Source organism: Halobacillus seohaensis (genome assembly GCF_042663045.1).
GTDB classification, from domain to species: Bacteria; Bacillota; Bacilli; order Bacillales; family Halobacillaceae; genus Halobacillus_A; species Halobacillus_A seohaensis.
Map to the genome: position 1 here is coordinate 173,015 of NZ_JBHSZV010000013.1, position 57,671 is coordinate 230,685.

A 57,671-nucleotide genomic window follows, 5' to 3' on the forward strand; every position below is an offset into this window, starting at 1 on the left:
GTTGCTTCATTTAGAATTCTCCTCCCATACAATTTGTCCATTAACGATTGTTAAAACAGGCCATCCTTTGACGTCCAGACCGTGAAAAGGTGTGTTTTTTCCTTTAGAAACAAAGTCAAAACGATTGATAGTTTTTGAATCTTCTAGATTAATAAGTGTGACATCTGCAACTGAACCTTCTTTAAGTGTTCCGAATGGTAATTTAAACACATTGCTTGGTGCTTTCGTTAACCAATAAATAAGTTGTTCTAAACTAATGACTTCGTTTTTAACTAAATGACTATAAAGAAGTGGGAAAGCTGTTTCTAATCCGGTAATACCAAACGGTGATTTAAGTAAACCCTCCTGCTTTTCTTCCTCTGTGTGTGGAGCATGATCTGTAGCGATACAGTCTATAGTTCCATCGAGGAGTCCATCAATCAAAGCCTGTTGATCTTCCTTAGACCGAAGCGGTGGGTTCATTTTGAAAAAGGCATCATCAGCTTTGATATCGTCTTCCGTCAGAAGGAGATGATGTGGTGTGACTTCTGCCGTTACATGAATTCCTGCTCTTTTAGCATCGCGTATGACACGAACAGATTCTTTGGTTGAAACGTGACATACATGATAGTGACAGTTTGCAGCTTCCGCTAAAAGAACATCTCTAGCAATATGAACAGACTCTGCAATGTTTGGGATTCCCGGAACATCAAGCCTTTTACTAACTTCTCCTTGATGAACAACACCATTGTAGACGAGTGAGTTGTCTTCACAATGGGCAACAATTATTTCATTTAGTTTAGAGGCTTCAAGCATCGCTTCATACATAACTCCTGCTTCTTGCACACCAACACCGTCATCGGTAAAAGCAACCGCTCCAGCCGCTTTTAGTGCTCCGAAGTCAACCATATCTTCTCCAAGTTGACGCGTAGTAATTGAAGCATATGGAAGTACTCGAACGACCGCATTCTTTTGAATGTTTTCCATTAACTGTTCCATTGTGTCCGCTTGATCAGGAACAGGGCGTGTATTTGGCATCGCACACACAGTGGTAAAACCTCCTCGAGCAGCAGCTTGAGTTCCTGTTGAAATGGTTTCCTTTTTCTCCCCTCCTGGTTCTCTTAAATGAATGTGTAAGTCTACTAAACCTGGGGTTAGCAGGTGACCATTAGCGTTTATCACTTGCTCGGCTGTTCCTTGTACCGTCTCGTCTATTTGACTAATTACTCCTTCTTCTATCAATAGTTCACAAGTTTCCAGTTGCCCTTGAATTAAACGTTTTGCATTTGTAATCTTTAAAGACATGTTATATTTCCTCCTTCAATAAAGTTTGGATAATAGCCATTCTGATCGCTACACCATTAGACATTTGGTTAAAAATTCTGGACCGGTCACATTCAACTAAAGATGACTCAATTTCCACCCCGCGATTAACAGGCGCAGGATGCAGAATAATACTTCCCTCTTTCATTCGTTTCTCTCGATCTGCCGTTAAACCATAGTGAGATAAATAATTTTCATTAGATACGTGTTGTTCATGCCGCTCACACTGCACTCTTAAAAGCATGAGTACATCACTAGTTTCGACTGCGTCATCCATAGATATATAGTTGTGCGAAACGGTTGGATCTTGCCACTGCGGCGGAGCTACAAATAATACGTCAGCCCCAAGCATTCTTAATGCATGAGCATTTGATCTCGCTACGCGACTATGTTTAACATCCCCTGCTATCGTTACTTGAAGACCTTCAAATGAAGGAAACTCTTCAGCAATCGTGAACAAATCAAGCAAACATTGAGTGGGATGCTCTCCCATCCCATCCCCTGCATTAATAATTGATAAGGATAGATTTTGTGATAATTCATCTAAAATTCCTTGCTGTGATTGACGTAAAACAACTAGCTGTACCCCTATAGATTCTAAAGTCTTTAACGTATCTCTTAAGCTTTCACCTTTTGTTAAACTGGAATCCGCACCATTCACATCTACAACATCAATACCCAGACGTTTTTCTGCGATATAAAAACTGTTCTTTGTCCTCGTACTCGGTTCTAGAAAGATATTCGCGGCAAAAGCATGAGGTGCCTCCCATTCGTTATTACTAGATTTAACTTCCCGGGCTCTAGAAAATAGTTGTTGAATATCGGATGTATCTAATTCATTCATCGATAATAAGTGTTGCATCTTCTCATCTCCTTATAGTAAAAAAACACCCCCGGATGTCCGGGGGTGCTGCATTCGTTAGATAACGAATAAGCTAATCCCAAGTACACCCTTTAAAGTCTCACAGGACTTTGTTAAAACGCGATCTTGTTTAGTTTAAGCTGCTCCACTATTCGATGGTTGTTCTTCCACATCTGGTTCTTCAAACATACGACCGTTACCTTGGCTTTTTTCTTTATCTGGCAGAATTAAGTTTAGAATTACTCCTATGATAGCTGCCAAAGCCATACCTTGAATTTCCAGCCCTTCTGTAACTTGAATCATCGCTCCACCCACTCCGATGACGAGGATGACTGATGAAATAATTAAGTTGCGTTTCTCACCAAAGTCGACTTGATTATCTATTAACATTCTTAGACCACTTGAAGCTATCGTACCGAATAGCAAGATTGATACGCCTCCCATTACAGCTGAAGGAATAGATCCAATAATGGCAGTGCTCATACCGACAAACCCGAAAAAGATTGCAAAAACTGCTGCGCCTCCGATGACGAAAACACTATATACTCGAGTGATCGCAAGTACACCAATATTCTCACCGTAAGTCGTATTTGGAGGACCCCCTAAGAAGGAAGACATGATCGTCGCAACTCCATCTCCCAGAATGGAACGATTCAGTCCTGGATTTTTCAAAAAGTTACGTCCTACAACTTTGGATAGTACCATTTGATCACCAATGTGCTCTGTAATGGTTACAACGGCAAAGGGGACCATGATGAAAACAATTTCCCAGCTAAATACGGAAACAGGCGAGAAATCTCTAAAAGGAATGAGAAATTCAGGCATTTGAAAGACTGCTTGTAACACTCCTCCAATAGAGGCTTGAGACGTGATGTTTGTCCATTCTGCAACGATCCCGCTTGTATCGACAATGCCTTGACTAAGAGCAAAAGCATAACCACCTAAAATCCCAATCAGGATGGGTAGTAAGCTTAAAAATCCTCTGAAAAATACTGTTCCTAGAATTGTAATACCCAAAGTGACAAGGGCCACCATGAAATGTGTAGCACTATAAACTTGCTCATCACCCGGTAGGTACATCGCCATATCAATCGCAGTTGACGCTAGTCCAAGACCGATAACGATAATTACTGGACCTACAACGACAGGGGGTAGAATATTCATAAGCCATTTCATACCAAACACCGTGATTAACAATGAGATCAACCCATAAACAAGGCCTGCTAAAAAACTACCTATCATCGCACCTGCGATCCCATGTGTATTAGAAACTTCCATAATAGGATAAATAAATGCAAAGCTTGAGCCTAAATAGGCTGGAATTCTGCCCCTAGTAATCAATAGGTAGGCAAGTGTTCCAAATCCACTTGAAACTAGAGCTACAGCCGGTGATAGCCCCGTCAGGAAAGGTACGAGAATGGTAGCTCCAAACATGGCAAATAAATGTTGTAAACTTAATGCTAACCATTTAGGTAATTTCGGTATTTCTCTTACGCCAACTGCTGTCTCTTTTGATTGCATTGTCCATTCCTCCTCTTTTTCCCATAAAAAAACCTCTTCGCTTAAAAGTTCGCAAAGAGGTAGACGTATCTTCAAGACACGCTGTACTTACGACCTTTTAAGTCTCTCAGGACTTCTTTAAAGGTATATACAATTTATTTTTCATAGATTACGACTTGGTCGGCTTGATCCGTTTCTGATAATCCAACTGTTACAACTTCATTTTGCGATGTAGGTATATTCTTTCCTACATAGTCTGCTGTGATTGGTAACTCTCTATGTCCCCGATCAACTAAAACAGCTAGTTGAATTTGAGAAGGACGTCCATGGTCCATTAGTGCATCCATTGCGGCACGCACAGTTCGACCCGTATATAATACATCATCAACTAAGATGACTTTCTTATGAGTGATATCCACTGAAATATTAGCTTCCTTTACATCTGGATCTACCTGATAACTTTTATCTTCCAAGTCATCACGATATAGCGTAATGTCTAAGTCGCCACCAGCGATCGGTTGCCCTTCTATGCTTTCAATCTTTTCTTTTAAACGATCGGCAATTGGTACACCCCTAGTTTTAATCCCTACTAGGACCAAGTCTTCGATGCCCTTATTTTTCTCAATGATTTCATGTGAGATTCTCGTGAGTGCGCGCCGTATGGCAGCATCATCTAAAACGGTAGCTTTTTTATCCATAATTCCGACCTCCATACAAATAGCCCTTTTCCGCATAAGGGCAGAAAAGGGCTTTGTACACACACGAATTGTGTGGTCCGAATACCTTTCCAGCCTCACGGGACTGTTTTTAAAGGACTGTATATTTCTTATAGTGAATTATGACAAACATAGCGGTGTTTGTCAACTTTTGTTGCGAAGATAATGGAGCGCTTTTGTGAACTCCTCTGGAGGATTCGCTTGAAAATGCAACCATTCTCCAGATCGAGGATGTTCAAAACCAATCGATTTAGCATGAAGCGCTTGTCCATTAAGATCCAATGTTTTTCTAGGACCATACTTTGGATCTCCTGCTAACGGATGGTTAATATACCTAAGGTGAACACGAATTTGGTGTGTTCTTCCAGTTTCTAGTTTACATTCCACATATGAGAAGTCTTTAAAATGTTCTAACACTTGAAAATGCGTCACTGCCTCGCGTCCTTCATTAACAACGGCCATTCGTTGACGCTCTTTAGGATCCCTGCCAATTGGAGCATCGATTGTTCCATATTCGTGAGAGATCATGCCATGAACAATCGCAAGGTATTTACGTTCCACCGACTTATCCACTAATTGCTGAACAAGAGATTCGTGAGCTTTGTCGTTTTTCGCTACCATTAGAAGCCCACTCGTATCTTTATCAATTCGATGCACAATCCCTGGCCGCTCTACTCCATTTATGCCTGAAAGATCCTGACAGTGATATAAAAGAGCATTAACGAGCGTACCATTATCGTGTCCTGCTGACGGATGAACGACCATTCCTGACGGCTTGTTAACGACAACCACATCTTCATCCTCATAAACGATATCAATATCTATATTTTCAGCTGCTAAATCCATCGGCTTCGTTTCAGGAACAACCCAATTAATTTCATCGCCTTCCTGAACTTTATAGTTACTTTTGACGAACATACCATTCACTTGCACGTAATCCTCTTTTAACCAGGATTGCACTTGTGAACGTGATACATCTTCAATTACTTCTGCTAAAAGTTTATCGATTCTCTTTGACTGATCTGATTCGATGACTCTATACATATCTTTCATTAGGAAGTACTTCCTTTCTTTCTACGCTCATCGACAAAAGTAGCAATCATAACTAAAATGACACCAATGACGAGAGCTGAATCGGCTATATTAAAAATTGGATAATTGTAAGATCCGATATATACATCAAAAAAATCTACGACTTCTTTACGAAATAAGCGATCGATGAAATTACCTATAGCTCCTGCTAATAATAATGCTAAAGCTATTCCCACAAATCGGCTACCTTTTGCATATTGATTCATATAGTAGATAATCACACCTACAACAATCACCGTAACGATGTAGAAAAACCACATTTGTCCCTGAAGAATACCCCAGGCTGCGCCTGTGTTTCGATGAGAGGTTATGTAAAAGAAATTTTCTATTACAGGAATTGATTCGCGCAACTCCATTTGCTGAGCTACAATCCATTTAGTTAGTTGGTCCAAGATAATAATGGCGCCAGCAAATAAATAATATAACCACATAGACGAGCCTCCAACTTTTATTTTCCCTAGCTATTGTACCATATCTAAAATCATTCCGCTTAGTATTGTTTCGAGAAAATGGATGATCAATTACAAAGTGCCATCCTTAATAAAAAAGATGGCACTTTGTATTAATCCTTAAGAAACATAGTTTTTTTCTACAACAGATGCACAACGCGGACATAAGTCTGGGTGGTTGGAATTTTCTCCAATGCTATGGGAAGAAACCCAGCAACGTTCACACTTTTCACCTGTATGTTTCGTCACTTCCACGTATACATGATCATAATTTTTAGTCTTTTCAGCTTCATCTTTTACTTCAGCTTCAGAAACAATTAATAGTTGATGAAGATCCTGAATATCTTGTAAAACTTCTTTCGTTTGACTATCTTTTGGAACAATGGTGATCTTAGCCTCTAGTGATTTACCGATAATCTTCTCATTCCGAGCTTCTTCAAGAGCTTTTAGAACATCATCACGTACGTTCACAAAGTGATCCCATTTTTCAATGAGCTTCTTATCTACTTTATCTTCAGCCACTGGCATATCCGTCAACTGAACACTGTGCGCTTCTGTTTCCGGAATAAACTTCCACGCTTCGTCTGTAGTATGCGGAAGAATTGGAGACATAAGCTTCACAAGTGACGTTAAAATCTTGTAATAAACGGTTTGAATACTACGGCGATGCGGATGATCCTGCCCCTCGATATAAAGAATGTCTTTGGCAAAATCAAGATAGAAAGAACTTAAATCAATGGTACAGAAGTTATGAACCTTATTGTACACCGTCGAAAATTCATAGGTCTCATACGCTTTATGAACATCACTAACTAATGTGTTTAGACGATGAAGCATGTACTGATCCACCTCTTGTAGATCTTGATCTGCAACACTATCAGTTTTTGGATCGAAATCATGTAAATTCCCCAATACGAAACGGAACGTATTACGGATTTTCCGATAAACCTCAGCTACTTGTTTTAAAATATCATCAGAAATTCGTACATCTGATTGATAATCAGATGATGACACCCATAGACGAATGATATCAGCACCAAGTTGTTTCATTATCTTGTCAGGAACCATTACATTCCCTAATGATTTACTCATTTTTCGTCCATTTCCGTCTAAGGCAAATCCATGGCTCAAAATCCCTTTGAAAGGTGCTTTACCAGTAACAGCAACAGCTGTAGATAAGGAAGAGTTAAACCAGCCACGATATTGGTCTGAACCTTCAAGATATAAATCTGCCGGTCTTACTAAATCCTCTCTCTGATGAAGAACTCCTTGGTGGGTTGATCCTGAATCAAACCACACATCCATAATGTCCATTTCTTTCGTAAATTCACCATTTGGACTGTGATCAGATTGGAACCCTTCTGGAAGTAAATCTTTAGCTTCTCGCTCAAACCACACATTCGAACCATGCTCTCGGAAAAGTCCTGCAATATGATCAATGGTCTCGTCCGTTATGATTGGTGTGTCATCTTCTCCATAAATTACCGGAATAGGAACACCCCAAGTACGCTGACGTGAGATACACCAATCTTGACGATCACGAACCATATTATAAAGGCGAGTCTCTCCCCATTTTGGAGTCCACTCAACTCTTTGAATCTCTTCTAGCAACTCTTCACGAAAATCTTTAATCGATGCAAACCACTGATCCGTAGCACGGAAAATAGTTGGCTTTTTCGTTCTCCAATCATGTGGATAAGAGTGCGTTATGAATTCTAGGTGCTCCAACGCATTAGCCTCTTTTAAGTCATCAGTAATAGCTTTGTTCGCTTTATCATAGAATGAACCTTCATAACCAGGCGCTTCATCTGTGAAAACACCTTTATTATCAACTGGGCAAAGAACCTCAAGTCCATACTGCTGTCCTACCCAGAAGTCATCCTCCCCGTGTCCCGGAGCCGTGTGAACACATCCTGTACCTCCATCTACTGTGACATGATCCCCTAGTATTACTAGAGACTCACGATCATAAAGAGGATGTTTCGCCGTTATACGTTCTGCTTCTTTTCCTTTAAACACCTTGGTGACTTCATAATCAGACCACTCTAATGCTGTAGCCACATCTTCAAGTAAATCCTGAGCTACAATAAACTTCTCCTGGTCAACTTGAACAACAGCATAATCATAACCTGGGTTCAAAGCAATCGCTAAGTTTGCCGGAATCGTCCAAGGCGTTGTCGTCCAAATAATAAACTTTTCTCCTCCGTCAAGAAGATCTTTTCCATCTTTCACTTCAAAACTTACGTAGATAGAAGGTGAGCGCTTATCTTGATATTCAATTTCTGCTTCCGCTAAGGCAGACTCTGAAGATGGTGACCAAAATACAGGCTTCAACCCTTTATAAATGTAGCCTTTTTTAGCCATATCTCCAAAAACCTTAATTTGTTCCGCTTCAAAATCTTTATTTAGCGTGATGTATGGATTATCCCAGTCCCCGCGGACACCCATTCGTTTAAATTCATTACGTTGATTATCCAACTGTCCTAGGGCATATTCCGCACATTTTTCACGAAATTCAGCCAGACTCATCTTCTTACGATCAACTTTTTTCTTAGCTAATGCCGATTCAATCGGAAGTCCGTGCGTATCCCATCCCGGTACATATGGTGCATGGTAGCCAGCCATCGACTTATAACGAACGATAAAGTCTTTCAATGTTTTATTTAAAGCATGCCCCATATGAAGACTTCCATTTGCATAAGGAGGACCATCATGTAAGACAAACAAAGGGCGGCCCTTCGTCCGTTCTTGTACTTGATGATAAATAGCTTCATTTTCCCAATCCTTTTGCATATCTGGTTCACGATTTGGTAAATTTCCACGCATCGGAAATTCAGTCTTCGGCATTAATAACGTATCTTTATAGTTCATTTAAAATCCTCCTCTAAATTCTATATAAAAAGACCTCCCCATCCCCTATAAGGGACGAGAAGGTCTCGCGTTACCACCCTAATCAATTAGCTAATAAACTAATTCACTCATCTTATTCGTATCGTGAATGATTCGGCTACACTTACTCTACGTTCAACATAGCTGCTCCAGGGGGATTTTCCAACAAAGATTAGCTTCGGTCTTTCACCATCACCGAATCGCTTGTAACTGTCCAACTCTTAGTGTACTTTCCCTATCAACGCTTATACAAATATTCATATATATTTATGAATTATATGTAATTTTACTGATTTAGTCAAGATTTATTTTTAGCATACTTTTCTTCAGAGTCTTGTTCTTCATCAACTTCCTCATCCGTTTCTTCTACGTGAGGTATTTTTGTGTCCAGTAAATGATCCCAATCATCATTATCGATCATATCGATCTGAGCTTCTACAAGCATTCGAAGTCTCATTTTGAAAACTTTTGCCTGTTTTTTCATTTCTTCAACTTCAATGGAAATTCGACGGGAAGTAGCTAAGGCTTCATTAATAATACGGTCTGCATTTTTCTCTGCTTCTTTTACGATAAGCTTAGCTTCCTTTGAAGCACTTGCTTTTACGTCTTCTGCGGTTTCTTGAGCAACAAGGATAGATTTATTCAAAGTCGTCTCAATATTATTAAAATGACCTACTCGCTCATTTAACTGTTCCACTTCACGTTCTAATTCTTTCTTTTTCCTCAGCACAATTTCATAATCCTTGATTACCTGGTCGAGGAATTCATTGACTTCATCCTCATCATAACCTCTAAACCCACGGGTGAACTCCTTGTTATGAATATCTAATGGTGTTAAAGACACACCAGCCACCTCCTCTTAATTCTCATGCAAAATTCCAATAGTATTAATTTCGTCATAAAGGCCAAAGATTCCTGCTATAACTTTTGATTTAATTTAATTTAGCAACAGTCACTCTATATTTATCTTTTCGAGTCGTGCCGTGTATTTCCTTTAAGCAACTTCTTCCCTTTCCACGAACCGATAATAAATCCCCTGCTTCCATTTGAAAGGATGGATTTTCTACTGATCTAAAATTCACTTTCACATGTCCAGCCTCAATAAACATGGATGCTTTTTTTCTAGAAACATTGTAAACTTCTTTAATCAAAACATCTAACCGAAGAGAAGATAAAGTCGTATCTCTTACTAGCCATGACTCGTTACTCGTTAAGATTTGTGATAAGGGCTTTTCTTCAAACTGAACATTTGCTTTTCTTACACTTGTAAAATTCATTCTTATGTAGTCAGAGATTTCAGTAGCAACAACAATATGAATGACTCCGTCTTGAACGATAAGATCACCTAGCTTTTCACGTTTAATCCCGAGTGACATAAATGAACCTAGCACATCTCGATGTTCTAAACTCATAAATTTCTCTGGAAAAGATGCTTCTAATAGAACAATAGAAAAATCCTGGTGTTCTATCATTTCGTATTCAGGTGCGACGATCGCTCTTTTGCGCTCGGAATTATCTCCCCCTCCATACATTTCCCACTTTAAATCAAGTTGGGATCCCATAATGTTTGAAAAGATATATTGTTCTCTGGGATTTAAAAAGTCCGTTTCTTTTCTTTCAAAACGCATCTCTACATCGGTTTGTATAGATAAGACTTGATCAATAAACGGACGTTCTTCTTCCCTGAAATGCTGATAAATTTCCATCGTCTGTCTCCCATCTGAAGCACGTAAATAAACGATCTTTTTGAAAAAGATGCCTATGTTAAAGCTTCACCGATGATATTAATATATATAAACAACACCTTCCATGTCTACGGATTAGCTTCTTCTATTCCATAATCACCTCAGATTATGGAAGACTCAGCTTAGAGACATTCCGGTGGTTTCCGTTATCAAAGGATGGCGTTTGAAGGTCCGGGAAGTCACTCGCTTTCCGTGGGCATATGGTGAGCTTCCTCAGGCTACGCCCTGCGGGATCTCACCGATCATGTTCATCCCATCTCTTACATCTTATAAGGACGAGGGCTACATCCGTTCATCAATCCTATCGGCGTTATCCAGCTCCGCGCCAAGCGGCTAGTGAGACTTCCTTCGCTTCTGTACGATAAGTCAACATCGAATCACGATATTCTTCGTGTTTCCGTTATCTCCGACAGTCCAGTCCAAACGCCGCTGACCAAGGGCGCCTCCGCTTTTAAAAGTGGAGTCTCGCAATTTCCTGTACCTTCTTGCTTTCTTAAGGAGAACGGAAGCATCGTGTGGGGCGGGCTTTGCTTTATTCTATAGAATAGGTAAACGTATTCTCCTATGCCGGGGTTCGTTCATGTCCATATCGAATGGGGGGCTTTGAAACGACCGAGGAGGCTTGGCCAGTCCCCCGCAGGAAAGCGAGTTGTTGCAAAGCCGCCCTATCCCTTATACAGTAACGAACCCCTATGATCTCGGAATCTAGTCTTCAACCAATACTGCCCTCTAACGGAATAAGCTCAGCTCATCACTTAGTAAATTTTCATAGTCATAACTTATCATACGTCGCCTCTCTTGATAACAGAAAGCTATCTACAATCATCTTATTGACTGTAAGATCATCAAAGTTGTGATTTCGCTTATATTATCAAAGCGTTTGTTCAATTAGGCCAATAGCATCATGATCATTTAACATAGCAAAAAAGAAAAAAAGAACAGATAAGAGGCCGATTGCTTCTAATCTGTTCTCTTTTTTTAAGAAGTAACGATCATTCGAAAGAGTTCCTGCAACCCTGAAGCTGCAAAACGCAAAACTAAAATCGCTACGATTGGGGAAATGTCTATCATACCTAACGGAGGGATAATCTTACGAAACGGCTCCAAAAAAGGTTCAGCAAGTTTTGCAAGAACTTCCCCAAATTTTGATTCTCTGGCTCCTGGAAACCACGATAGTAAAATATAAATGATCAGGATCCAACTATACATGTTTAAAGCTGTAAATAAAATATTAAAAAGAAATGCCATCAGTTACCACCTTCTGTTTGTATCATCTTCTTCAGTCATAAGCATTTCAGAAATCGATCCTGAAATTTCAACATTTTCTGGTGTACAGAGAAAAGTTTGAGAACCTAGTTTCTGAATATCGCCACCTATAGCATAAACCGTTCCACTTAAAAAATCCACAATTCTCTTTGCTTGGCTATGATCTACCCGTTGTAAATTAATAACAACGGCTTTACGATTCACCAGTTGATCAGCAATTTCTTGGGCTTCATTGTAATTTTTAGGTTCATTAAGTACCATTTTGGAGGAGTTTTTCGCACTTTTCAAACTGACAACATTATTATGATCCGAATGTTGATTGTTTCTCTGAGTTGGGGGTGCTTCTTCTTGTCTTTCTTCCGCCGATTCCTCGTCGAGATACTCGTATTCATCCTCTAATGTAAAAAATGACTTAAATTTGTTTTTCATACTCATCCTGTTCACCTCAATTTGTATTTATTACCCTACTAAACTAGTACCAACTCTAATGTGAGTGGCTCCTTCTTCAATAGCAATTCGATAATCATTACTCATCCCCATCGAAAGTGATTCACAAGGGGCGTGTGGTAGATGTTTATCACGTACAATATCTCTTATAGCCCTTAGTTTTCTAAAGATTGCTCGTAACTCTTCCTCATTTTCAACGAGAGGGGCCATTGTCATCAAACCAACAACTTGTACCTTTTCATAGTTCTGTAAAGACTCAATAAAACCCTCAACGTCCTCTGGATCTAATCCTTGTTTCGACTCTTCCCCACTAACGTTAACTTGTACAAAACAAGGAGTAATGGTTTCTGATCTCTTGTTAATTTCTTTAGCTAAAGATTTTCGATCAAGTGAATGAATATAATCCACTTTGTTGATTACATCTTTCACCTTTCGGGATTGAAGTGAACCAATGAAGTGCCATGTAGCCTTGTCCCCTATAGATTCATACTTCTCGAAAAACTGCTCATTACGGTTTTCCCCCAAGTTAGATATTCCTGCCTCTACAGCTTCCTTTGCCCGATCAATCGAAACGTATTTCGTAACACCGATAATAGTAATATCATTAGGATTTCGGTCAAATTTGTCACATGCTTTTTGAATGATTTGCTTCATTTCGGCAAGTTTATTTGCAACGGTCATATGTACCCTCCTTACTCAACCTTTCCGACCAATATAAGCAAGCATTCTTCCCGTTTGCCCATGGTCACGTCGATGGGAGAAAAACGATGCTTCTTCTTCATAAGTACAAAAATTAGTAATTTCAATGTTCTCGCTTAAAATTCCGGAATCAATGGCTATTAGTTTATTTAACTCTTTTAAGTCTAGATTAAACTTATTAGTCGAAGTCTTTTGGCTGACTAGTGGTCGGTAAACATCCGAAATATGGTCGATCACATGTTGGTCAACTTCATAATGCTTTTGACTAATACAAGGTCCTATTGTTAAGAAGATTGCTTCTGGTTTTACATTCCATTCAATTAGGCTGTCAACCATCTTCTTTGCCATCTCATTGACTGAACCTTTCCACCCAGCATGAGCGATGCCTAGCCAGCCACTCTCAGGTTCAATAAAAAATAACGGAACGCAATCTGCATAAAAGGCAGTGAGAAGAATATCGGTCTCCTTGGTAATTAAACCATCTACTCCACTTACGGCTTCTTTGTGGTGAAAAGCTCCCTTTCCTTTGTATGCAGGTGTAACGACTTTTACACTCGTTCCGTGCACTTGCTCTCCCATTACCCAATCATCCATTGGGAATTGAAGTTCATTCGCTACAGATTTTCGGTTTTGTAAAACTTTGTTAGATTCATCCGATACGTGAAGTCCCATATTTAAAGACGCAAACGGAACATCACTATATCCGTCATCTCTGCTTGTCATTCCAGCAACTACATCAAACTGATTAAAACAAGAAAATTGCTTAGATGACTTGATTTGGAAGGGTTCGGTCATGCTAACACCTCAATTTCCCTTCATTTTACCACATTATTCACCTTTTTTCCTATCATATTCATATGATTCGAACTTTTGGTCACCAGTTTTTCCACTAAATCCATTTTTTCTCACTAATATTACATCTGCTCCAATATTAACTATTTGGTTCCAAGGAATCACCATTTCTTCATCCTTCCCAAATAGTCCCATTGCTTTACCTTTTAGAGTCAACACTAATCCTTTTAAATGACCACGCTGACTATCAATGTCTAAATCGGTAATATATCCTAACCTTTCCCCTGTTTCCATTGCAATAACATCTTTAACTTGTAATTCTGAGATTTTCATTTGAGATCCCTCCTTCGTTTAAGTATATGCACAAAGTTTCTAACCATCTCAAATCATAAAAAAACACCACTGAATAGTCAGTGGTGTTTCTACATATTATTGAAACATAGAGGAGTTCATTTCTTTTATTGCAGCCTTTTCTAATCGGGAAACTTGAGCTTGGGAAATACCAATCTCTTCGGCTACTTCCATTTGGGTTTTTCCTTGAAAGAAACGTTTCGTCAAAATCATTTTTTCACGATCATTTAATTTCTTCATACCTTCCCTTAAAGAAAGCTCATCCAACCATATCGAGTCCTTTTCACGATCATCCTTCAATTGATCCACTACAAATATAGGGTCTCCTCCATCATTATAAATAGGTTCAAATAATGATACAGGATCTTGAATCGCATCCATAGCAAATACTACATCTTCATGTGGTATCCCCATTTTTTCTGCAATTTCATGAGGTGCAGGATCTTTAGACGTTTCACTAATCATTTTTTCACGCATCTGTAAGGCTTTGTATGCCGTATCCCTTAACGACCTGGACACTCGAATCGGATTATTATCACGTAAGTACCTTCTTATTTCTCCGATAATCATGGGAACAGCATAAGTCGAAAATTTCACGTTATGACCTAAGTCAAAGTTATCAATGGACTTCATCAAACCAATACAACCTACTTGAAACAAATCATCACCATATTCACCACGGTTATTAAAACGTTGAATCACTGATAGAACGAGACGTAAATTTCCATTTACTAATACTTCTCTCGCCTCAAGTTCGCCTGATTGTAACTTTTGAAACAGAATTCTCATTTCTTTATTCTTAAGTACAGGAAGCTTTGATGTATCTACACCACAAATTTCTACTTTATGACGTGTCAATGTAAGACCCTCCCAACAAGCTGTAATGCATTTTCAGTATTTCCTTGGGAGGGAAAAATATGCACATCGGTTTGCTAAAAAATTACACCATTTTATCAAATTCTCTCTGTAAACGACGAATGATTTTCTTCTCAAGCCTTGATATATATGATTGTGAAATACCTAACATATCAGCAACATCTTTTTGTGTTTTTTCTTTTTTTCCAATTAATCCGAACCGTAATTCCATAATTTCTTTTTCTCGATCGTTTAATTGTTCCAGTGCGGACAACAATAATTTTTTGTCTACTTTTTTCTCCATACCTTTAGTAATTAGATCTTCTTCGGTGCCCAAAATATCTGATAGCAAAAGTTCATTTCCGTCCCAATCGACATTTAACGGTTCATCAAAGGAAACTTCGGTCTTTAACTTGTTACTTTTTCTTAAATGCATCAATATTTCGTTTTCGATACATCTAGAAGCATAAGTCGCTAATTTAATTTTTTTCTCAAGATCAAAGGTATTGACAGCCTTAATTAACCCAATCGTTCCTATACTAATTAAGTCTTCAATGTTCAACCCCGTATTTTCAAACTTTCGAGCAATATAAACAACTAATCTCAAGTTCCGCTCAATAAGCATAGCTCTCGCTGCTTTATCTCCTTTAGGCAATCGTTCGAGTAAATCTCTTTCTTCCTCTCGAGATAAAGGTGGCGGAAGAGCTTCACTTCCACCAATGTAATAAATTTCTTTTTGTTTAATTCCTAATTTAATGGCAATTTTATATAGCCAGAACTTTAACTTAAACGACAACTTCATAACAAGCTTCCCCCTTTACTAGGCAGAAATTCCTTTAATTGCAGCATGTGGATGAATTAAGATTTGATACATTTGATCGTAGGTTAAGTCATGTTCTTGAATTCCTACCAATGGTTGTTTAATAAATAACTCCCCATCACTTGTATATACTGTTATAGAATCCACTAAAAACGTAACCATAAGCTGACCTGCAGAACCTGCACCTTGATAGGGGATAATGTGTACAGAAGACCTATAAGGTTCAGGCAATTGATCAATCTCGTCTAATACTCGATCACATTGAAGTTTATCTAATTCTTCGGAAGTGAAAAATTGTTTCCAAAAATGGTGGTCAGCTAAGAAAACCATTTTCTTGCTGATAGGATCAAAAAGATGATTGCCGCTATCTACTAAGCCTGTACACATTACAGATTTTTCTTTAAAAACAACCTTAACACTATATAAATCTTCAACCTTCAGACGATGAGCATTAACCTGCTCCATTCTCCACTTCGTAAAGAACCAAGAAGCGGGAAACCCAATGCATACAAAAATCCAGCTAATTGGATCTCCAAAACCTGTGGAATAAGTAATTATTTCTCCGCCATTTACTTGGATATGACTATTTAAAAAGAAATGCATACCTACCATTGTTCCTCCTATCGCAAAAGTTACAAAATAGAAGGTAACCCACTGAATCAACGATGACCGAATTGACACAAATGAAAAAGCAACAAAAATAATAAGTAATGAAAAGCAGCCTTTTCCTATGGTTGTAGTGAGCCAAGAGTCGGGTTGAAGTATGGATATGGGTACAATACATGAAGCCACAGCAGCAGCAATCAAAATTCTAATATTTGATGTTTTTGCACGAGTCAACCCTTGGGTTAAATAAAGAATCATTCCATCCATAAGTAGGTTAAGCGTCCAAACGGCATCTAAATAAATCCTTCCCCACCTCTCTTTTGTATATATAAATTAGTATAATTCCAGAGGGGTGAAAAGTCTGTCAGAACTTGATTTTGATCCAAGCTATTTTTGTTATAACCTGTCTTTTTCAAAAAAAGCCAAAAAATTTGCTATCCAGAAGGTAAGTAGTTAAGCGTATTAACCTGCTGAGCAATTTGGATACTCCATATTTTTTGCGATATCACGGTTCTTTTAGTTTTAATAGTAATCTGAAATCCAACCTTCATTTTCATCTGTGATATAAACATTAGATTGACCAAATGAGCAAGATGGAGAACCTCTGCTCATTTTAAGCGAATGAACCGACTACTCTCCTTGCACTGTGACACGTTTTTCTGCAAAAGTCCCTCAACTGCCCATACAATCTTCTAGCCCATACAAAAAAAGCAGTTCAGTTAAGGGGTACAAATTGCGTGTTTGTACTCCAAAACTGAACTACTCATTCAAAAGGATAGAGGCTTTTAAACCAATATAATTTAATTATCGACGTCTATTGCGATTTCTTAGGAATGTCGGAATATCAAGTGTATCTTCTTCTTGAGCACCCGTTGGTTTAGATTGTGCTGGTTCACGACGTGCTTGCGGCTGTTCTTCTCGCGGACGTTCCACAGGGTTAGATTTCGTTTGATTTGCGGAACTTTGACGAGGCTTTTGTTTACCTTGTGCAATTTGAGCTTCATCAAAACCTGTTGCGATAACAGTAACAACGATTTCATCTTTAAGGTTTTCATTGATCACTGAACCAAAGATAACATTAACTTCTTGGTCAGCTGCTGATGTAACAATATCAGCAGCCTCTTGTACTTCATAAAGACTTAAGTTTGATCCACCACTGATATTCATTAGAACACCATGGGCACCATCAATTGAAGTTTCAAGTAGTGGGGAGGATATCGCTTTTTTAGCCGCTTCTGCTGCACGACTTTCTCCGGTAGCGATACCAATGCCCATTAAAGCAGATCCTTTGTCCACCATAATGGTCTTAACATCGGCAAAGTCAACGTTAATTAGTCCTGGAACAGCAATAAGGTCAGAGATACCTTGGACACCTTGACGAAGGACGTTATCTGCTTCACGAAACGCTTCAAGCATTGGTGTATTTTTATCAACGATTTCTAGCAGACGATCATTTGGAATAACAATTAATGTATCAACACTGCCTTTAAGGCTATCAGTTCCCGAAGCTGCTTGAGTAGAACGCTTCTTACCTTCAAAAGTAAACGGACGTGTTACCACACCGACAGTTAATGCACCAAGTTCTTTGGCAACATTTGCAATTACTGGAGCAGCACCAGTTCCAGTTCCACCGCCCATTCCGGCTGTTACAAAGACCATGTCTGCACCATGTAAAGCTTCTTCTAGCTGTTCTTTACTTTCTTCTGCAGCTTTGCGACCGACCTCAGGATTCGCACCAGCACCCAATCCTCGAGTCAGTTTGCCTCCAATCTGCATCTTGACTTCAGCTTTAGATAAATTCAATGCTTGGGCATCCGTGTTTACAGCAATAAATTCTACGCCCTGTACTCCGTGTTCTATCATTCGGTTAACGGCATTACTGCCTCCACCGCCAACACCTATTACTTTAATTGTCGCTAACTGATCCATGCTTGTATCAAAATCTAACATCATCCGTTCCTCCTATTTACAAGATTACAAGATTTCATAAGTAATCGTTCTTTTTTAGTCACCTTTTGGTTATCAATCAAAGAAATACTTGAGCAGGTTGGAAAAACCTGATTCTTTTTTCTCCTTAGGTTTATTCGACTGTTCTTTTGTTTGTTTAGTGACCCGCTTCTGCTTTGGCAGAGTGGAATCTTCATATTGAGTCGATACTGATGGGAATATTTCTTTTCCTTGTATTTTCGCATTACGATAAGCAAATTGCAATATTCCTACACCACTTGTATATTGCGGTTCGCGGACACCAAGGTAATCAGGAATCGCAAGTCGAACATTCGAGTGGAAGACATCTTGTGCTAATTCGAGCACCCCGGGCATATTCATAGTACCTCCAGTCAAAACAAATCCTCCTGGCAGGTCTTTTACTCCCATTTTCTGTAACTCTTTTGCAGCAAAGACAAAGATTTCTTCAAGTCTTGCCTCAATCATATCAGAGATTTGCAGTTGATTGAATGATTGTTGGCGATTACTTCCGATAATTGTAACGGAAAATGTTTCCTCTTCATCGGCATCATCAAAAAAACCATGACCATACTCTGTTTTAATTTTCTCAGCTTCTTCTGTAGAAGTTCTCATACCTATAGACAAATCTTTAGTAATATTGTCTCCACCATGAGGAAGCAGACTTGTGCCTTTGAGATATCCCTCTTCAAAAACTGACACGGTAGTAGAACCGCCTCCAACGTCTACTAATGCGACTCCTAAGTTGGTTTCGTCATCTGATAACGAGACTGTCCCGGCAGCTAAAGGTTGTAGACACACATCTAGTACTTCTAATCCAGCTCTTTCAACACATTTAAGCGTGTTATGTAAAACGGTTCGAGCGCAAGTGATGATCATACCTTCCATTTCAAGGCGAACCCCAATCATTCCACGGGGATCGGTAATTTCATCTTGGCCATCGACAATAAATTGTTCTGGTATTACATCTACAATCTCCCGCTCCGGTGGAACAGACACAACTTGTGCAGCATCAATAACACGGGAAATATCTTCATCCCCGATCTCTCTCGAATCGCTGGACACAGCAACAACCCCATGACATGGCTGTAATTGTATATGGTTACCATTTACTCCTACTACGACTCTGTCAATCTTCATATCCACCATACGTTCGGCCTGCTCTACTGCACTTTTAATAGATTGAACCGTTTGATCAATATCTACAATAGCGCCTTTCTTCATGCCATTAGATTTAGCCGATCCTACGCCAATTATATTTAACGAGTCATTCATAATTTCACCGATAATTACTTTTATCCTACTTGTACCTATATCTAAACTTACTAAAATTTCGTTTTGATTCACCAGTGACGCACCTCCTGTAACAAGCCATATAAGTACTTAAAATCATATCGTTTTTATATAAAAAAAACAATCATTGCAATATAAACGTAAATGAATTGATATAGAGCGTAAATTTACAAATTTGTTTACTGAGAAAATCTTTCCATTATTTGATTTCCACAGCGGTTTGAGATTATCCTTCATTTTACCTCAATTTATTAACAATTAACTGCATGTCTACTATTAAACCTCTAAAACCTGATTAAAAATCAGAAGTCTAATATTAAATACAGGTTCATTGATTTGTTTTCTCTCTCTAAGGATACTCTCCTCTTAGTAGTGTATCAAAAGCAGCCAAAACAGCAATTGATTAATGAAAATCTGCTTCATGAACCTTTAAGTTTGTCATTCAAGCAATGCCTATTTCTACATCAGACAAGTCATTTGAACTAGCACACGCATTGTAACTGCAGGATTTAATTGATTGCTTACTTATAATTATTCACGAGTTTTTCATTTTTTCAATATCCAATGATTGGAAAATGAGTCCATTCATTATTATTAAAGTCTGCTTGTTTTAGCTATTGGCGATTAGACACTAAAGCTATGGGAGGCAGATATCGGTATTACTCTACAACCGAGCCAGGGTCAAAGTCTTCCTCCACTTCTACAGAATCCTCTTCGGCCTCATCTGTTGAATCAGAAAAGGACTCAAAGTAAGCCCCCACATCTATATGGATAATTCCTCTTTCGCCTTCCTCTATCTGGGAAGCGATGGATGGGTAAGCCGGGATTTTCTCTGAGAACGTTCGAATAGATGCTTGGACCTCATAGCCATCATTCATGTACAAAGTAATCAGATAAGGATTATCTTCAGTCGGTGTATAATGAACCTCGGAAATCAGACGAGCTATACTTTCCGGTACATCTTTCAACTGCTTGGACATTTCTTCTAAGTAACTAGCATTGAATTCTTTAAGCACTGGAGCATCACCATTTGGCAAATCAGTTGAAGTTTCAAGCTTTTTACCGTTCTCCAAAATGGGCTGAAATTGACCATCTGATTGTATGTACCCAATACGCTCAGCTTCATCAATTTCGATAACAATCGTACTTGGAAGATCTCTCTTAACATTTACGTCCATGACTTGAGCATGCTCCGAAACCATTGTTTCTATTTCCTCGGAGTCGACTTGCCAAATATTTGTGGTTGTTGTTATTTCTGATAATTCCTTAATCTCTTCCACATCAACAAAACGATCACCTGCTACTTGTACTTGGCTCACGTTACTTAGTGGTGATTGCAGATAAACAACGACAGCAATAAGTATAAACAGAATAGACAAATATACAACGAGTCTTCTGTTTGCTTTTTTCTTACGTATTTGTTTTAACTTTGGAATTCGATCCTCTATGGAAACAACTTTTTTTTCTTGCATCATTGACATTTCTCCTTGTTGCCATTCCCATGAATTAAAATTATAATAATATAATATTGGATCTTCAATATAACTCTATATATCAACTATTATATCACAAATTTAAGTGCATTTATCTACGAGAATCCAATTGTTTTGCAAGTTATTCCCTTTCATTCTAAATGAGGACAAATGATCCATCTTTTTTATGAATTCCCCAGTAATTATTACCACATTATAGTGATGAATACACATTTTTCAACAGAAAACTTGCATTTCCTACAAAATTTCCTAGTAACAAATTTATACATTCTGACCACAAAAAAACCGCATAAGAATTTCATGCGGCTTCACAATCTATTCATTCGAGTAGCGACTTACGCTTAAGAGTAATCCTAATGCGGCCAAAGTTAAGGTTAAGGATGACCCTCCATAGCTAATTAAAGGGAGCGTAATACCTGTCACAGGAATCAGTCCAGTAACTACACTTACATTAATCATCACTTGAATAGATATCATTCCAACTATACCTAAAGCAAGCAAGCTCCCAAATAAATCTGATGCATGCAAGCTCGTACGAATACCACGCCATAATAAAATAAAAAATAGTATTAGAACGAAGGCCCCTCCTAGAAACCCAAGTTCTTCCGCTAAAACGGAGTAAATAAAATCGGTTTGAGGTTCTGGTAAGTAAAAAAACTTTTGCATACTTTTACCTAACCCAAGACCGAGCAATCCTCCAGGTCCAATAGCATAAAGCGATTGTATAATTTGAAATCCACTGCCTAATGGATCTTCCCAAGGATGCAAGAAAGCTGTAATCCTTTTGATCCTGTATGGTGCAGACGCGATCAAGCCAGCCATGCCTGCTAATCCCCCTGCCACAATCAACATAAAATGAGCAATCCTTGCACCAGCAACAAACATCATGACGAGACACGTTCCTACCATTACAACCCCTGTACCTAAGTCTGGTTGAATCATAATTAAAGCAAAAGGTACGAGGATTATAGCTAAGGCGGGCAAAAATCCTTCTTGGAATGAAACAATTTTCTTCTGTCTTTCTGAAAGGAATTTCGCTAAGTATATAATCAAGCCAAGCTTCATGAACTCAGACGGCTGGATGCTAAACATGCCAATCCCAATCCAGCTACGGGCTCCTCCTCTTACCATTCCTACACCAGGGATCAGTACAAGAATTAAGAAGACTAGACAAACGATGACAATTAAATTCGCATGTTTATGCCAAACATAGTAAGGAATTCTTGAGAGAATTACCATAGCAATTAATCCTAAGACAGCAAAAAGTATTTGCCTTTTTGCATAGAACCAGGCGTCATCAAACTTGTACTCAGACCATATACTTGATGAACTATAAACCATCACGATTCCAATTGCCAGAAGTCCAAGAATCGTTACACTTAACCATATATCTGGTTTCTGTTCATTAGATTGCATAAAAAAGCCCTACCTCCCATATAAATTGGAAACCAGGGCTGACTGCTTGTACTTTAGCCCTTGTTACAGCTTATGCACAGCATCTTTATACATATGACCTCTTTCTTCAAAAGTACGGTACTGATCCCAACTTGCACAAGCTGGCGAAAGAAGGATCACGTCCTCTTCTGCCGAGACATTGTAGGCTTCTAAAACTGCATCATTCATATTCTCAACAAATAGGATAGTAGCGATTCCTGCTTCTCTACCAGCCATTGCAACCTTATTAGCTGTTTCTCCAAAAACCACGAGGGCTTTCACATTGGTTAAATGTTCTACAAGATCATCAAAATTATTTCCTCGATCCAAACCACCAGCTAAAAGGACCACAGGCTGATCAAAAGCTTTTAAAGCGTAAGAAGTAGCTAATATGTTTGTCGCTTTAGAATCATTATAAAAATAAACATTATTCTTTTTCGTAACAAATTCCAGACGATGAGGAACCCCACCAAAAGAAGATAATACTTCTTGAATGGCTTTATTCGAGACTCCGTTCAGTTTTACAGCAGCAATAGCTGCTAATATATTTGCCAAGTTATGTTCGCCCACTAATACAACTTCATCCCTCTTCATTACTCTCTCATGTTTATAATAAATATATTGATCATCAGCCCAGCTACCAGCTACTTTTCCTTTGATAGAAAAAGGGATTAAATGAGATTCAAGCGATGGTAGGTAAGATAGAATAGCTTTATCGTCGGCATTATAAACTAAGTAGTCATCATTAGTTTGGTTTTTAGCAATCTTTGCTTTTGCCCCATGATAATTCTCTATCGTGTGGTGATAATCTAAATGAGCTTCGAATAGATTTAACCAAACAGCAATATGCGGCGTGAAAGTTTTAACACCTAAAAGTTGAAAGGATGACAACTCAACTACCATTGTTTCTTCTTCAGTTGTTGTGCGAGCGACTTCGCACGCAACTTCCCCAATATTACCCGCAATAGAAACTTCCATTTGATCTGCTTCAATAAAAGCATGAATAAGAGTCGTAGTTGTAGTCTTTCCATTCGATCCGGTAACCCCTATAAGATTTCCTTGATGCAAATGGCCGGCTAACTCGACTTCTGTAACTATCGGCACTTCTCGCTTCATTGCCTCATTTACGATTGGATTTTCGTAAGGTATTCCAGGGTTTTTCACAATTAAGTCAACCCCATTCAATATAGACAAGGGATGTTCGCCGGTAATAATCTTTGCTCCTTGATTTTTCAAATGGATGACTTTATCAGCTGTCATATCTGCTTTTAGATCGTTGATCGTAACTTGGACTCCGCTATCTAATAAAAGTTGAGCAGCTGCCGTACCACTCTTAGCTAAACCAAGAACAAGAACGTGTTTATATGTGAAGGATTGTAAATTTAACTGTTTCATCCGAACATCACCTCAATATACAGCCCCAACACAGCAAATATGATCCCGACCGCCCAGAATGTTGTTACAACTCTCCATTCCGACCAACCTTTCAACTCATAATGGTGGTGTAGTGGACTCATTTTAAAGATTCGCTTTCCTGTCGTTTTAAAAGAAGCGACTTGAAGAATTACAGAGAGTGTTTCGATTACAAATACTCCTCCTATAATGATAAGCAATAATTCTAATTTTGTCAGAATGGCTACCATCGCAATTGCTCCCCCAAGAGCGAGCGATCCCGTATCGCCCATAAACACTTTCGCGGGGTGAGCATTAAATACGAGAAAGCCTAGTAGTGCTCCTACAACAGCTAGGGTGAATACAGCTACTTCCACATTGCCTTCACTCATCCAGGCAAGAATTCCAAATGCACCAAATGCTATCGCTGCCGTTCCTGCTAACAATCCATCCAAACCATCTGTTAGGTTAACCGCATTAGATCCACCGACTAACATAACAAGTATAAGGATTGCGTATCCCCATCCAAGTTCAATTTCTAAAGTTGTGCCAGGGATTTCAACATACGTAGAAAATCCGTTTTGCTGTAATATGAAATAAACGACGACTGCAATTACGATTTGACCTATCATTTTTTGCTTAGACGTAAGGCCTAAATTTCTTTTCAAAGCTACTTTGATGTAGTCATCTAGAAACCCTAGCAATCCGTAACCCAAAAGAACAAATAATACGATGAATATATGTACTTGATTAGCCTCTGGAATAAACCAAACCGAGGCTAAAATTGTAGTCAAAGCAATTGAAATTAAAATCATAACTCCACCCATAGTGGGTGTTCCAGATTTTTTCTGGTGTGATTTTGGTCCTTCCTCGCGAATATTTTGCCCGAATTTTAATCGTTTTAAAAAAGGGATAATGATTGGCGATATTACGACGGTGAGTGTGAAAGATAGCGCCATTGTTAGTAATAATATATAGTCGTTCAATGTAATTCCTCCTTAAGTGTGCTCGTCATCGCCTGATCATTAATCCGTTAGATCGTTCAAAAGTGCTTCAAGCTTCATCCCTCTAGAAGCTTTGATTAAAACGACCGTATTTGATGTTAATTTATCTTGCAGATGATTACTTAATGTTTCTTTATTTTGAAAGTGAATACATTCTATTTCCGGGTGTACTGTTTGTAAAGCTTCTGTTATTTGATGAGCATGTTCACCAATGGTGTAAACTGCAGCTACTTCATTTGATATTACTGTGGCTACATTTCTATGTAGCTCATCTGCAAACTTTCCTAGTTCAAACATATCACCTAACACAAGAATTTTATGATTTTTAGATTTTAATTGATGCATACTCTCAATGGTAGCTTTCATGGAAGTAGGTGAAGCATTATAGGCATCATTAATGATTAATGAATTATTTTTCCCAATATGCTTCTCATAGCGCATACCTGACATTTCTAGGTGGTTGAATCCTGACTGTATATCTTCAGGAGTTAAATTCAATGCATTCGCTAATGCTATAATAAAGGATGCATTTTTAACATTATGCTTCCCAGAGATGGGTAATGTGTACCTTTCACCTTTCACAGTAAAATGACTCTTTTCCTCTTCACATTCTATATCACTAATAACTATCGTTGATGTGGTGTTAAAACCGCATGAAATAGCCTGATACGTATTATGATATGGTTGCAACAAGTTCTCATCACCATCAAAAATAAACGTACCTTCGCGCCAACCGTCCAGTATTTCAAGTTTTGCTTTAGCAATGCCCTCACGTGATCCTAAATATTCAATGTGGGACTCGCCAATATTTGTGATTACTACATGCTCTGGTTTTGCTAATTTTGACAGAAGGGAAATTTCACCAGCCTCACTCATGCCCATTTCAAGAACAGCTACCTCTGTATCCAAGGGCATAGATAAAATAGTTAAAGGTAAGCCGATATGATTGTTAAAATTACCTGCAGTTTTATGTGTGCGATATTTCACTTGTAAAACTGAAGCAGCTAAATCCTTTGTTGTTGTTTTTCCATTCGAACCAGTGATTCCGATAACTATAGGGTTAACTTTGTTCAAATAAAACGAGGATGTCTCCTGCAAAGCTTGGAGAGTATCCTCGACAAAAAATACAGGAAACTCTGTAGGAATTTCCCAAGGTAATTCGTGATCTTCCTGCCACAGTGCTGCAACTGCTCCATTTTTAATAGCATCTGCTAGAAAATTATGGCCATCAAAGTTTTCCCCAACGATTGGAATAAATAAACTTTGCTTCATGACTTTACGACTATCCGTCATTGCTGATCGAATTGAAATCAAATCTTTAGCCGCACCCCTAGATTTAGGAAATAATGGTGTTAAGTCTTGAACAGTGAACATTACAATTGACTCCCCTTAACTTTCAGTAATATATCTCTAGCTACTTCGCGGTCATCAAATTCATATCGAACTCCATTGATTTCTTGATAGATTTCATGACCTTTTCCTGCGATTAAAACCATATCATTCTCTGTTGATTGACAGATAGCTTTATCGATCGCCAGTCTACGATCCTCTTCTATAAAGAAGTTACCATTAAGCTGTGAGGTCATATCTTCTAAGATAACCTTAGGATCTTCTGTCCTTGGATTATCTGATGTGAAAATTGCTTGATCTGCGTATTTAATAGCAACCTCTGCCATTAGTGGTCGTTTCGTTCGGTCACGGTCTCCACCACATCCTACTACGACCCGAATATTCCCTTTACAAAATTCGCTTATTGTTTTTAATACATTTTCTAAAGAATCAGGTGTATGAGCATAATCAACAACAACACCAAATGACTGGCCCTCTAACACGGGCTCAAACCGGCCTCTTACCCCTTTAGTTTGTTTAAAAGATTGTTGGATAACAGATAGGTCAATGCCGGAAACGATGGCTGCACCAGCTGACGCCAGCATATTGTAAATGCTAAACATCCCCATAAGCGGGCTCTCAATCGTTACATCACCTTTTGGAGTGCTCATAATAAATGAGCTGCCTTTCTCATGAAGTGAAATATCTTTCGCCATAATATCCGACAACTTTTGAACTCCATATGTTAAGGTAGGCATCGCTGTTGACCGAATAAGTTTAGAAGCTACAGGTGAGTCTTGATTAATAATCGCAAACTTTTCTCGATCCATATTATACCTGTTGCCCAACTGGGAAAACAATAGGGACTTAGCACGAAGATAGTCGTCCATACTCTCATGATAATCGAGATGATCCTGACTTAAATTGGTGAAAATAGCTACATCAAAATCACAACCATATACACGCCCCTGATCAAGGGCGTGGGAGGAAACTTCCATTATAGCAGTATTCACGCCACACCCTACCATCTGATGAAAGCTTTTTTGCAATGACAAAGAATCGGGTGTAGTGTTTTTTACGGGGTAGGTTTTCCCAGCTATATTCATCTGAATGGTACCAATAGTAGCCGTTGTATGACTCTCTAAAGTAAAAATCTCGTCGAGTAAATAAGTTATTGTTGTTTTTCCATTGGTACCCGTCACGCCTATAGTATGAAGTTCTTCTGATGGATAATCATAAAAAGTCGATGAAATCATAGCTAATGCTTTCATCGTGTCGTTAACAATCACAACAGGAAAATCTATATCTAATTCTCTCTCAGCAATGATTATACTTGCACCTTGGTCAATTGCGGAATGAACAAAATCGTGTCCATCAGATTCATTTCCTACAATGCACACAAAAACTTCACCTAACATCACAAATCTTGAATCCATTGAAACACCGCTGACTGTTAAATGATCTATTATTTGATTTGTTTTGTAATAAGGTAATAATTCGAGTAATTTAGTTATTTTCATCCATACCATCCTAACTGTCCATATTCTTTATTATTATAGCAAAAATTAATTCAACTGTATGGTTTTTAACCCTATTTAGAAAACTCAATCATCATTAAAATACAGACGTATTGTTGAGCCACTTGGCACCTTCACACCTGCTTTAGGAGCTTGTGCAATAACGTTATTTCCTTCACCACTCGTTTCCACATGCAAGGTGGTTAATATTTCATTGATGTCCTTTTTATTCATTCCCATTACATCCGGCACTTCAACAAGGGGTTCTTCAGGCCATGCATACTCTTTGTCCAATCCTTCTTCCGTAGGTTCAACTCCTAAAGCTCGTAAGCTATCTTCCATAATCGAGCCGACAATTGGAGCGGCTACAACTCCTCCAAATTGGATGGTATCTTTAGGATTATCAATCGCTAAATATACAACTAGCTCGGGATCATCTGCTGGAGCGAAACCCATAAAGGAAACGACATGATTATTACTCATATATTGTCCATCTTCCCCCACTTTTTGAGCTGTCCCCGTTTTCCCTCCCACTCGATATCCATGTACGTATGCACTCCGACCCGTACCCTTGGCTACAACGCTTTCTAAAGATTCACGAACTTTCTTAGACGTTTCTTCAGAAATAACTCGTTTAATCAAGTTCGGCTCATTTTTCTGAAGTACTTCACCATTAATCGGATCCAACCAAGCTTCCTGGACATAGGGTTCGTAATATTCTCCGCCATTTACCGCCGCAGCTACAGCCATTACTTGCTGAATAGGTGTTACCGATACCCCCTGTCCAAAAGCAGTAGTTGCTTGTTCGACCGGACCTACTTGTTCTGGTTTAAATAATATCCCACTACCTTCACCCTCTAAATCAATTCCAGTTTTTTCTCCAAAGCCAAATCGTTCAATATACGCTAATAATTTATCTTTTCCAAGACGCTCTCCTAATTGAACAAATCCGGGGTTACACGAGTTTTGTACGACTTCTAAAAAAGTTTGTTCGCCATGTCCCCCACTTTTCCAACAATGCAAGGTAGCCCCTCCAACTTTTACTGATCCAGAATCATGAAAATGATCCTCCTCTAGATCAACTAAACCTTCTTCTAAGGCTGCGGCTAATGTAATAATTTTAAATGTTGAACCTGGTTCATATGTGCTCCATACAGGAAGGTTTCTATTATAAATTGAAGAATCCACTTCTTGATAATTTGCCGGATTAAAATTCGGCCTAGAGGCCATCGCCTTTACTTGTCCAGTATTCGGATCTACCGCTATAGCCACTGCTCCATCGGGTTTATACTTGGCTACCGCCATATCTAACTCTCGTTCCACGATGGATTGAACTTTATAGTCAATTGTGAGTTGTAAATCATTACCGTCAACCGGGGATGTATATGTATCTGCAATATTTGGCATACGCCTTCCTTTTGCATCCGAAAAAAATGAAAGCGCGCCATCTTCCCCTTTTAATTCATCATCATAATAGGATTCTAAACCTAATAATCCTTGATTATCAATCCCGCTAAAACCGAGAACATGTGAAAGAAAAGCTCCATTTGGATAGTACCTTTCTGAATCCTCCGCCACATATACGCCTGGGATATCTAACATCTGAATCGCGTCAGCTTGTGCTTCTGTTATCTTCCTGCCCTCTGGATGCATTTTCTCTATAGATACTTGCTTCGTAAGATGTGAATGTGCTTTTTCTACACTCATTTGAAGTATTTCCGCAAGTTGTTCAGCTGCTTTTTCGGCATCTTTTATTTGTCTAGGTACAACCATAACTGTAGGGGCAGATTGATTACCAACTAAAACTTCACCATTAGTATCCATAATTTTTCCACGCTCGGGCTCAAAGATAATATCTCTTCCCCATGACTCTTCTGCTTGTTCTACTAAAAAATCACTTAACACAAACTGCACATATCCTAAACGCCCAACGATCACCGTAAAGATAATTAAACTCATAAAAAAAACAGCGACTAAACGTTTCCTGACGATTACCTGTGATACTCTTCTCATATCCATAACTCCTTTAAAGTCGATAGAGTAAGCTTGTATCACTATATGCAATCCGAAAACGAATAGAACACTGTGAATGATGATCTACTCTGGCGGTGAAAGCTCTACCACCAAATAGCCTCCTGGTTTTAATTTGGTACCTTGAACTATGTTCTGGTTTATAACATAACCGTCACCCATCGTTTCTACTTCCAAGCTAAAGTGTTCGGCAAGTTTTTGTACGTCTCTTAAAGACCAGCCCGTTATATTTGGCATGGTTGGTTCATCTGTAATGAGAATTACTCTCTGATCACTAAACACTTCTGTTCCTGAACCAGGAAGTGTTGTAGCGACTTTACCTCCTTCACCAACCACCGATACTTGTTTAAAGTCTTTTTTTAGTTTCTTTTCAACTTCCTCAGTACTTTGTCCCTCATAATCTTCTAAGCTCAATTTCTCAACCTTATAGTCATTATTTTGGTCTGGATTAACGTCTAGATAATGAAGGCTATTTTCCATTACTGATTTTAAGATATATGAAACAGGATCTGATCCTACTTCCGTCACATCTAAATCAGGTTGTTTAACAGCAACATACATTAGAAGTTCCGGATCATCTACGGGGGCCATACCTAAAAAGGAATAAATATGATTTCCTTTTCCAGATAAGTACCCCCCACCTTCCTTAGGTATTTGAGCTGTACCTGTTTTTCCACCTAAAGAATAGTCACTTAATTCAAATGGAGCTCCTGTACCATGCTCCCCTGATACAACACGCCCGAGTAATTCCCTCATTTGAGTGGCTGTATCAGCTGAAATAGGTTCACTAATCACTTCAGGTTCTTTCTCTTTTATGATTTCTCCATTTTCGCTTGAGGTAACTTTTGAAAGCGTATAAGGTTTCATCATCTTGCCATCATTCGCAATGGCTGTGGCAGCTGTCATAAGCTGTAACGGGGTCGTCGTTGACCCTTGACCAAAAGTAGCAGTAACCTTCTCTATCGGATAGTTATACAAAATACTGCCTTCACCTTCACCCGGTAAATCGATCCCAGATTTCTGATCTAGATGAAAATCCGATAAATATTGCCTGAATTTCTCTGGACCCAGTATATCATATCCGATTTTCGATGCTGCTACGTTAGAGGAGCGCTCAAATCCTTCATTGAAGGTAATTTCTCCCCAACCTTTCCGGTTATGATCTCGAATCGTGGTACCAGATACTTCATAAGAACCTGATTTAAACTTATTTTCTCCATTGTAAACTCCCTCTTCAATAGCGGAAGCCCAAGTAAACATCTTCATTGTAGAACCAGGTTCAAATGAATCAGCTATTATATCATTATACCAGTTATCAACCTCTCCTAAATTATTAGGATTATAACTCGGTCGATTTCCAAGAGCAACTACTTCTCCTGTTTTGGGATTCATAACTGCTGCCATGATTTTTTCGGGATTGTACTCTTCATCAACAGTTGCCATTGCATCTTCTAAAAACGTTTGAATCTTTTGATCAATAGATAGGTGTACATTTTCACCATTTTCTGGTTCGGTTAAAACTTCATTTGGATTTAATAGTTTCGATCCATATTTATCACGCTCATAAGAAATTTTGCCTTTTTCTTCACGTAAATATTCTTCCATTTGCTTTTCGATACCAGCTACACCCGTAATGTGTCCGTCTTCTGTCCTTGCAAATCCGATAATGTGAGAGGCAAATGTCCCATTAGGATAGTAGCGCTTCGACTGTTCTTCAAAATTGATGCCACTTAGTTCTAGTTCCTTAATCTCTTCCATCTTTTCTTTAGATAAATTTCGCCCATTACTTCCAAACTCGACTTGAAATTGATCTTCTTCTTGAGCATCCGTCATTTGATCAGTTAATTCTGATTCATTCATATTTAGTAAAGGTGCTAATACAGACGCCGTTTCTTCAGGATTCGTCACGTGTAGTGGATTTTCTTCGGATTGTGAATACTCAGGATCTACCACCGCATAAATCTTATATGTAGGTCGGTCGTAGGCTAGGAGCATTCCGTTCTTATCATAAATATTCCCTCGGTCTGCATCAAGAGAATAAGAACTTGTTCTAGCTTCTTCTGCCCATTTATTCAAATTAACACCTTCAATTTCGGCTGTTGACTGAATATATAAAAATCGACCAGTGATAATGAGAAAGAATATCGAGAAAAGCAAGATTAATATCGCGGCACCTTTATGCGTATTTGAGCTTTTCATAAAGATAGTTCACCTAGTTTCTATTAGTTTCCAACTAAGCCAGCTTGTTTAACCTCGGCATTCTGCATCTCTAAGCCATTTTCTTTTGCGATTTGCAGAATTCGATCAGGATTGCTTAATTCCTTAGCTTCATAGGCGAGGTTATCGTTCTGTGATTCCTGCTGACTAATTTGTTGTTCCATTTTTTGAATATCACGATTTAGCGTATCAGTTGATGAAGTAAATTGAACCATGAAAACAGAAGCTAGGATTACAACACCTGTGGCCAATGAGTATAATGCTTTTTCTCCCGTGCTAATCCATTGCTTCTTCTGTACTTTAACTTGAACTTGTTTTTTCGGCTGATGTTCAATTGGTTGTTGAATACTTCTAGCTCTCTCAATACTCACGTTTGTTTCCACCCTTCTTCAAATGTAAATGTGTTAGACCATGGTTTCACCTTTTCAACAACTCTTAACTTAGCTGATCTAGAGCGACGATTATCTTCTAATTCGTCTTCTTCGGCTACAATTGGCTTTCTTTTAACCATTTTGAATGGCGGCTGTTTGTCTTCAGGAATCACAGGAATATTCTTTGGAAGAGGAGGGTTCGTACTCCATTTTTTAAATGCTTGTTTACACAAGCGGTCTTCTAATGAATGAAACGTAATCACCGCGATCCTTCCATTCTCCGATACGACTCTTGCCGCTTGATGAAGAGTATCCTGGAAAGCTCCAAGTTCATCATTTACCGCAATACGGATGGCTTGAAAGATTCTTTTCGCTGGGTGTCCTCCTTTTCGTCGAGCCGGAGCCGGAATTGCATCCTTTATTAGTTCAACTAGTTGTCCAGTTGTTTCGATGTCCTTTTCCACCCTGGCTGATTCAATTTTTCTTGCAATTTGCTTGGAAAACTTCTCCTCACCGTATTTAAAGAATATTCTTACAAGCTTTTCATAAGGCCATTCGTTTACAACATGCCAAGCAGATTGTTCCATCGTCTGATCCATTCTCATGTCTAAGGGGGCATCATTGTGGTAACTAAATCCTCGTTCTGCTACATCTAGTTGAGGACTAGATACACCTAAGTCATATAAAATACCATCTATTTGATGAACACCTAGTTCTTCTAGCTTTTCTTCAAGCTGTCTAAAGTTAGCATGAACAAATGATACCTTGTCTAAGTAAGGAGTTAATCGCTCCTGAGCTGCCTTTAAAGCTTCAATATCCTGATCAAATGCAATAAGATGCCCCTTATTAAGTCTTGAAGCAATCTCTTCAGAGTGACCTCCGCCACCCAACGTGCAATCAACATATGTGCCCTCAGGTTTAATATCTAGCTGCTTAATGGTTTCTGATTTTAGAACACTATAATGTTCAAACATAATTTCACCCGTTTCTCTATCTATCAAATATCAAAATCTAATAAGTTTTCTGCGATTTCAGCGAATGATTCTTCTGATTCTTCAAAGTAGTTCTCCCATAGATCCTTACTCCAAAATTCAATACGATTGGACACACCAATAACCACGCATTCCTTATCTAGTTTGGCGTGATTTCTTAACGGTGGAGGGATATTAACTCTTCCCTGCTTGTCCACCTCACATTCAACGGCGCCGGAGAAGAAAAACCTAGTAAAAGCCCTAGCATCTTTCTTCGTTAGTGGAAGCTTCTTAAGTTTCTCCTCTAGTAACTTCCACTCGTTCATAGGGTAGGCGAATAAACATTGATCTAAACCTCTAGTTAGCACAAAGCCATCATGAAGTTCATCACGAAACTTTGAAGGCACAATTATACGCCCCTTCGTATCAATGTTATGTTGAAATTCGCCCATGAACATAGAGTTCTCCCCACCTTCTTTTTTCAAGACTACCACATCACTCCACATTTCACCACTCATTTTTAAATATTCTTGATAAACAAAAAAAACCCTGCTTATTAAAGCAGAGTTTTTAAGGTTTTTTGCTTATTTAACAAAGTGGGGGACTGTGGAGGATTACTTAAATCCTTACTATATAATGGGAATGATAAAACGATAAATTCTGAGTGTTCATTCTCTCAAACACGTCATGACCGTACAAATTCAGCCATGGGATTACACTCCACATCCGTTCTTGTAATCCACCAGCTGGACGTATTAATAAATTAAGCGAATCAAAATCTTCCAACTCATGTGTATATTTATCCTCTACTGATTGGACCATTCTTTTTTCAAGAAACTCTATGGATTGTTGAATATACTTCAAGTTCTTTTGAGCCAAAGCTTCCATATCAGGACCAAGCTCTGCTGCTTTTTTCTTCAAAGGGTCATGAATGCCTTCCATTTCTTGTTTCACTTGATCTGCCAACCGCCCAATCGGTGGATTTTCCGTTGAGGCCAGCCAGTTCAGCTTGTGATTCACAGTGCCGTACTGTACCGCCTCCTCTATACTTATTTTAAATTGTTCAAGTAGTTGTTCTGACTTTTTATCAATCATTGTAAAAGACAACCTTGGAACAACGGGAGGCATCGTTAAACCAACAGCATGGAAAGCAGGTTTTAAAGCAGACCAATAACTAATTTCACCAGGCCCTCCTATAAAAGCAAGGACTGGGAGCAAATACTCTTGCATAAGTGGACGACTCACTACGTTGTTACTTAATAGCCAAGGTTGTTCAGATGCGACGTTTAACAATTCTTCTTTACTAAACGTCACTTCACCCTTTTTCCCAACAAAGTTACCACCTTGATCCCTTGCCAATAAAATTCGTTCCCCATTCTTATGAAAAAACAAATGAGCATCGTTGTCTTCACTATCTAAAGAAACCGGATATCTTTGCTGTTTATTCTCTTGCACTGAAGAAAACACACCATCTGCTATCTTTCCATTATTATGGATTAAATCAAGAAAATAGGAAGATTCTAGCTCGCGAATGGTACGATCATGAGCATCTAGTAAAATTAAACCCTCATTTGGGAATAGGGTATATATGACTTTAGCAAAAAAGTCAGTATAGCTATGGGATGTTTGGATAACTCCTAACATCCTGCGATACAACTCAGAGGTGTATTCCGTTTCTTTAGTTTCCTGAAACACTTTAGACAACCAGTTCTGTACAGCCTCTTGGTTAAAAGGCAAGTCCGAAACTGAAGATTTTTCATTAACATCTGTGTGTACTTGAATCTTCTTCATCCGACCTTGATCTTTCATATGAAGATGATTAATTTCAGCAAAATCATGATCTTCTCCAGCAATCCAAAATATCGGCACCACAGGTTCTTCTAATTCTGATTCTTTTTGTTTAGCTAGTTGTAAGACAGAAATTACCTTATGAACCGTGTAAAGAGGACCTGTTAGAAGTCCAGCTTGCTGTCCTGCTACTACAGCAGTCGTTTTACTATCTTTTAATTTATTAATATTTTGAAAAGTTGGTTCTGAAGCGTCCCACCGATCATTCATGGTGGTGAGTACATCAACTAGCCCTTGTCTATTATAATCTTGAGACTGGAGATCTCTTACTCTTTCTCTCCAAGTATTTTCATCAAAAGGATTAAAGTCGAACTTATCCCGAACCTTTGAAAAGTTATACTTATAGTCAGCAACTAGTGTATTGGTATCCGGTAATTTTATTGGATCGATTCGCATTTATGAACTTCTCCTTCTATACATAGGTTGGTATGTACCATTATGTATTGTACAAAAAACTTCCATGAAGTTCACCTAATCTGTTTGTTAAAGAAATAAACGATCGACAAACCCATAGGCAGTCAGCCCCATATATATAATAGTAAACAGTAAAAAACTCAGCCTTAGAAAGCTTTTAAACGCTTTAAAGATACGTACTTCTTCAGAAATCTTATATTGAATAATAATAGCTACGCTCATTAAAAATAGAAGGAAAACAATAATCCAAGCAAAGAAATTCTGATCAAATAAGACAACCAATAATGTATGTACAGCAACTACTAATATAGGCACCATCAATTGCGCTGTCTGATGGATAGCTTTCTTTTTATTTCGAAACCATTTACGTGTGAAGAAATACAATACAAAGATAAAGACCAGAGGAGCTGAAATAATTAAAGCTAAAATATAAATGAATACATCACTCATGAAGCCCCTCCTTTTTGGTTTATTAATTCTAAAGCGTGGACAGATTCAAGAACAAACTGATGGAAGGGAGCGTCATCCTCTTTCAATGTTCGCAAAACAAAACCACAAATAGCATCGATCTCTGTTTTACGACCTTCATTTAAATCTTTCAGCATCGAAGACATATTCTCCCCTGTATTTTCTGCTATGTAACACACTCTAGCCCACTGGTCTCGAAAGGAAAGTTGCAATGCCCGGCACGCTTCTTCACATAACAATTCAGCCAATTTATTAATATGGTCATTCTCAACAATCTCTTTATTCTTCACTTGAAAAATTGCCGTTAAAGGATTAATGACGGTATTAACAATTAGTTTTTCAGTGAGCATCTCCCAGTAGCTTTCCCTTTTTTTAAACGGAAATTCTTTCTCTGAAAATCCTTCGACCCAAGAATCTATATTAACCCCGCCATGATGTACAGCGAGCTGAATCGAGCCATAACCCGTATGTATAACTTGATAATCAGATACTTTAAGGGCTCCATGTTCAACTACACCTAAGACACATGGATTAGGAACTGATTGAATAGCTGAAAGATGGGTCATTCCGTTTTGCAGAAATAACAGAGCAGGCGCTGAAGGTAAATTTGAAACTACCTCTTGTATGTGGTGCTGCTTCACAGCTATTATAATAAGTTCTTGTTCATTTAAATTCTCTCTGTTTGTATAAACAGAGACCCGTTGATGTAAATCCCTACACGTTACACCATGTTCACTGATGAGTTTCTTTTGATTCTCACTTCTAACATAAAGAGACACCTGGTGTTTACTTGCCATGTGGACAGCAACAAGTAACCCTATTGCCCCTCCTCCGATAATTCCTATTTTCATGGTTCGCTCCTCCATTCTGCCTACTTTCACCTATTGTAGCAGACTTTCTCATAGTCTGGGGAGGGCTTTTTTAACAATTATTCGTTTATTTGATTCTGAAAATTTTTATATTATAATGAATCTATAGAAAGATATTGAAAGGGGAATTTGTAATGATGACGAAGATTAAAGTTCAACCACTTTTAGTTAACTATAAAACGTTAGAGGAATTCACTCGGTTTAAAGAATATGGTAACCAGGAATTAGCTATGCTTGAGGATCTGCGGAGCAATATCGTTGAAAATGATAGTGAATCACCGTTTTATGGCGTTTATTTTGGAAACGCTTTAATAGGTAGAATGAGTCTTTACCGCGTTTCTAAAAAATACGATAACTATTTCACACCTCCCCAAGACTACTTAGAATTATGGAAACTCGAAATTCTTCCCGATTATCGCGGAAAAGGTTATGGCAAAGCGTTAGTCAATTTTGCTAAAAGTTTCAAATCACCTATTAAAACCAACCCAAGAATTAGATCACACAGTTTTTGGGAAAAGATGAATTTTCATAAAGCTAAGTATGATGTCGAACGTGACTTAGGTGAGAATCCGTTAATTTGGTTACCTTCTGGTGTCGAGGAAAGAGAGTTGTAAAATAAACACAAGCCCACTACAATTTACTTAAGTAGTTCCGTTTCGGTGGAGAATCATACGAATTAGCAGACCAAATCGCATATGATTTGGTCTCTTATTTTCTCCTTATAATTCAATGGTTATCGGTTGATAACATATAAAGTAGCAGACGGAATCACAACCCAAATAACATAATGACAACATCCATTGTCAACGGGCTAATTACCACGTTAATTGTGGTGCGGCAAGCCTCCTCGGTCGTTGGCACTCCCTGTGGGTTCTCGCCTAGCTCCTTCTCCCGCGGGAGTCTCGTCGTTTCAAAGCCACCCCATTCGACATGGAAATGAACGCCCACCCGACATAGGAGAATGCGTCTTACCTATGCTATAGAATAAAGTCTCACCTAACACGATGCTCATGCATGAGGCGTTCTGCTCACATTAAGTAGCTTATCCGATGCTTCCGTTCTCCTCATGAAAGCAAGAAGGTCCGGGAAATTGCGAGACTCCTGTGGGATGAACATGATCGGTGAGATCCCGCAAGGCGTAGCCTGAGGAAGCTCACCTCATGCCCACGGAAAGCGAGTGATTTCCCGGACCTTCTAACGCCATCCTTGGTAACGGAAACCACCGGAATGTCTCGAAGTTGAGTCTTCCACAATCTAGGGCTTTAGTTGAACAACAGAATATAAAAATAGAACGCTTGGAAATTAAAATTCAAGCGTTTTTGTTTGCTATTTATACTGTTATTTATGGTGCTTATTAGATTGTTATTTCATCTGTTTTTTTACATTTTTCCCACGGTATCGGAACTACTTACATTTTACTGTAGGGCCTTTTTAATCAAGATGAGCTTTGATACCGATTCTCCACCCAATTTGTTAGCTTATTTATTTCTGACCAAGCCTCTTCCCATTGCTTAATTTGACTTTTAAGTTGTATGTTTTCTTCACTTAACTGATAAAGCTTAGTTTGTAGCTCTTGCTGGTCGATATGGGAATGCTGTTTCATTTCCTTTAAAAAAAGAATGGCGTCATCTAGCGATATGGATGAGTTCTTTTCTAAGTTAGTTGTTGCTAGTGTGCTTCGATGGGTTGTTCTTTCTTGTTTAGCCTCTCGTATATCCTTTTGGTAATTTTTCCTTACCGTAGCATTCCACCTAAACCCACAAGCTGCCGGCGTGCGATTTAATTGTCTAGCCACTTCTTGAAAAGCCTCAAGTTGAGTATGCCCTTCTCTAATGTGCTGCAGAACCTTATCAGCTAATAGTTCATCTTCTTCCCTCTTCCAAGCATCTTGTCTTGGAGCATCCATTCTACCCCTCCTCTATGGTTTGCTTATAGTTATGCAAATGAAGAGGTTGGTAGACTATACTTTAGGACTTTTTCTTCGGCTCATGAATTTATCTACTGCTTCTATATGCTCTTTCGACTCCCACAAATTCGCACAATTTCTAACTTCTTCATCCATTTCTGCTGATAATTGATCAATAGATAGTTTTTGAAGATATTGTTCCTTAAACGTACGAAGCTGTTCATATGATTTTTTCAGGAATGGATCAATCATTGGATTATTCTTCAATTCTTCAAGGCTAACGATTTTATGTAACCAACCGATCTGATAAGCTTCAATAGTCGTATACATTTTAGAATCTATTAGCCAATGAGCTGCCAACTCAGGTCTAATTCTCTTATACAAAAGCTCACCACCACCCCACCCAGGAGTAATGCCAAGATCTCCTTGCACAAAACCGAACTCAACGTCTTTCAAGCCATAACGAAAATCACAAGCTGTAGCAAGTTCGCAACCCCCGCCTCTCGCTGGTCCATTTAAATAAGCGAATGTCGGCATAGGAAAAGTAGCTATTTCATATAAAACCTCTTTCATCGGGTGCAAAATTTGATAAGCTTCACTTTCACTCATATCAGCGTGATGCTCTCGCAAGTCCCCTCCAGCACAAAAGGCTTGATCGCCTGAACCCGTGATAAGGAGGCACTTCATATTTGAGTTTAACTTAAATTCGCTAAGTATTTGTTTAAGCTCGTCAGTCATTTTCTTTGTAACCGCATTCATTTTTTCACTTCGATTTAGTGTAATAATAGCAAGTCCTTGATCTGTAATCGTTGCTTTAATTTGCTCCATTTGGAAATCCATTCCTTTCAAAATAGATGTAAAAAAAGAGCCTGAAACGAGTTCAGGCTCTTTTTGACCATTCATGCTACTGTGCAACTACTTGCTTTCCATTATACTGTCCACAAGATTTGCAAACATGGTGTGGTTTTGAGTACTCACCACAATTCTTGCATTCTACCATACCAGGTACATGTAGTTTTTTATGAGTACGACGTTGGTTTTTAACCTTTTTAGATGTCTTACGCTTTGGTACTGCCATGTTGTACACCTCCTTCTTTATATTACGAGAGGAAAAACAGAATCATTTCCTTAATCGTTGTTTTCTTCTTCTTCATTCAATAATGACTGCAGTTTAGCCATACGAGGATCCATTTTAGTTTCCTCCGGTTCTTCTGTAATCACTTGCCATCCCTTACCTTCAGTAAGAGCCTGGTCATGCGCCTTTTCATCATCTGAAAACACTCGAGTTGGAATCTCTAGTAGTACATTTTCCTTGATATAGGGCGTTAAGTCAAGAATTTCTCCACGAATCGGATGAATCTCACTGTCATCTTCTTCCGCATAATAAGGTGACACATTAAATTGTTCGTGACCTTCAATATGAAAAGGATAAGGCACATCCACTAATGTTCTTGCACAAGGTAGAATCATTTCACCTTTTGCAGTAAAATTAACTGTAATATCATCTCCACGTCTATAAGCTTGACCTTGCAAATGAACAGGAGAAATACTACGGATGTCATTTTTCATATCCTCTAATTCGTGAATATCTACATCTTCTTCAAATTCAAACGGCTCATCACCGGATTGATTCAGTTTTTGTAGAGGAAATTTCATTTTTATTCACCTCATGGCAACAAGAGTTATTGTAAAAGGATTTTCAAGTTTTGTCAATATTTTTTCTTTACACAGCCTTTAAACAATTTAATTCTCTACATAATAATTTTATTAAAAATCAAAAGGAATCTCAACTAAAGACGAAATCCAGTAAAACATCATGCTAAAATAATGAATACAGCTTTACTATCTTAACGAATTTTCTCTTATGAATCAAGGAGGTAATTAAATGAATTCTTGTGGTATTATCGTTGAATACAATCCATTTCATAACGGCCACCAATATCACATCATGAAATCAAAAGAAGAATCTCAAGCAGACTGTGTGATTGCAGTGATGAGCGGGCAGTTTCTTCAGAGGGGCGAACCTGCTATTATTGATAAATGGCATCGCTCTAGGGCAGCCCTGCAATCAGGTGTTGATCTAGTAGTTGAACTTCCTTACCTATTTGCTGTTCAGCATAGCGACTATTTCAGCAAAGGTGCCGTACTAACACTTGATGCACTAGGTGTTAACTCCATATGTTTCGGAAGTGAAAATGGTTCAATATCTCCTTTCCTAGAGTCATATGATCATTTAAGTCAAAACGCTACTCTTTATGAAAAGTCTCTCCGTGAATCATTAAACGAGGGAAACTCTTACCCGGAGGCGGCACGAACAGCTAATGAGGCCATCGGTATCTCTACATCCAATTTCGATTTTTCAGCTCCTAATAATATATTAGGCTACAGTTACGTTAAACAAATTTTCAATTACGCTCCATCTATTGAGCCCTTGACGGTAGAACGAAAAGAAAGTCAATACCATGATTCCACAATTTCAGGACAAATGGCAAGTGCGACTAGTATTCGAAAAGAGATTCTAAATAATAATCAAATCACTGAACAAGCAGCTTCTACCCTTCCTGATGCAACGATTGAAGAACTGATTTCTTATTATAACCAAACACATCTGTGGCATGAATGGGATAAATACTTTGATCTGTTACATTATAAACTATCCACAATATCATTAGCAGACTTAAAAGAAATTCATGGAGTTGATGAAGGGTTAGAATATCGATTAAAACAGGCGATTAAATCATCAACTTCTTTTATGGACTTCATGGAACGAATAAAGACAAAACGATACACATGGACAAGACTTCAACGCACTTGCACCCATATACTAGTCGGATTAACAAAGACCGAAGCCACTAAACACCTGAATACTAACAGCGCACCCTATGTTCGAATACTTGGAATGAACCACATTGGTCAAAGATACTTAAGTGAGTATAAGAAAAAAATGACCGTTCCTTTAATCACTCAACCTCAACAGCTAACACATTCATTACTTGATATAGAGGAAAAGTCTACTGCTGCTTACTATAGCCCTCTTTCAGCTAAGCAAAGGGTTCATCAATATCATAATGAATTTGGCCCCCCTCTACGGATATTACAATGATAAAAAAGAATTCCCTTATATTATGCATAAGGGAATTCTTTTTTATGTTGTTTTTATGATTCCATTTCTTCTAGATAATTTAACGCATCTTGAAAGGTATCAACAGGAACAATTTCCATGTCTGTATCGATATCTTCCGCAGTTTCCTTAGCTATTTGATAATTTGACCCTTCAGCATCATCTTCATTTGGAGCAAAAAAGACGTCACAACCATCACGTTCAGCAGCGACAACCTTTTTGTCAATTCCGCCTATTCTTCCTACTTCTCCCTCGTAGTTAACCTCTCCCGTTCCAGAAATTTCTTTTCCCTTCGTTATATCTTCTTCCGTTAACTGATCATACATTTCCAGCGAGAACATTAATCCGGCACTAGGACCACCAATTTCTCCGCTTTTCACAGTAACTTTTGGATCAACTTCTACTGACCGGTCTGTCGCTAAAGAAATGCCAACCCCCACTTTTTCAGGATTATCAGGGAAAGCTGCAACTTCTATATTTTTCGATAATGTTTCCTCACCCCTCTTAATGGAGAGTGTCACTTGTTCACCTGCTTTCAATCCTTCTACATACTCTACAAGGGTATTGGATTCCTCTATTTCTTGATCATTTATACTAAGTATTTGATCCCCTGATTGTAATTGTTCTTCTGCGGGCATCCCTTTTAAGGTATTTACAACAAATACCCCTTCATACGTAATTTTTATATCACGACCTGCCGATTCATAAGCAACGACTTTAGCCGCTTCTTGCGAGGATTCCATTAATTGTAATTGAGCATGGAAATATTCATCTTCAGATATTCCTTCTGGACGTACTTGTTCTAAAGGCACGATTTCATGATAGGGACGTATTTGACCCATTATCCACTGAAGGGGCGTCGCTTGTCCTCCCCTAACTGTAACTAGATGCATATCTCCCTCGCTCTCAAAACCATCATCTATTTCAATGAATGGTTGTAATGCATCAGCCGTGCCTGGTTTATAAATATAAAAGGGTAAGCGGTAAGCCCCGATAAATGCTACGATTAGTACAACTATAATCCCTGGTATTATAATTCTTTTATTGGATCTCATGTTTGTGTTGGCCCCTTCCAGTCTTTAATCATGCTTAGGATACTCTCGATATCCTTACTTGCTGCGTCTTCCCCTGATTTAACAATCTCGTGAATATCTGTAAATGCTCTTGTACTAAACTTTGCCACATTGGGGCGGATCATAAAGTCTGCGTATGAAGAGACCCCTATAACGGATGCCAACTCATCTTGCATAATATCTATACTTTGAATAATAACATCATAAATAGAGCGTATGGACGGTTCAGCTTCTGTATGCGAACAATCCACTGCAATGATAATATCAGCTCCCATATCCTTTAGTACAGAAACTGGAACTCGATCAATAACTCCTCCGTCTATATATAACCGTCCTGCTATTTTTTGAGGCACGAAAATACCTGGAATAGCTATGCTGGCACAAACAGCATCACTCGCTGGTCCGTCATTAAACACCTTTTTACAACGACCAGCCAAATCTGTGGCTACAATAGACATCGGAATCTGGAAATCTTCAATGTTTTTCCCAAACGTAAATAAACGGATATACTCTTTAATTCTACGCCCCTGAATAAATCCCATTTTCGGAACAGTAAAGTCAAGGTAGTATTTCCGTTTAAAAGTAAAAGCAAGTTTATATAAATTTTCAATTTCCTGGCCGGCTGCATAAAAAGAACCGACTAATGCTCCCATACTACTTCCGGCGATCATATGAATGGGGATGTGATGTTCTCGTAAAACTTTAAGCACACCTAAATGGGCGAACCCACGAGCGCCACCAGATCCAAGCGCCACCCCAATCTTAGGCTGTTTCACACTGCATCTCTCCTTGGTATCCCTAAGGTACTTCTCCTACATGATCGAGACGTAGGTCCTTTACTCATTGAAGTTTCACTTTATTTTATGGAATAAGCGTGTCACTTATGAGCGTACATATAAATACACGGGAGAAACTTATTCCCATTTTACTATGGATGATTTTAGAAGTACAGAAATGCAGAAAGCCAAGGGGGGATTCTCATGTCACAATTTAAAACACTATTATTAACCTTAGCTATTTTATACCTGACAATATCGCTCATCCAAAAACCTGATATTGCATTAATGGCCAGTACTAAGGGGCTTAATTTGTGGTGGACGATCGTCTTTCCTTCCTTACTACCTTTTTTTATCATTGCTGAATTATTGTTCGGATTAGGGGTAGTTCACGGAATTGGAGTATTATCCGAACGTATTATGAAACCGTTGTTTAACGTCCCAGGCTCAGGAGGATTTGTTTGGGTTATGGGGATGGCAAGTGGCTATCCTGCAGGGGCTAAGTGGACACGTGAGCTTCGCAATAGCGGACAAGTCACTAGAATAGAAGCAGAACGTCTTGTTGCCTTTACAAATGCATCGAGCCCTTTATTTATTCTAAGTGCTGTAGCTGTAGGTTTCTTCGGAGATCCTTCCTTAGGTTTACTTTTGGGGGCAGCCCATTATGGAGGATGTTTATTCGTTGGAATTTGCATGAGGTTTTACGGCAGCCATGACCAAGGATCTACTTACAGAGCCACAGGGTTCTCGCTATCGAAAGCTTTTCAATCGATACATAATGCCCGTTTAAAGGACGGACGACCTTTAGGTCAGCTTCTCGGTGATGCTGTTGTAAAATCAGTTCAGACTTTACTACTAGTCGGGGGATTCATTATATTATTTTCAGTACTTACAGGTTTACTCAAGGAAAGCAGTTTACTTGTATTATTATCTCACGTAATGTCCTTTCTAACGTTTCCCACAGATATGCATTTACCGATTCTAACAGGACTCTTGGAGCTTACAACAGGGATAGGAGAAGTAACAAACACTTCTACATCTCTAATTACACAATTAGCTATAGCCAGCTTCATGTTAGGTTTTCACGGCTTTTCGATTCAAGCACAAATAGCTAGTATTCTTGCAGATACAGACATTCGTTTTGCTCCCTACTTTTTCGCAAGAATCTTACACGGAATCGTAGCCGTTTTTATTATAACTATTTTATACCACAACAGCTCATTTGCAGGATCTAATACGATACATGTATCGAGTTTTTCTCAAGAATCTCATCAATCATATGTAGATTTCATGGCTTTCTTCGGACCAACTGTTACACTGCTAGCTTTAACTGCAGCCTTTCTATTAAGCCTTAAAAAAGTAAAGCAGCCTTGAAATAGACTGCTTTACCCTCTATACTTTTCCTTTAACGCTTCTTCTACAGGAGGTGGTACCAAATCTGAAATATTCGCCCGGTACTTGGCCACCTCTTTAACAATACTAGAACTCAAAAAGGAATACTGGTTGTTAGTCATCATAAAAAAAGTTTCGATTTTTGCATTTAACTTGCGATTCATAGAGGTTATTTGCATTTCATATTCAAAGTCACTTACAGCTCGTAACCCCCGAATTATTGCCTGAGCATTTTTTTCTTCTGCATATTCCATTAATAAATCATCACAAGAATCTATCGAGACATTATCCAAATGTTTAGTAACCTCTTCTAATAAAGATACCCGCTCATTAACATCGAACAAAGGAGCCTTACTTTGATTATTAAAAACGGCTACGGTCACTTGGTCAAAAACTTTCGCCCCGCGTTGTATAATATCTAAGTGACCATATGTTACCGGGTCAAAGCTTCCAGGGCAGATCGCTAATCTTGTCATTTAAAAACCTCCTTACTGAAAAATAGATACACCTATATTACTGCCGTACTTTTCAGATTTTACTAATTCTAAATGTTCAACTTGAGAAGGAATTTCTTCCGATGCATCATGTTCACATACCACTAGGCATCCTTCAGCAAGTAACTGATGGCTGACCAAATTTTCAAGCAAGTCCTTATATGAAAATTTGTTATATGGCGGATCAAGAAATATGTATTGGAACATTAGTCCACGCTTTCCTGCAGCTTTTATTGCACGCAAGGCATCTGTCCGAAAAACTTCAGCATTATCACTAATCTTCAACATTTCCAAATTTTCATGAATAACCTGAATGGCTTTAGGTTGTTGATCGACAAAGACGCAATAATCGATCCCGCGACTTAAAGCTTCAATACCAAGCCCCCCACTGCCAGCAAATAGATCCAATGCTGAACCACCATCAAAATAAGGTCCGATCATTTGGAACAATGATTCTTTCACCTTGTCCGTAGTGGGTCTTGTTTTATGATTGGGAACTGGTTTAAGTTGGCGTCCTTTATGTTCGCCAGCGATCACTCTCATTAAATGGCCCCTCCTTCTTAGATTCACAATTATCCTACCATAAATTCAGTCTTCCAGGAAACTTTTCAAAAATAGATAATTCACCGTATAAAAAAGCATACATAGGTCATACTGATAGAGGAAGCAGGATTTTGCTTCTGGAAACGGTGAAGACTTATTTCCCCATAAGTTCTTCTACCGGTTTCTCCTCTCCCTTTGCTTTTTGCTTTCATTTACAAGCAGAAAGAGGGGCTGTCCCATACTAGGACAGCCCTATTTTTTATTTAACTGAAGATTCGCTGCCTCTTTTTTAACTATGATTTACAAAAGTTCCTCTATAAACTTCCCTCTACACTTCTTTCCCTACTTTTATGATCGCCTGATTAGCTAAACCAAATACTCCTTCATTATATATAAGGGAAAAATAAGAGAGCAAATCATATGCGATTTGCTCTGCTAATTCGTATGCTATTTCGTAAGTTTCTCCACCGAAACGGAACTACTTACCTTTCAGATTAACTTCTTTTTTATAAGTCAATTAACTTTTATTTATATCGGCTGTTCCGTCATAGGTAGGAGGAGAAGGAACTAGCCAAGACCCCACAGGGAGTGACAACGACCGAGGAGACTTGCCAAGTCCCGCAGGAAAGCGAGTTGTTTCAAAACCATCCCTATCCCTTATGCGATAACGAACCCCCATGATCTCGGAATGGAGTCTTCCAGATAACTCTTTTGCACAATAAGTGATACCACCAGCCCCAAATTGAGCTGGGATGAAGATGATATGGTGCTAAACATAGTGTGTTATTTCATCTGTTATTTTAGATCTTCTCCACGGTATAGGAACTACTTATCTGAAAGATTCGTTTCTCTTTGATTTGAAACATTCCACTAATAAATCAAAACAATCGTTACTAAAAAGAACCAAAGTTATAACTTTCTGTAAAACAGATAGCCCCTTCAAAACCACTTAATTCTTTTTCTTCTATTTATTATCTAGCTATTATTCACAATGATTTAAATTAATGCTACAGTAACATGAGACCAAGACAGGAGGAAAAAAATGATTCAAAAGTTTATTGAGTTAGGCGAAGGATACACCGATATTTATGAGATAGTAGAACTTGGAAACCGTATGCCTGATAGAATAAATCACTCAATCGCATTTTATAGTGAAAAATCCGGACAATCTGTTGCATCTCTAGCTCTAATCATGAAACCAACCTCACAACAAAAATTCCAACCCATTTATATTTGTAGAGAAGGGATACCCAACCCTCACGAAAAACCAAACAAACGCTTCGATCTATTTAAAGAAATGTCAGAAAAAGCAGAAATAACAATTACCGAATTTACAGTTAAACCATCAAGCATATTCCCAGAAACAGAACTATACTACAACTACCTCATTGGAATCCTAAGAACCAACAAAATTCTAACACCGTTGAGTTAAGAAATGCGTATCAGGCCTAGCCCTGGTAGCTGGACAGAAATGCGAAAAGGGCTGTTTAGGCCTGATTCGCGTAAGTAAGATGCCGCAATCGGGGGACCTTCCCGATGGAGGTGGATTACTTACGTCGCGATGGCCTAGCCCTGGTAGCTGGACAGAAATGTGAAAAGGGCTGTTTAGGCCTGATTCGCATAAGTAAGATGCCGCAATCGGGGACCTTCCCGATGGAGGTGGATTACTTATGTCGCGATGGCCTAGCCCTGGTAGCTGGACAGAAGAAATGCGGAGATGGACCTCTACTAGCATCGTATGTGACATAGGCTAACGTCCGTGCGAAGATATGCCAAGGCCGACCTGCCCGTCTCGGGGCCATACGGTTAAGTAAAGTGTCGGATAATGCAGGATGAACATAAAAAGCCCCCGAATAGTAGTCATTTACTATCCGGGGGCAAATTCATTATTGTAGATCCTTTTACTAAATTCCCATTTTGTAATCGTATTGCTTCGCCTTATCAGGCTTAGCATTTTCATAATCCGTACGTATATTAGGTTTATGTGAAAAAAGGACCCTTGAGACGAAGGGTAAACGTTCTAGTTTATCCATTTTAAACTCAATTTCGTCTTGATCCACATAAATCAAAGCATACTTCTGTTTTTTGGAAGCATGAATTAAATGCCCATGCTTCTTAATCTGTCTAATGTTTTTCATATGTTGAAAATATACGATGAGACCTTGACGTTTTGTTCTCATAAAGTTCCCTACTTTTTTAGTATTTATCAAAAGTTTAACAAAAGTGAAGGAAAACAGCAATCATCCTTTTCGTTCGGACTTTTATAAAAAAGCACACCTTTCGCGAACTTTATATTCACAAAAGGTGTGTTTATTATCAGCCGCAGCCGCAACCGCCGCCACTACCACAACCACTACCAGTATCAAAAACCATACCGTTTCGCGGAACTTTTATCTGCTCACTAACACTAAAGGCGACACTCTGACTAATTTCATCCAGTAGTCTTTGAACTTCTCGCTCAGCTTTTTTAAACTGAACCACTTTCTCATGCATGTCCATTTCTCGCTTAACAGTTCGTACTTTCTTCATAATATTATTATAATCAGGGTGGTAGCGTCCAAATCGTTGAACATCTTCATACTGATCTTTTATATTGTTGAAGTTTCTAACTAACGCCTGAGCTTCTTCATCTATGTCTAATTCTTGCTTCATCTTGTAATAGTGAACCATAACATCTGATTCCTTAACCATTTCTCCGATGGCTTCTGAACGGTCTATAAGATCGACAATTTCCATAGTTGCTAACATGGTCTACGTTCACCTCCACCCTCATCATACCAAAAGGAAAGGCAGAATGAAATATGAATCCATCTGCCTTTCCTGAATTTAATAATATGGATATTCCATAGGGCGTCTTTTAGCACTATCACGATTTTCATGTTGAACTTTAGAAATGATTTCTTGAATTTGATCAATCGCCCCATTTAGATCTTCAATATGCTTAGAAACATCTTCCCAATTAATTTCTTGCAATAAATTACTGAATTGCTTCATCCATTCCTTTTTGGTAAGTCGTAAACCGTTTTCTTCTTCTTCCTGAGGAAGGTCAGTCCAAAATGGATCATCTTCTCCTAATATCATCCACTTTTCATAATAACTCTGTATTAGCTTGTGGTTTTCTCTTAACTGGCTTTTCACGTCAGGATGTTCATTTACGAACTTTTTAAACTTTTGAACACTTGGATGTAAATTGTGCTCACTCATTCCACTCACACCTCGCTACTAAAGTCTACACTACAGCCTATGCAGAGCTTTATCAGGTGTTCATGAATATGAAAAGACGACCTTTTAATAAAAAAAGGTCGTCTTTTTCTTAGTGAACTTCTGGGCGTTCTGAAATATCGTTTAAAGCTACACCAGCAGCGTGATCAGACTTTTCATCCAAAGAAAGATCCCCTAGTGAAACAATCCCTATTAATTTCCCGTTCTCTACTACTGGAAGACGACGGATTTGATGTTCAGCCATAATTTGACTAGCTTCTTCTAAACCGGATTCTGGTGTAACATGATATAGATGATCACTCATAACCTGATCAACAGAAGTTGTATCTGGATTATGATTTGCATAACCGCGCACTGTTAAATCACGGTCAGTAACCATACCCATCAACTGTCCGTTTTCATCGCAAATAGGAATCGCTCCCACATTATTTTCTCTCATTAAACTAGCGGCGTCATACAATGTGCTGTTAGATTGACATACAGATAAATCCGTTGTCATAATTTCTCTTACGTTTTTCATGAAAATTTCTCCTCCTTTATTTATTCAAATATCAATGGTTAGTGTTCCCGTTTCATTATATTTAAACCATGCACGGTGATTTTTTTTATAGTATAATAAAAAGAGACTGCAGGGAGATTTGCCTTATATGTCAATTAATTGCAACTTATCCTTGTTCATACTAAAATTAAGTTAGCTACATAAAATTTGCGAGGTGGAATAAATGAAACTTGAAGGTACTGGAATTGAAGATTTGGTTGTAGATTTAAAACCACTCACACAAGTCATGGAAAGTAATGGTTTTATTCTAGGTGGTTCATGGGATTACGAACGTGTAACTTACGACTATAAAATGGATGCTCCTGAAAAAAACATTACCTACTATATTCGAATCCAAGGTTATTCCATGGAAGGCGATGTTGACAGAGGAAATGCGGTAATTCAACTGGTTACTCCATTGCTCGGTAGACACTATTATCCTCATGGAATCGAATACGGGGAACAAGAAGGCTTTTCCTCAAGTTTAATTGAAAGAGCAACAAAAACTGTAGAGAAATTAAAAGAAACCGTAGCTCAGCATCAAAAATCATAAGTATAAAGACAACTTATGATAGGGAGTCGCACACCTTGGATGGTGAGCGACTTTTTTTAACCAACTGTCTTCATTAAACAATATGAAGGAGGAAATGAATCAAATTGTTCCGCTACCTTAATAAACGCCAGTGGATGATCATTTTATTAGTAGTCCTTTTCATCATTGCGGGATACTTTATTCTGCCCGTTTCCGTACCACTAATCATTGCTTTTATTACAGCGCTTTTTCTGAATCCTGCTGTAAAATGGATGCAATTTCGCTTTAGAATGAACCGTAAAATGTCTGTTTCAATCATATTTTTACTTTTCTTAGTTTTGATTGGCCTATTAGGTACATATGCTGTCACCCGAGCCGTTACTCAAATTGTAGAATTGGCTGACAATGCACCAGTATACATCAATCAAATTAATAATGTATTATTAGATTGGCAAAATAACATGAACAGCTTCACTCAAAATATGCCTAGTGAATTTGTAAATAAGGTTTATTTTGAATTACAGAATACAATAGATACAACTACTCAAACTTTAAGTCAAAAGCTACAATTAAGTAATATTGCCGCATTTGCTGCAAAAATTCCAGAGTATTTAGTTAGCTTTCTTGTTTATTTAATTGCACTGTTCTTATTTATGCTTGAATTACCACGCCTTAAAGACAAAATGCATCATAGTCTTACGGAATCATCTTCTGAAAAAGTAAAGTTCATGAATGCGCGTTTATCCTATGTAGTATTTGGGTTTCTAAAAGCGCAATTTTTAGTAAGCATAATCATTTTTTTCGTTTGCTTGATTGGGCTTTTCTGGATAACACCAGAAGTAGCTATCGTTATGTCATTGATCGTATGGATCGTTGATTTCATCCCTATCATCGGTTCTATCGTTGTATTAGGACCTTGGGCATTGTATATGCTTATAATTGGCGACTTGGCCATGGGAAGTCAATTAGCAGTACTAGCAATAATATTGTTAGCCATTCGTCGAACCGTTGAACCCAAAGTAATGGGTAGGCATATTGGCTTATCACCACTAGCGACTTTAGTAGCTATGTACATTGGACTACAACTAATTGGTCTTATGGGTTTCATTTTAGGTCCACTTCTTGTAATCGCATTTAATTCCGCCAAAGAAGCAGGAATTATTAAGTGGAATTTCAAATTATAAAAAAACTTTCTCCTGAAAAATTGGGAGAAAGTTTTTTTATGATTCATTTTTATATTTCGTTTTCTTTTTATAAAATTCGTGCTTCTCAATATTAAATGTAAACATGTCACGATCCGCTAATGTTTGATTAAACCCATTGTTAATAAGCACTTTTTGAGATGGTACATTTTGCTTTCCGCATTGGGCTTCTACACTCCGTACTAGCTCACTTTTAAACGCCCAATGGCATAAGGCCTCCACAGCTTCTGTAGCGTACCCACTATTTCTTACAGATGAAACAACGTGATATCCTATTTCTACTATGCCATATTCATCGGGTAACCCTTTAAATCCAATATCGCCAATTACATATTCCCCATCATGATCAATCATAATCCATGGTCCAAATCCTAAATTCTCTTGATCATTCTCCAACCATTCTACATAAAAAGGTAACGTAGCTTTCAACCCATCACTCGGCCAACTTCTATTCCACGGCAAGCGGTACTTATAGTAAAAAGCCAAGGGATTTTTCATAATCATTTGTGCCAAATCTATTGTGATTGGAATGAACTTGATTCGAGCAGATGAAAACTCCATCTTTTTACTCCTCTCTCTTATAAATTAACCTGTCATATAATTAGCTATTCCTTTATTAAGGGAAGTTTAAACTAATTCACAGAACAAAGGTCTTTAGACAGTCTAGAAGCGTTCTCCACTGGCGTCTGCTTCGAATTCAACGATTTTTTTCGATGGCTCGAGGAGACACACGTCGCTCTGGATCTTCTGTCGATCAAAAATTCTTAACAATCGTGTGTATGTTAACCCCCTGGATGTTTTGATTTCGGTAACTTTGGCCTGTTTAACGTTTCCACGCCTTGACGTTCATATTTTTATTCTCCAGCATCTGTATAATAAAAAATCCATTGATATGTAAAATAACACAACCAAATTCATTATAGAGGCTTATTTTATAAACCTTCTTAAATCAAAATCAGCAGTCCAATTTATTACTTAATTGAACTGCTGAAAAAAGATTGTTATTTATTATTTTGCACCCTTAAACCGAACCCGTTAGAAAAACAGCCAAATTTTTTTCTGACTGAATTAATAACCAAATATCGCTCTCATCATGCTAGTTGTCGTTCCACCATCATATAAAACGTATAATAATAAATAAACCATAACTCCAGTTATTGCAGTAAAAAACCAAATCACACTGGTAACTGGGCCAATTTTACGATGTTTAGGTATTTTACGTTTAAACGCCAAATTTAAAGTGATTATTCCAAACACACCACCTGTAGTCGCCAATACTATATGAAAAATTAAAAAGATCGTGTAATATATTTTTAAATCATCCGGACCACCAAAACTGGTATTACCTACAAAAATTGAACGACTTACATAGATAATAAAGAAAGTTAATGCACTAATTGATGCTGCAATCATCGTAAATTTATGTTTTTTAAGTTTTCTTTTTGCAATAAATCCCCAACCGATAGCTACAAGAATGGCACTTAAAACAATAAAGATCGTACTTAGGGTTGGTAACAAAGGCATAGCTTTTTCTCCTCTTTCTAAAACTTATATGTAGAAAAAAAAGAGTCAGTCAAACGAAAGAAAGACTCTTCTCTTTACATTATGAATCTGTTTGAACATTTGAAGGTAGTGGATCAACGATGTCTCTCTCTCTATTAAACCAAGTAAAGAAAATGCGAGCGATTAATACTCCAAAGATGATCTCCTGAGTAATCTTCATAATAATTCCACCTAGTTGCTGATCTTCTACTAAAGGCATTGGTGTAAAGTATTCTGGTCCGCTTAGTGAACTTGATATTCCCGATAACACATCTGAAGGAACACATAAGCTCATTGCCTGTAACCAGGCCCCTGACTGAGTATACGTTTCATATAATGGTGTTCCAGCAAAGATAATTAAACCACAAGCTGGAGTAATTAATACCCCATTAGCAAAAATAAAAGCAATTTTCACTATCGGACTCAAACGATCCATTTCTTTTATGGGGCTAAACACTGCCCACCACATGAAAAATGCAGTAAGTAATATGAACGTGGTAATGATTGTGTGAGCTACTTCATTCGATTTTGCATAGTCGAAAATTGTAGGCATATGGTAAATCGAAAATACCGCGTTAAATACAATCAGTGAAAGAAGTGGCTTGGTAACGAAATAAAGCACATGACGTAAAACAGGAACACTAAATACTTTTTTCCAAATCCATACCGGGATTCCCTTAATTACAAGGATGGGAAAAAGCAAATAATAGAGAGCCATTTGAGTCATATGAGCAGTAAACATAATATGAGATAACAAATCCACAGGTGAACCTTTTATTGTATATAAAAGAACCATCCCAAAATAAAACATTAATTGTTGAGCGAGGCTAGGACGGGATTCCCCTGCTTTTCGTTTAGGACCTGTTATATAAAAATAAATCGCTGATAATATGATAACGAACAAAAGATAATAAGGACTCCACAAGGCCCGGAACCCAAATATTTGAAGTTCTAACCACATAGGCATCTCACCTCAATAAAATATACTTTGGTACCTTTCTATTCTAACGAAAATTGATATAAAAGACGAGCCTTAAACCAGAGATTTTTCATTGTTCATAAATTAGACAAATCCATAACGATCTCACTAGCTAACGAGAGTGAGTTGGTTTCCCTGCCACCCCAAACACCATAAAGCAAACGGACTATCTATTTGTTCAACAATCGGTAGCTAGTTTAAGAAGTGCCCAAAATAAATATAAGAAAAATCTCAGTTCAGTGAACTGAGATTTTTTTGTTTAGCTGCAAAAACCATTACAAAATAAGATACATTCACTATACAATTGGAATGCAGAATTAGGCTCTTTGCAATAGGAAACAAAACCCGTTACCAGAAACCCGTCCTTTTACCACCATACGATCGATGTGAAAGTGATAATCGTTAAGATCGCAACACCTAAGCCGCCAAACATCATAACAGCAACCATATCGTGCCCTTTATTCTTCATATGCATGAAATAATAAAGTTGGAATAAAACTTGGACTACAGCTAGCAATAATAAGATTGGTCCCAAAAATACAGAGCCAATATCGAGTAAAACCATACCAAACGCGATAAATGTAAAGAGGATCATTAAAGCAAAACTAACGACTTGTTGCTTCATTTCCTCTTTATGTTGATGTCGTACAAACTCATCTTGATGCGAAGTTTCTGTTTGATCCATCATTTAGCCCACCTTTCCCATCAAATAAACGACAGTAAAGATAAATACCCACACAACATCTATAAAGTGCCAATACAAGCTAGCCACATAAAACTTAGGTGCATTGTAAAGATTTAAACCACGTTTTGAGTTACGAATCATTAGCGCAATGAACCAGCTTAATCCAAACAATACGTGTCCACCATGGAAACCAACTAAGGTATAAAAAGCAGAACCAAAAGCTGACGAGCCGAAAGTGAATTCGTACTCATGAATATAGTGCACAAATTCATATATTTCAAAACCTAAAAACGAAAAACCTAAAGCAACGGTTATACCTAACCATAGCTGCATCTTTTTAAAATCATGATTTTTCATATGATACATAGCATAAACACTTGTTAATGAACTAGTTAAAAGTAACATCGTCATTATAAAAACAAGTTCTAAACCGAATAAATGTTCAGGTGTATTTTCACCGACAGTCGATCGATTAAGTGCCAAATATGTTCCGAATAAGCTTGCAAATAATACCGTTTCGCCTCCCAAGAAAAACCAGAAGGCAGTAAACTTATTTTTCCCCTCGAGGGTGGCTTTTTCCGGATCATGCGGCATTTGTTTTGGATTTAAAACATCATCATGACTCATTATTGGCCATCCCCCTTTTCAAGGTCTTTTTCTAAATCTTCTTTGTGAATATGGTGACCCAAATCATCTTTAAGTGAACGAGTCAGCATTGAACCAAAGGTAATCCCCATACCGATAAACACAAGAATTAACCAAATTTTATTATCTACCTGATAAATAAAACCGAACCCAGCGATAAATAGTCCTAAAGACATTAGAAACGGTAATATAGAAGCGTTAGGCATGTGAATGTCACCCAAAGGTTCCGCTGGTGTCATACCTTTTTTGCCTTCACTCTTCTCAACCCAAAGTGGATCTAATCCACGAACAAGTGGAGTTTGAGTGAAATTATAGTGTGGTGGTGGAGATGGTATTGACCATTCTAATGTACGGCCATCCCAAGGATCGCCACCCACTTTGTCTGTTTTTACTGCTGTATAAATAACATTAATTAAGAATATAACTGTTCCAATAGCCATTAAGAAGGCCCCTACAGTACTAATAAGGTTTCCTGTCTCAAGACCTTGTCCTTCGAGAAATACCCAGTAACGACGAGGCATCCCCATTAAACCTAGGAAGTGTTGAATAAAGAATGTTAAGTGAAATCCGACAAAAAATGGCCAGAATGCCAATTTGCCAAGTTTTTCATCCAGAACTTTACCAAACATTTTTGGCCACCAATAGTGCAATGCTGCAAAAATACCAAATACAACACCACCAACAATGACATAGTGGAAGTGAGCGACAACAAAGTAAGTATCATGATACTGGTAGTCAGCTGCAGCTGCAGCAAGCATTACACCTGTCATTCCACCAATAGTAAAGGTAGGAATGAATGCAATAGACCAGAGCATCGAGGTTGTCATCTTAATATTTCCGCCCCACATGGTAAACATCCAGTTAAAGATCTTAATCCCTGTTGGAACAGCAATGGCCATCGTCGCAACAGCAAAAATGGAGTTAGCAATAGGTCCCATCCCCACGGTGAACATGTGGTGAGCCCAAACCATGAATCCTAGGAAACCAATAAGTACGGTTGCAAACACCATCGCGGAGTAACCGAACAAACGTTTTTTAGAGAACGTGGAGAAGATATCACTAAACGCACCGAATAGCGGTAAGATGAGAATGTAAACTTCTGGGTGTCCAAAGATCCAGAATAAGTGCTCCCAAATTATAGCATTACCTCCAGCTGCTGTATCAAAGAATACAGAACCGAACATACGGTCAAACATCATAAGAAATAGTCCAACTGTTAGCGCAGGAAATGCAAATAAAATTAGTGCACTTGTAACAAATACCGTCCAAGTGAACAAAGGCATACGCATATATGTCATACCAGGTGCACGCATATTTACAATCGTGACGAGGAAGTTAATTCCACCAATCAATGTTCCTGCACCCGATATTTGTAATCCCATAACGTAATAATCAACGCCATGACCAGGTGAGATTGTCGATAAAGGAGCATAGTTTGTCCAACCTGCATCAGGTGCTCCTCCAGCAAACCAAGAGACATTCAAAATTAAACCACCAAATAAAAATAACCAAAATCCAAGTGAGTTTAAAAATGGAAATGCTACGTCTCGTGCTCCGATTTGTAAAGGAACTACCGCATTCATTAAAGCAAATATAAGCGGCATGGCTGCTAAGAAAATCATTGTTGTTCCATGCATTGTTATCATTTCATTGTATAATCCAGCCGATATGAAATCATTGTCTGGTTTCATTAGCTGAATACGAATAAGCATCGCTTCAAGCCCGCCGATTAGGAAGAAGAAACCCCCTGCAACCAAATAAAGATGAGCGATCTTTTTGTGGTCAACAGTTGTTAAGTAATCCCAAATCATAGCGCCGAGCCCACGATTTTGTGAAAGTGCAGTACTCACGCTTTAACCTCCCTTTAAAACCTCTACATGTAATATTATTTTTCTTCAACCTGTTTACCGGAAGATTCCGGTCCTACATCTGAATGATCAAGCTCAAGTAGGTATTCTGCAATTTTACTTGCTTCTTCTTCAGAAACTAGGTTGACCGGCATTTGGTTACCTGG

The 57,671-nt window shown here is 38.3% G+C and carries 59 protein-coding genes and 1 other annotated feature (2 of these 60 running past the window's edge); of the genes, 6 read left to right on the top strand and 53 right to left on the bottom strand.

What is annotated here, in order from left to right; genetic code table 11:
- The 34 genes from ACFQIC_RS05330 to ACFQIC_RS05495 form a co-directional block, all read right to left on the bottom strand.
- A protein-coding gene (locus tag ACFQIC_RS05330; RefSeq protein ID WP_204707881.1) for a carbamoyl phosphate synthase small subunit crosses the window boundary here: on the bottom strand, positions 1-10 show its 5' end (the start). It extends 1,085 nt beyond the left edge of the window; only the first 10 of its 1,095 coding nucleotides appear in the window; the start codon lies at positions 8-10; its stop codon lies beyond the left edge, outside the window.
- Positions 7-1,284: a dihydroorotase gene (locus tag ACFQIC_RS05335; protein WP_204707882.1), complete on the bottom strand. Its 1,278-nt coding sequence runs from the start codon at positions 1,282-1,284 to the stop codon at positions 7-9. Before ACFQIC_RS05335 ends, ACFQIC_RS05330 begins: the two co-directional genes overlap by 4 nt.
- Before the next feature lies 1 nt (position 1,285).
- Positions 1,286-2,164, bottom strand: coding sequence for an aspartate carbamoyltransferase catalytic subunit (locus ACFQIC_RS05340; protein WP_204707883.1), 879 nt, complete (start codon positions 2,162-2,164; stop codon positions 1,286-1,288).
- A 135-nt stretch (positions 2,165-2,299) separates the two neighbouring features.
- Positions 2,300-3,685 carry a solute carrier family 23 protein gene (locus tag ACFQIC_RS05345; protein ID WP_204707884.1) on the bottom strand — a complete coding sequence of 462 codons (1,386 nt, stop codon included), beginning with the start codon at positions 3,683-3,685 and terminating at the stop codon, positions 2,300-2,302.
- 134 nt (positions 3,686-3,819) lie between these two features.
- Entirely contained in the window at positions 3,820-4,362 is a 543-nt protein-coding gene (gene pyrR / locus ACFQIC_RS05350) for a bifunctional pyr operon transcriptional regulator/uracil phosphoribosyltransferase PyrR (RefSeq protein WP_204707885.1), read from the bottom strand.
- A 162-nt stretch (positions 4,363-4,524) separates the two neighbouring features.
- Positions 4,525-5,433 (bottom strand): RluA family pseudouridine synthase, encoded by a 909-nt coding sequence (locus ACFQIC_RS05355; RefSeq protein ID WP_204707886.1) that lies wholly within the window; start codon positions 5,431-5,433, stop codon positions 4,525-4,527.
- The gene (lspA, locus tag ACFQIC_RS05360) at positions 5,433-5,903 is read right to left on the bottom strand and encodes a signal peptidase II (RefSeq protein WP_204707887.1); all 471 of its coding nucleotides are present in this window, start codon (positions 5,901-5,903) and stop codon (positions 5,433-5,435) included. Before lspA ends, ACFQIC_RS05355 begins: the two co-directional genes overlap by 1 nt.
- Before the next feature lie 138 nt (positions 5,904-6,041).
- Positions 6,042-8,792 (bottom strand): isoleucine--tRNA ligase, encoded by a 2,751-nt coding sequence (gene ileS / locus ACFQIC_RS05365; protein WP_204707888.1) that lies wholly within the window; start codon positions 8,790-8,792, stop codon positions 6,042-6,044.
- A 47-nt stretch (positions 8,793-8,839) separates the two neighbouring features.
- Positions 8,840-9,061 (bottom strand) — a binding site (T-box leader).
- Positions 9,062-9,108: 47 nt separating this feature from the next.
- On the bottom strand, positions 9,109-9,654 hold the full coding sequence (locus ACFQIC_RS05370) for a DivIVA domain-containing protein (RefSeq protein ID WP_204707889.1): 546 nt from the start codon (positions 9,652-9,654) through the stop codon (positions 9,109-9,111).
- 88 nt (positions 9,655-9,742) lie between these two features.
- Positions 9,743-10,516 (bottom strand): YlmH family RNA-binding protein, encoded by a 774-nt coding sequence (locus tag ACFQIC_RS05375; protein WP_204707890.1) that lies wholly within the window; start codon positions 10,514-10,516, stop codon positions 9,743-9,745.
- A 1,017-nt stretch (positions 10,517-11,533) separates the two neighbouring features.
- Positions 11,534-11,803 carry a YggT family protein gene (locus ACFQIC_RS05380; RefSeq protein WP_204707891.1) on the bottom strand — a complete coding sequence of 90 codons (270 nt, stop codon included), beginning with the start codon at positions 11,801-11,803 and terminating at the stop codon, positions 11,534-11,536.
- A gap of 3 nt (positions 11,804-11,806) precedes the next feature.
- Positions 11,807-12,256, bottom strand: coding sequence for a cell division protein SepF (locus ACFQIC_RS05385; protein WP_204707892.1), 450 nt, complete (start codon positions 12,254-12,256; stop codon positions 11,807-11,809).
- Positions 12,257-12,280: 24 nt separating this feature from the next.
- On the bottom strand, positions 12,281-12,949 hold the full coding sequence (locus ACFQIC_RS05390; protein ID WP_204707893.1) for a YggS family pyridoxal phosphate-dependent enzyme: 669 nt from the start codon (positions 12,947-12,949) through the stop codon (positions 12,281-12,283).
- 15 nt (positions 12,950-12,964) lie between these two features.
- Positions 12,965-13,762 (bottom strand): peptidoglycan editing factor PgeF, encoded by a 798-nt coding sequence (gene pgeF / locus ACFQIC_RS05395; protein WP_204707894.1) that lies wholly within the window; start codon positions 13,760-13,762, stop codon positions 12,965-12,967.
- Between the two features lie 33 nt (positions 13,763-13,795).
- Complete coding sequence (locus ACFQIC_RS05400) at positions 13,796-14,092, bottom strand: YlmC/YmxH family sporulation protein (protein WP_204707895.1); 297 nt, start codon at positions 14,090-14,092, stop codon at positions 13,796-13,798.
- Positions 14,093-14,188: 96 nt separating this feature from the next.
- Positions 14,189-14,968 carry an RNA polymerase sporulation sigma factor SigG gene (gene sigG, locus ACFQIC_RS05405; RefSeq protein WP_204707896.1) on the bottom strand — a complete coding sequence of 260 codons (780 nt, stop codon included), beginning with the start codon at positions 14,966-14,968 and terminating at the stop codon, positions 14,189-14,191.
- An 82-nt stretch (positions 14,969-15,050) separates the two neighbouring features.
- A complete protein-coding gene (gene sigE / locus ACFQIC_RS05410; RefSeq protein WP_204707897.1) occupies positions 15,051-15,767 on the bottom strand; it encodes an RNA polymerase sporulation sigma factor SigE in 717 nt (238 codons plus the stop codon).
- Between the two features lie 18 nt (positions 15,768-15,785).
- On the bottom strand, positions 15,786-16,721 hold the full coding sequence (gene spoIIGA, locus ACFQIC_RS05415; protein WP_390216991.1) for a sigma-E processing peptidase SpoIIGA: 936 nt from the start codon (positions 16,719-16,721) through the stop codon (positions 15,786-15,788).
- 474 nt (positions 16,722-17,195) lie between these two features.
- Complete coding sequence (gene ftsZ / locus ACFQIC_RS05420) at positions 17,196-18,341, bottom strand: cell division protein FtsZ (RefSeq protein ID WP_204707899.1); 1,146 nt, start codon at positions 18,339-18,341, stop codon at positions 17,196-17,198.
- Between the two features lie 72 nt (positions 18,342-18,413).
- On the bottom strand, positions 18,414-19,703 hold the full coding sequence (ftsA, locus tag ACFQIC_RS05425) for a cell division protein FtsA (RefSeq protein WP_204707900.1): 1,290 nt from the start codon (positions 19,701-19,703) through the stop codon (positions 18,414-18,416).
- Positions 19,704-20,308: 605 nt separating this feature from the next.
- Positions 20,309-21,124, bottom strand: coding sequence for a cell division protein FtsQ/DivIB (locus tag ACFQIC_RS05430; protein WP_390216975.1), 816 nt, complete (start codon positions 21,122-21,124; stop codon positions 20,309-20,311).
- 333 nt (positions 21,125-21,457) lie between these two features.
- On the bottom strand, positions 21,458-22,558 hold the full coding sequence (gene spoVE / locus ACFQIC_RS05435) for a stage V sporulation protein E (RefSeq protein WP_204707901.1): 1,101 nt from the start codon (positions 22,556-22,558) through the stop codon (positions 21,458-21,460).
- 63 nt (positions 22,559-22,621) lie between these two features.
- The gene (gene murD, locus ACFQIC_RS05440; RefSeq protein WP_204707902.1) at positions 22,622-23,971 is read right to left on the bottom strand and encodes a UDP-N-acetylmuramoyl-L-alanine--D-glutamate ligase; all 1,350 of its coding nucleotides are present in this window, start codon (positions 23,969-23,971) and stop codon (positions 22,622-22,624) included.
- A complete protein-coding gene (gene mraY, locus ACFQIC_RS05445) occupies positions 23,968-24,927 on the bottom strand; it encodes a phospho-N-acetylmuramoyl-pentapeptide-transferase (RefSeq protein ID WP_390216992.1) in 960 nt (319 codons plus the stop codon). The genes murD and mraY overlap by 4 nt, the downstream gene beginning before the upstream one ends.
- 66 nt (positions 24,928-24,993) lie before the next feature.
- Positions 24,994-26,346 carry a UDP-N-acetylmuramoyl-tripeptide--D-alanyl-D-alanine ligase gene (locus tag ACFQIC_RS05450; RefSeq protein WP_204707904.1) on the bottom strand — a complete coding sequence of 451 codons (1,353 nt, stop codon included), beginning with the start codon at positions 26,344-26,346 and terminating at the stop codon, positions 24,994-24,996.
- Complete coding sequence (locus ACFQIC_RS05455) at positions 26,346-27,821, bottom strand: UDP-N-acetylmuramoyl-L-alanyl-D-glutamate--2,6-diaminopimelate ligase (protein WP_204707905.1); 1,476 nt, start codon at positions 27,819-27,821, stop codon at positions 26,346-26,348. The genes ACFQIC_RS05450 and ACFQIC_RS05455 overlap by 1 nt, the downstream gene beginning before the upstream one ends.
- An 84-nt stretch (positions 27,822-27,905) precedes the next feature.
- Positions 27,906-29,831, bottom strand: a complete 1,926-nt coding sequence (locus ACFQIC_RS05460) for a stage V sporulation protein D (RefSeq protein WP_204707906.1) — start codon at positions 29,829-29,831, stop codon at positions 27,906-27,908.
- 84 nt (positions 29,832-29,915) lie between these two features.
- Positions 29,916-32,048, bottom strand: a complete 2,133-nt coding sequence (locus ACFQIC_RS05465; protein WP_204707907.1) for a penicillin-binding transpeptidase domain-containing protein — start codon at positions 32,046-32,048, stop codon at positions 29,916-29,918.
- 23 nt (positions 32,049-32,071) lie between these two features.
- A complete protein-coding gene (gene ftsL / locus ACFQIC_RS05470) occupies positions 32,072-32,437 on the bottom strand; it encodes a cell division protein FtsL (protein ID WP_204707908.1) in 366 nt (121 codons plus the stop codon).
- A complete protein-coding gene (rsmH, locus tag ACFQIC_RS05475; protein ID WP_204707909.1) occupies positions 32,434-33,411 on the bottom strand; it encodes a 16S rRNA (cytosine(1402)-N(4))-methyltransferase RsmH in 978 nt (325 codons plus the stop codon). Before rsmH ends, ftsL begins: the two co-directional genes overlap by 4 nt.
- 23 nt (positions 33,412-33,434) lie before the next feature.
- Positions 33,435-33,866 carry a division/cell wall cluster transcriptional repressor MraZ gene (gene mraZ, locus ACFQIC_RS05480; RefSeq protein WP_204708026.1) on the bottom strand — a complete coding sequence of 144 codons (432 nt, stop codon included), beginning with the start codon at positions 33,864-33,866 and terminating at the stop codon, positions 33,435-33,437.
- A 160-nt stretch (positions 33,867-34,026) separates the two neighbouring features.
- Positions 34,027-35,652, bottom strand: coding sequence for a bacillithiol biosynthesis cysteine-adding enzyme BshC (bshC, locus tag ACFQIC_RS05485; protein ID WP_204707910.1), 1,626 nt, complete (start codon positions 35,650-35,652; stop codon positions 34,027-34,029).
- An 87-nt stretch (positions 35,653-35,739) separates the two neighbouring features.
- Positions 35,740-36,120 (bottom strand): DUF3397 domain-containing protein, encoded by a 381-nt coding sequence (locus ACFQIC_RS05490; RefSeq protein WP_204707911.1) that lies wholly within the window; start codon positions 36,118-36,120, stop codon positions 35,740-35,742.
- Positions 36,117-36,989, bottom strand: coding sequence for a ketopantoate reductase family protein (locus ACFQIC_RS05495; protein ID WP_204707912.1), 873 nt, complete (start codon positions 36,987-36,989; stop codon positions 36,117-36,119). Before ACFQIC_RS05495 ends, ACFQIC_RS05490 begins: the two co-directional genes overlap by 4 nt.
- A 152-nt stretch (positions 36,990-37,141) precedes the next feature.
- On the opposite strand from ACFQIC_RS05495, the gene ACFQIC_RS05500 reads away from it, so the two are divergent.
- Positions 37,142-37,621, top strand: coding sequence for an N-acetyltransferase (locus ACFQIC_RS05500; RefSeq protein ID WP_390216976.1), 480 nt, complete (start codon positions 37,142-37,144; stop codon positions 37,619-37,621).
- An 821-nt stretch (positions 37,622-38,442) separates the two neighbouring features.
- Here the strand turns inward: ACFQIC_RS05500 and ACFQIC_RS05505 are convergent.
- The 4 genes from ACFQIC_RS05505 to ACFQIC_RS05520 are packed head-to-tail and all read right to left on the bottom strand — an operon-like array spanning position 38,443 to position 40,569.
- Positions 38,443-38,913 (bottom strand): RsfA family transcriptional regulator, encoded by a 471-nt coding sequence (locus tag ACFQIC_RS05505; RefSeq protein ID WP_204707913.1) that lies wholly within the window; start codon positions 38,911-38,913, stop codon positions 38,443-38,445.
- Positions 38,914-38,967: 54 nt separating this feature from the next.
- Positions 38,968-39,816 (bottom strand): enoyl-CoA hydratase/isomerase family protein, encoded by an 849-nt coding sequence (locus ACFQIC_RS05510; protein WP_390216977.1) that lies wholly within the window; start codon positions 39,814-39,816, stop codon positions 38,968-38,970.
- A 1-nt stretch (position 39,817) separates the two neighbouring features.
- Positions 39,818-39,991: a 50S ribosomal protein L32 gene (gene rpmF, locus ACFQIC_RS05515; protein WP_204707914.1), complete on the bottom strand. Its 174-nt coding sequence runs from the start codon at positions 39,989-39,991 to the stop codon at positions 39,818-39,820.
- A gap of 50 nt (positions 39,992-40,041) precedes the next feature.
- Positions 40,042-40,569, bottom strand: coding sequence for a YceD family protein (locus tag ACFQIC_RS05520; RefSeq protein ID WP_204707915.1), 528 nt, complete (start codon positions 40,567-40,569; stop codon positions 40,042-40,044).
- Between the two features lie 229 nt (positions 40,570-40,798).
- On the opposite strand from ACFQIC_RS05520, the gene ACFQIC_RS05525 reads away from it, so the two are divergent.
- Positions 40,799-42,016, top strand: coding sequence for a nucleotidyltransferase (locus ACFQIC_RS05525; RefSeq protein ID WP_204707916.1), 1,218 nt, complete (start codon positions 40,799-40,801; stop codon positions 42,014-42,016).
- 53 nt (positions 42,017-42,069) lie between these two features.
- Here ACFQIC_RS05525 and ACFQIC_RS05530 read toward each other — a convergent pair whose 3' ends face one another.
- The gene (locus ACFQIC_RS05530) at positions 42,070-43,089 is read right to left on the bottom strand and encodes a SepM family pheromone-processing serine protease (RefSeq protein ID WP_204707917.1); all 1,020 of its coding nucleotides are present in this window, start codon (positions 43,087-43,089) and stop codon (positions 42,070-42,072) included.
- Positions 43,086-43,883 carry a patatin-like phospholipase family protein gene (locus ACFQIC_RS05535; RefSeq protein WP_204707918.1) on the bottom strand — a complete coding sequence of 266 codons (798 nt, stop codon included), beginning with the start codon at positions 43,881-43,883 and terminating at the stop codon, positions 43,086-43,088. Before ACFQIC_RS05535 ends, ACFQIC_RS05530 begins: the two co-directional genes overlap by 4 nt.
- A gap of 204 nt (positions 43,884-44,087) precedes the next feature.
- On the opposite strand from ACFQIC_RS05535, the gene ylbJ reads away from it, so the two are divergent.
- On the top strand, positions 44,088-45,257 hold the full coding sequence (gene ylbJ / locus ACFQIC_RS05540; RefSeq protein WP_204707919.1) for a sporulation integral membrane protein YlbJ: 1,170 nt from the start codon (positions 44,088-44,090) through the stop codon (positions 45,255-45,257).
- A gap of 11 nt (positions 45,258-45,268) precedes the next feature.
- On the opposite strand, the gene coaD is transcribed toward ylbJ, so the two are convergent.
- On the bottom strand, positions 45,269-45,751 hold the full coding sequence (coaD, locus tag ACFQIC_RS05545) for a pantetheine-phosphate adenylyltransferase (RefSeq protein WP_204707920.1): 483 nt from the start codon (positions 45,749-45,751) through the stop codon (positions 45,269-45,271).
- Positions 45,752-45,763: 12 nt separating this feature from the next.
- Positions 45,764-46,312 carry a 16S rRNA (guanine(966)-N(2))-methyltransferase RsmD gene (gene rsmD / locus ACFQIC_RS05550; protein WP_204707921.1) on the bottom strand — a complete coding sequence of 183 codons (549 nt, stop codon included), beginning with the start codon at positions 46,310-46,312 and terminating at the stop codon, positions 45,764-45,766.
- 1,042 nt (positions 46,313-47,354) lie between these two features.
- Between rsmD and ACFQIC_RS05555 the strand changes: the two genes are divergently transcribed.
- Complete coding sequence (locus tag ACFQIC_RS05555) at positions 47,355-47,744, top strand: DUF7147 family protein (RefSeq protein ID WP_204707922.1); 390 nt, start codon at positions 47,355-47,357, stop codon at positions 47,742-47,744.
- 472 nt (positions 47,745-48,216) lie between these two features.
- Here the strand turns inward: ACFQIC_RS05555 and ACFQIC_RS05560 are convergent, their stop codons facing one another.
- The 4 genes from ACFQIC_RS05560 to ACFQIC_RS05575 form a co-directional block, all read right to left on the bottom strand.
- The gene (locus tag ACFQIC_RS05560) at positions 48,217-48,492 is read right to left on the bottom strand and encodes a YlbG family protein (RefSeq protein WP_204707923.1); all 276 of its coding nucleotides are present in this window, start codon (positions 48,490-48,492) and stop codon (positions 48,217-48,219) included.
- A 136-nt stretch (positions 48,493-48,628) separates the two neighbouring features.
- The gene (locus ACFQIC_RS05565; protein WP_204707924.1) at positions 48,629-49,060 is read right to left on the bottom strand and encodes a YlbF/YmcA family competence regulator; all 432 of its coding nucleotides are present in this window, start codon (positions 49,058-49,060) and stop codon (positions 48,629-48,631) included.
- A gap of 78 nt (positions 49,061-49,138) precedes the next feature.
- Complete coding sequence (gene ylbD / locus ACFQIC_RS05570) at positions 49,139-49,516, bottom strand: spore coat protein YlbD (RefSeq protein ID WP_204707925.1); 378 nt, start codon at positions 49,514-49,516, stop codon at positions 49,139-49,141.
- A 109-nt stretch (positions 49,517-49,625) separates the two neighbouring features.
- Positions 49,626-50,054, bottom strand: coding sequence for a CBS domain-containing protein (locus ACFQIC_RS05575; RefSeq protein WP_204707926.1), 429 nt, complete (start codon positions 50,052-50,054; stop codon positions 49,626-49,628).
- A 202-nt stretch (positions 50,055-50,256) separates the two neighbouring features.
- On the opposite strand from ACFQIC_RS05575, the gene ACFQIC_RS05580 reads away from it, so the two are divergent.
- Positions 50,257-50,625 carry a YugN family protein gene (locus ACFQIC_RS05580; protein ID WP_204707927.1) on the top strand — a complete coding sequence of 123 codons (369 nt, stop codon included), beginning with the start codon at positions 50,257-50,259 and terminating at the stop codon, positions 50,623-50,625.
- Positions 50,626-50,729: 104 nt separating this feature from the next.
- Positions 50,730-51,788, top strand: a complete 1,059-nt coding sequence (gene ytvI / locus ACFQIC_RS05585; RefSeq protein ID WP_204707928.1) for a sporulation integral membrane protein YtvI — start codon at positions 50,730-50,732, stop codon at positions 51,786-51,788.
- Positions 51,789-51,824: 36 nt separating this feature from the next.
- Here ytvI and ACFQIC_RS05590 read toward each other — a convergent pair whose 3' ends face one another.
- The 7 genes from ACFQIC_RS05590 to coxB form a co-directional block, all read right to left on the bottom strand.
- Complete coding sequence (locus ACFQIC_RS05590) at positions 51,825-52,367, bottom strand: GNAT family N-acetyltransferase (RefSeq protein WP_204707929.1); 543 nt, start codon at positions 52,365-52,367, stop codon at positions 51,825-51,827.
- A 507-nt stretch (positions 52,368-52,874) separates the two neighbouring features.
- Positions 52,875-53,330 carry a DUF420 domain-containing protein gene (locus ACFQIC_RS05595; protein WP_204707930.1) on the bottom strand — a complete coding sequence of 152 codons (456 nt, stop codon included), beginning with the start codon at positions 53,328-53,330 and terminating at the stop codon, positions 52,875-52,877.
- A gap of 79 nt (positions 53,331-53,409) precedes the next feature.
- Positions 53,410-54,309, bottom strand: a complete 900-nt coding sequence (gene ctaG / locus ACFQIC_RS05600; RefSeq protein WP_204707931.1) for a cytochrome c oxidase assembly factor CtaG — start codon at positions 54,307-54,309, stop codon at positions 53,410-53,412.
- Positions 54,310-54,694: 385 nt separating this feature from the next.
- Positions 54,695-55,012, bottom strand: a complete 318-nt coding sequence (gene ctaF, locus ACFQIC_RS05605) for a cytochrome c oxidase subunit IVB (protein WP_390216978.1) — start codon at positions 55,010-55,012, stop codon at positions 54,695-54,697.
- A gap of 3 nt (positions 55,013-55,015) precedes the next feature.
- The gene (locus ACFQIC_RS05610) at positions 55,016-55,639 is read right to left on the bottom strand and encodes a cytochrome c oxidase subunit 3 (protein WP_204707933.1); all 624 of its coding nucleotides are present in this window, start codon (positions 55,637-55,639) and stop codon (positions 55,016-55,018) included.
- The gene (gene ctaD / locus ACFQIC_RS05615) at positions 55,639-57,507 is read right to left on the bottom strand and encodes a cytochrome c oxidase subunit I (RefSeq protein WP_204707934.1); all 1,869 of its coding nucleotides are present in this window, start codon (positions 57,505-57,507) and stop codon (positions 55,639-55,641) included. Before ctaD ends, ACFQIC_RS05610 begins: the two co-directional genes overlap by 1 nt.
- A 35-nt stretch (positions 57,508-57,542) precedes the next feature.
- Positions 57,543-57,671, bottom strand: partial view of a cytochrome c oxidase subunit II gene (gene coxB, locus ACFQIC_RS05620; RefSeq protein WP_204707935.1) — the 3' portion only. It continues 939 nt past the right edge of the window; 129 of the gene's 1,068 nt are visible here — the last part of the coding sequence; its start codon lies beyond the right edge, outside the window; the stop codon is at positions 57,543-57,545.

Excerpts from the sequence above, each read along its gene's own strand:
- ACFQIC_RS05335 (WP_204707882.1), bottom strand. The coding sequence starts at position 1,284 with ATGTCTTTAAAGATTACAAATGCAAAACGTTTAATTCAAGGGCAACTG.
- ACFQIC_RS05340 (WP_204707883.1), bottom strand. The coding sequence starts at position 2,164 with ATGCAACACTTATTATCGATGAATGAATTAGATACATCCGATATTCAA.
- ACFQIC_RS05345 (WP_204707884.1), bottom strand. The coding sequence starts at position 3,685 with ATGCAATCAAAAGAGACAGCAGTTGGCGTAAGAGAAATACCGAAATTA.
- pyrR (WP_204707885.1), bottom strand. The coding sequence starts at position 4,362 with ATGGATAAAAAAGCTACCGTTTTAGATGATGCTGCCATACGGCGCGCA.
- ACFQIC_RS05355 (WP_204707886.1), bottom strand. The coding sequence starts at position 5,433 with ATGAAAGATATGTATAGAGTCATCGAATCAGATCAGTCAAAGAGAATC.
- lspA (WP_204707887.1), bottom strand. The coding sequence starts at position 5,903 with ATGTGGTTATATTATTTATTTGCTGGCGCCATTATTATCTTGGACCAA.
- ileS (WP_204707888.1), bottom strand. The coding sequence starts at position 8,792 with ATGAACTATAAAGATACGTTATTAATGCCGAAGACTGAATTTCCGATG.
- ACFQIC_RS05375 (WP_204707890.1), bottom strand. The coding sequence starts at position 10,516 with ATGGAAATTTATCAGCATTTCAGGGAAGAAGAACGTCCGTTTATTGAT.
- ACFQIC_RS05380 (WP_204707891.1), bottom strand. The coding sequence starts at position 11,803 with ATGGCATTTCTTTTTAATATTTTATTTACAGCTTTAAACATGTATAGT.
- ACFQIC_RS05385 (WP_204707892.1), bottom strand. The coding sequence starts at position 12,256 with ATGAGTATGAAAAACAAATTTAAGTCATTTTTTACATTAGAGGATGAA.
- ACFQIC_RS05390 (WP_204707893.1), bottom strand. The coding sequence starts at position 12,949 with ATGACCGTTGCAAATAAACTTGCCGAAATGAAGCAAATCATTCAAAAA.
- pgeF (WP_204707894.1), bottom strand. The coding sequence starts at position 13,762 with ATGACCGAACCCTTCCAAATCAAGTCATCTAAGCAATTTTCTTGTTTT.
- ACFQIC_RS05400 (WP_204707895.1), bottom strand. The coding sequence starts at position 14,092 with ATGAAAATCTCAGAATTACAAGTTAAAGATGTTATTGCAATGGAAACA.
- sigE (WP_204707897.1), bottom strand. The coding sequence starts at position 15,767 with ATGAAGTTGTCGTTTAAGTTAAAGTTCTGGCTATATAAAATTGCCATT.
- ftsZ (WP_204707899.1), bottom strand. The coding sequence starts at position 18,341 with ATGTTAGATTTTGATACAAGCATGGATCAGTTAGCGACAATTAAAGTA.
- ACFQIC_RS05430 (WP_390216975.1), bottom strand. The coding sequence starts at position 21,124 with ATGATGCAAGAAAAAAAAGTTGTTTCCATAGAGGATCGAATTCCAAAG.
- spoVE (WP_204707901.1), bottom strand. The coding sequence starts at position 22,558 with ATGCAATCTAATGAACAGAAACCAGATATATGGTTAAGTGTAACGATT.
- murD (WP_204707902.1), bottom strand. The coding sequence starts at position 23,971 with ATGAAACAGTTAAATTTACAATCCTTCACATATAAACACGTTCTTGTT.
- mraY (WP_390216992.1), bottom strand. The coding sequence starts at position 24,927 with ATGGCGCTATCTTTCACACTCACCGTCGTAATATCGCCAATCATTATC.
- ACFQIC_RS05450 (WP_204707904.1), bottom strand. The coding sequence starts at position 26,346 with ATGTTCACTGTTCAAGACTTAACACCATTATTTCCTAAATCTAGGGGT.
- ACFQIC_RS05455 (WP_204707905.1), bottom strand. The coding sequence starts at position 27,821 with ATGAAAATAACTAAATTACTCGAATTATTACCTTATTACAAAACAAAT.
- ACFQIC_RS05460 (WP_204707906.1), bottom strand. The coding sequence starts at position 29,831 with ATGAGAAGAGTATCACAGGTAATCGTCAGGAAACGTTTAGTCGCTGTT.
- ACFQIC_RS05465 (WP_204707907.1), bottom strand. The coding sequence starts at position 32,048 with ATGAAAAGCTCAAATACGCATAAAGGTGCCGCGATATTAATCTTGCTT.
- rsmH (WP_204707909.1), bottom strand. The coding sequence starts at position 33,411 with ATGTTTGAACATTATAGTGTTCTAAAATCAGAAACCATTAAGCAGCTA.
- mraZ (WP_204708026.1), bottom strand. The coding sequence starts at position 33,866 with ATGTTCATGGGCGAATTTCAACATAACATTGATACGAAGGGGCGTATA.
- bshC (WP_204707910.1), bottom strand. The coding sequence starts at position 35,652 with ATGCGAATCGATCCAATAAAATTACCGGATACCAATACACTAGTTGCT.
- ACFQIC_RS05490 (WP_204707911.1), bottom strand. The coding sequence starts at position 36,120 with ATGAGTGATGTATTCATTTATATTTTAGCTTTAATTATTTCAGCTCCT.
- ACFQIC_RS05495 (WP_204707912.1), bottom strand. The coding sequence starts at position 36,989 with ATGAAAATAGGAATTATCGGAGGAGGGGCAATAGGGTTACTTGTTGCT.
- ACFQIC_RS05500 (WP_390216976.1), top strand. The coding sequence starts at position 37,142 with ATGATGACGAAGATTAAAGTTCAACCACTTTTAGTTAACTATAAAACG.
- ACFQIC_RS05505 (WP_204707913.1), bottom strand. The coding sequence starts at position 38,913 with ATGGATGCTCCAAGACAAGATGCTTGGAAGAGGGAAGAAGATGAACTA.
- ACFQIC_RS05510 (WP_390216977.1), bottom strand. The coding sequence starts at position 39,816 with ATGAATGGTCAAAAAGAGCCTGAACTCGTTTCAGGCTCTTTTTTTACA.
- rpmF (WP_204707914.1), bottom strand. The coding sequence starts at position 39,991 with ATGGCAGTACCAAAGCGTAAGACATCTAAAAAGGTTAAAAACCAACGT.
- ACFQIC_RS05520 (WP_204707915.1), bottom strand. The coding sequence starts at position 40,569 with ATGAAATTTCCTCTACAAAAACTGAATCAATCCGGTGATGAGCCGTTT.
- ACFQIC_RS05525 (WP_204707916.1), top strand. The coding sequence starts at position 40,799 with ATGAATTCTTGTGGTATTATCGTTGAATACAATCCATTTCATAACGGC.
- ACFQIC_RS05530 (WP_204707917.1), bottom strand. The coding sequence starts at position 43,089 with ATGAGATCCAATAAAAGAATTATAATACCAGGGATTATAGTTGTACTA.
- ylbJ (WP_204707919.1), top strand. The coding sequence starts at position 44,088 with ATGTCACAATTTAAAACACTATTATTAACCTTAGCTATTTTATACCTG.
- coaD (WP_204707920.1), bottom strand. The coding sequence starts at position 45,751 with ATGACAAGATTAGCGATCTGCCCTGGAAGCTTTGACCCGGTAACATAT.
- rsmD (WP_204707921.1), bottom strand. The coding sequence starts at position 46,312 with ATGAGAGTGATCGCTGGCGAACATAAAGGACGCCAACTTAAACCAGTT.
- ACFQIC_RS05555 (WP_204707922.1), top strand. The coding sequence starts at position 47,355 with ATGATTCAAAAGTTTATTGAGTTAGGCGAAGGATACACCGATATTTAT.
- ACFQIC_RS05560 (WP_204707923.1), bottom strand. The coding sequence starts at position 48,492 with ATGAGAACAAAACGTCAAGGTCTCATCGTATATTTTCAACATATGAAA.
- ACFQIC_RS05565 (WP_204707924.1), bottom strand. The coding sequence starts at position 49,060 with ATGTTAGCAACTATGGAAATTGTCGATCTTATAGACCGTTCAGAAGCC.
- ylbD (WP_204707925.1), bottom strand. The coding sequence starts at position 49,516 with ATGAGTGAGCACAATTTACATCCAAGTGTTCAAAAGTTTAAAAAGTTC.
- ACFQIC_RS05575 (WP_204707926.1), bottom strand. The coding sequence starts at position 50,054 with ATGAAAAACGTAAGAGAAATTATGACAACGGATTTATCTGTATGTCAA.
- ACFQIC_RS05580 (WP_204707927.1), top strand. The coding sequence starts at position 50,257 with ATGAAACTTGAAGGTACTGGAATTGAAGATTTGGTTGTAGATTTAAAA.
- ACFQIC_RS05590 (WP_204707929.1), bottom strand. The coding sequence starts at position 52,367 with ATGGAGTTTTCATCTGCTCGAATCAAGTTCATTCCAATCACAATAGAT.
- ACFQIC_RS05595 (WP_204707930.1), bottom strand. The coding sequence starts at position 53,330 with ATGCCTTTGTTACCAACCCTAAGTACGATCTTTATTGTTTTAAGTGCC.
- ctaG (WP_204707931.1), bottom strand. The coding sequence starts at position 54,309 with ATGTGGTTAGAACTTCAAATATTTGGGTTCCGGGCCTTGTGGAGTCCT.
- ctaF (WP_390216978.1), bottom strand. The coding sequence starts at position 55,012 with ATGGATCAAACAGAAACTTCGCATCAAGATGAGTTTGTACGACATCAA.
- ACFQIC_RS05610 (WP_204707933.1), bottom strand. The coding sequence starts at position 55,639 with ATGAGTCATGATGATGTTTTAAATCCAAAACAAATGCCGCATGATCCG.